Here is a 55,978-nt window from a genome sequence, read left to right as displayed (position 1 = left end):
GAAATCCGTCCAGCCCGCGATCGCCCGCACCGGCCCGGTCGGTTCGGCGGCGGTCACCTGATCCGGCAGGACCAGCCGCGCGTGGGCGTGGGTCGTGGCGCCGCCCATCGCGAGGATCGTGCCGAGCAGGGCGAAACTCGCCGCCTGCCGCGCGCGGCACGCCGCGTGCGTCCACCCGCGCCAACGGAGCGGGCCGAAGACCTGACACGAGATACCGCCATCCGCGTGCCGCATGGTTCAAGCCCCCGCCGCCCGATGATGACGGAAGGGTGACACGGCCACGTGCGACGCACAATGGGTCAGGGCGAGGCAGCTAACGCGCGGGGAGCCGTATCGGTTCCGATTTAAGAGAGTGTTGCATCCGCGGGGCTGGCCGAAACCGTATGCACTGAGTGAATAGCCGCTCTGCGCCTTCTCGGAAGGCCTTGATTCAGGTCAGCTTTGCCGGCTTCTCAGCACGGCTCGCACGGGGGATTCGCGGCGGGCTCGATCGAGACGCGTGAAGCCGGCCAGCCCGTCGCCGACGGGGCCGCACCCCAGGAAAGGACCCGCCATGCAGCCCGCCATCCAGCAGGTGATCAGAGCGCTCGCCGAAGATGGTCGGGCCGGCGCGATCAATATCGCGGAGCACGCGGTCGATTCCTACCTCGCCGACGCGCCGAGCGAGGGCGACAGGGCGCTGTCGCGGGACATCCTGGTCCGGGATCTCGCCAGTCTCCGGGGCGTCGCCCCGCATCTCGCGGCCTTCATCGGCCGGGTGGAGTCCTACGTGGCGAGCCTCGCCCAGCCGTCGCTGAGCCGGGCGGCCTGAGGCCGCGTCACCGGTTTGCAGTGGTGACCGGGGAGGTGACGCCGCCGAGGGAGACCCAGGCGACGGCGTCCTGGCTCTCGCGCTTGATGAACACGTAGCCGGTCTTGTGCCAGGGCAGGATCGCGCTGGTCTTGTTGTCGAGCACCAGGTCGCCGCGGTCGGTGATCAGGGTCAGCACGGCGTGGCCCTCGCCCTTCTCGTCGATCACCACGGTCATGCGCATCGCCCGCCGCGGCAGGCCGGCCTCGGCCAGCATGTGGCGCTTGAGCAGCTGGAAGTCCTCGCAGTCGCCGATGCCGTCCTCGGCTAGGTCCCAGCGGTCGGCCACGTGCAGGTGGTCCTGGTCGGTCATCGGCTCGATCGCCTTGTTGACCCGCCGGTTCACCGACACGATCGTCGCCCAGGTGGCGGGCGTCAGGCTGATCCGGGCCGGCTCGCCCCGGTCCAGCGCGCACTCCGCCGCGTAATTCTGACAGAACGTCACCCACGCCGCGATCGGCTTGGCGTCGCCCAGGATCTTGGCGCCCACGTCCGCGGGCAGGCTCGCCAGCGTCTGCGCCTGAACCGGAGCGGCGAGGCCGAGCAGCGTCGCCGCTCCGACCAGCATCCCCCGAACCGTCCTGAGAAGCGCCGCGCCCATCGAACCCGTCCCCGTTGTTGAGGACAGGATTGCGCCGCAGAGCCTCCGCGGCGCTGAAGCGGATGCGCGCAATTTTACCGATCTGCCGGCGCGGGCCCGCTCACGCGCGACAGCGTCGACGGGAGACTTGAGAACCCTTGTAAATCGGCGGCTTCGGCTTCGGAAACCGGAAACCTTGAGGGTTCGTCACCCGGGGACCTGAGTCCTCAGGCGCGCAGCCGCCATCGCGAGCGCAGAGAGGCACACCAAGACTGCGCCAAGCCGACCGATGGCGCGCTGCCCTGGGTAGCCTCGCTGCGCCCGCGATCACGGGGTGGAAACGCTCAGCCCGCCGTCTGGTCGAGCTTGCGCTCGGCCTCGCCCTTCAGCTCCGGGAAGTCCGCCTGCGTGTAGGCGCGGCCCCGGTGCGGGTCCTCGGTGATGCCCTCGTGCTCCAGGCGGCGGAGCTGCACCCGCCGGATCTTGCCCGAGATCGTCTTGGGCAGATCGGTGACGAATTCGAGCCCGCGCAGGCGCTTGAAGGTCGCGAGCCGGGCGTTGGTGAACCGGAAGATGTCGAGCGCCGTCTCGGGTCCGGGGCTGGCTCCGGCCACCAGGGACACGTAGGCCTTCGGGATGGTGTGGCGCATCGGGTCGGGCACCGGCACCACCGCCGCCTCGGCCACGGCCGGGTGCTCGATCAGCACGCTCTCCAGCTCGAAGGGGCTGATCCGGTAGCCCGACGACTTGAACACGTCGTCGGCGCGGCCGACGAAGGTGTAGCAGCCCTGCTCGTCCACGAAGGCGACGTCGCCGGTGTGGTAGAGGTCGCCGGCCGCGCCCGACAGGTTGCCCTGGCCGTCGTCGTAGCCCTGCATCAGGCCGGCGGGCCGGTGGGCCCCGAGTTCGAGGCAGACCTCGCCCTCGGTGGCCGGCTGACCGTCGAGGTCGAGGACGCGCACCCGGTAGCCCGGGAGAGGCCGGCCCAGGGCGCCCGGCACCACCGGCTGCCCCGGCGTGTTGGCCATGAGCGCGGTGGTTTCGGTCTGGCCGTAGCCGTCGCGGATCGTGAGGCCCCAGGCGCTCTTCACGCGCTCGATCACCTCGGGATTCAGGGGCTCGCCCGCCGCGCAGACCTCGCGCAGGGCGAGCCGCTTCCCGGACAAGTCCTCCTGGATGATCATCCGCCAGACGGTCGGCGGCGCGCAGAGCGTGGTGGCGCCGGTGCGCTCCAGCTGCGCCAGCAGCGCGGCCGCGTTGAACGGCGCCTGGTTGATCACCAGGATCGTCGCGCCGGCATTCCAGGGCGCGAAAAACGAGGACCACGCGTGCTTCGCCCAGCCCGGCGAGGAGACGTTGCAGTGCACGTCCCCCGGCTGCAGCCCGAGCCAGTACATGGTCGAGAGCGCGCCCACCGGGTAGGAGCGGTGGCTGTGGCGCACCAGCTTCGGCTTCGCCGTGGTGCCGGAGGTGAAGTAGAGGAGCAGCGGGTCGTCGGCGGCGGTCGGGGCGTCCGGCGCGAAGCTGTCCGAGGCCGTGAAGGCGTCGTCGTAGGCCGCCCAGCCCTCCGTCGGAGCCCCGGTGACGAGGCGAACGGCACCGCCCGTGTCGAGGCCGGCGAACCGTGCGATCTGCTCCGGCCCGGCCACGATCGCCCGCGGGCGGCCGCGGGCGAGGCGGTCGGCGAGCTCGTCGGCGGTGAGCAGCGTGGTCGCCGGGATGACCACGGCGCCGAGCTTCATCGCGGCCAGCATGGTCTCCCACAGGGCCGGCACGTTGCCGAGCAGCAGGAGCAGGTGGTCACCGCGCTTCAGGCCGAGCTGACGCAGGTGGTTGGCCACCTGATTGGACCGTGCCGCGAGCTCGCCGAAGCTGAGGCTCTGCTCGGCCCCGCTGCCAGCCTCGACGATCCGCAGGGCGGCGCGGTCGCGGCTCTCGGGGCCGGCGAGGACGGCGTCGAACCAGTCGAGCGCCCAGTTGAACGGCACCGGGTCCGGCCACGCGAAGGCCGCGACGGCGGCGGCGTAGTCGGTGCGATGGGCCAGCAGAAGGTCGCGGGCCTCCCGGAAGCTCGGCATGGTCGTTCCCCCTCGTCCTCGTTGCCCGATCCCGACCCGGCGTCTTCAGGCCGGGATCAGATCCTCACCGGCCTCGCCCTGCGCGAGGCGCTGAACCATGGCGGCGTGGAAGTCGCGGATCTGCCCGGCAATCGCCCCAACACTGCGGTCGTTGCGGGCGAAATCGTCGGCGTTCAGCGCGATCAGGCCGGCCGTGTAGCCGGCCTCGTTGTGTTCGAACGGATCCGCGTAGAGCCATGCCCACCAATCGCGGAGCGGGATCAGGCTGGCGCCGGGCTTGACCCGCAGCGCCGCCAGGAAACGGAAATGGCGCGTCAGCTCTTTCCGCCAGACCGACCGCGTCCGTTGGGGCACGAAGGCGAGCAGCTTCACGAGGTGCTCGTTGATGGTCTCCTCGCGCCCGCGCGCCTTCTGGGCGACGATTGCGCGCGGGAAGGCCATCTCGAACCGGACTTCGTCGTGGTCCAGCACATCCATCGCCTGGTCCCCGCTCAGGTGTTCTCGAACCGGGGCGGCCGCTTCTCTACGAAGGCGGCCATACCCTCCTTCTGGTCCTTGGTGGCGAACATGGCGTGGAACACCCGCCGCTCGAACCGGATGCCCTCGGTCAGCGTGGTCTCGTAGGACCGGTTGACCGCCTCCTTGGTCATCATCGCGATCGGCAGCGACATCGACGCGATGGTCTCGGCCGCCTTCAGTGCCTCGTCGAGGAGCTGGTCGGCCGCGATCACGCGCGAGACGAGGCCGGCACGCTCGGCCTCGGCGGCGTCCATCATCCGCCCGGTCAGGCACATCTCCATGGCCTTGGCCTTGCCGACGAAGCGGGTCAGCCGCTGGCTGCCGCCGATCCCCGGCATCACGCCGAGCTTGATCTCGGGCTGGCCGAACTGCGCCGTGTCGGCCGCCAGGATGATGTCGCACATCATGGCGAGTTCGCAGCCACCGCCGAGCGCGTAGCCCGCCACCGCGGCGATGATCGGCTTGCGCACGGCGACGAACCGGTCCCAGTCGGCGAACCGGTCGCCGGAATACATCTCCGCGTAGGTGGCGTGCTGCATCTCCTTGATGTCGGCGCCGGCCGCGAAGGCCTTCGCCGAGCCGGTGAGGACGATGCAGCCGATCCCCGGATCCGCATCCGCCTCGGTCGCCGCCCGGATCACCTCGCGGGTGAGCTGCGCGTTGAGGGCGTTCAGGGCCTTCGGCCGGTTGAGGGTGATCAGCAGGACGCGCCCGCGCGTCTCCGTCAGGATCGTCTCGTACGTGTCGCTCACGACTCGCCTCCCTGCCCGCGGAGCATACGGATGATCGCGGAAAAGTCCTCTCCCCCGTGGCCCGCGCCCTCGAACAGGCCGTAGATCTGCGCGGCCTCCGCGCCCAGCGGCGTCGCCGCCCCCGCGGCGATGGCGGCGGCCTGAGCGAGTCGGAGGTCCTTGAGCATCAGCGCGGCGGCGAAGCCCGGCTTGTAGCCGTTGTTGGCCGGCGAGGTCGGCACCGGACCCGGCACCGGGCAGTAGGTGGTCAGTGACCAGCACTGACCCGAGGAGACCGAGGCCACGTCGTAGAGCGCCTGGTGCGACAGGCCGAGCTTCTCGCCGAGCGCGAAGGCCTCGCTGACGCCGATCATCGAGATGCCGAGGATCATGTTGTTGCAGATCTTGGCCGCCTGCCCGGCGCCGGCATCGCCGCAATGGAACACGTTCTTGCCCATCGCCTTCAGCAGCGGCTCGGCCTTGGCGAAGGCGGCCGCGGCGCCGCCGGCCATGAAGGTCAGCGTCCCGGCCTTCGCGCCGCCGGTGCCGCCGGAGACCGGCGCGTCCACCGACAGGCAGCCCCGCGCCTCGGCGAGGGCGTGGGCCTTGCGGGCGCTCTCGACGTCGACCGTGGAGGAATCGATCAGGAGCGTGCCGGCGGGCAGGGCCTCGGCGAGCTGCGTCCAGACCTCGACCACGTGCCGCCCGGCGGGCAGCATGGTGATGACGACGTCCGCCCCTTGGGCCGCCTCCAGGGCCGAGCCGGTGACAGCGACGCCTCCGGCGCGCGCCCCCTCCAGCGAGGCCGGCACCAAGTCGAAGCCGCGCACGGTGTGGCCCGCCTTCACGAGGTTGGCCGCCATGGGCCCGCCCATGTTGCCGAGACCGATGAACCCGATGGTCTGCGCCATCCTGCTTCTCCCTTGATTGCTGTCGTTCGCGTCTTCCACCCGCGTCCTCATCTGAAGTGACCGCGACGCGGGCCTCGAAGGAGGGCTCCAGGAATCACGGCGGCTTCTGGAGCCCTCCTTCGAGGCCTACGCTACGCTTCGGCACCTCAGGATGAGGGTGTGGGTGGGAACGAGCGATGCGTCATCACACCGGCCCCGTGCGCGATTCCGAAAAAACCGGCTCCGCCCGCTTCTCCAGCCAGCGGGCGATCCGCGCCGGATCGACCGCGTCGAGGGTCGGCGGGTTCCAGCGCGGGCTCTTGTCCTTGTCGATCACCGCGGCGCGGATGCCTTCGCGGAAATCGCCCTCCGCCAGCAGGGCCAGCGAGGCGTGGAACTCGCGCTCCAGGCAGGCTTCCAGGTTCGGCGCGCCGCGGCCGAGCCGCAGGAGGCACAGCGTCAGGACGAGGCTCGACGGCGCCTTGGTCAGGAGCGTCGCCCGGGTCGCGGCGGCGAAGTCCGAGCCGTCCGCCGCCAGGGCCGACAGGATCTCGTCCACCATGTCGAAGGCGAAGCAGCGGTCGATCACCGCCCGGTGCGCGGCGAGCGGTGCCGGCTCCGGATCACGGGCGAGCCGTGCGATCGCGTCCCGCACGCCCGCCTGCCCGGCATCCGGGTCGACCGCCACGAGGGCGTCGATCAGGTCAGGCAGACCCGCGGAGGGCACCAGGGCGCCGGCCAGCCGGCAGAAGATCGCGTCGGCGGCGCCGACCGGCTCGCCGGTCAGGCCGAGATAGGTGCCGAGTTCCCCGGGCGCGCGCGGCAGCAGCCACGTTCCGCCGACATCCGGCAGGTAGCCGATGCCGGTCTCCGGCATGGCGACGCGGGAACGCTCGGTGACGATCCGGTGCGCGGCGTGGCCCGCGAGCCCGACACCCCCGCCCATGGTGATGCCGTCCATGACCGCCACGAAGGGCTTCTCGTAGGCGGCGATGCGCGCATCGAGCCTGTACTCGTCCCGCCAGAAGGTCTCGGCGAAGGCGGTGTCGGGGCTGTCGTAGAGGGAGCGCAGGTCGCCGCCGGCGCACAGGCCGCGCTCGCCCTCCCCGGTGAGCAGCACCGCGGCGATGCCCGGATCGGCCGAGAACCGGTCGAGCGCCCGGTCGATCTCGCCGACCATGCCGTGGGTCAGGGCATTGAGGGCCTTCGGCCGGTTGAGCCGCAGCCGGCCCAGGGCGCCGACACGCTCGACGATCACGTCGCTCATCGGCGGCCCCCGGTCAGCCCGCGGGCGATGATCAGCCGCATGATCTCGTTGGTCCCCTCGAGGATCTGGTGCACGCGCAGATCGCGGACGATCTTCTCCACGCCGTACTCGGCGAGGTAGCCGTAGCCGCCGTGAAGCTGGAGCGCCTGGTTGGCGACCTCGAAGGCCGCGTCGGTGACGTGGCGCTTGGCCATCGCGCAGAGCTGGGTCGCGGCCGGGTCCTTGGCGTCGAGCGCGGCGGCCGCGTGCCGCAGGAAGGTGCGTGACACCTCCAGGCTCGTCGCCATGTCGGCGAGGCGGAACTGCAGCGCCTGGAAGTCGGTGAGCCTCGCCCCGAAGGCGCGGCGGTCGCCCATGTAGGCGAGCGCCTTGTCGAGGGCCGCCTGCGCGCCGCCGAGCGAGCAGGCCGCGATGTTGAGCCGCCCCCCGTCGAGGCCGCTCATGGCGATCTTGAAGCCCTGGCCCTCGGCGCCGAGGCGGTTGCCCACCGGCACACGGCAGCCGTCGAAGCGCACCGCGCGGGTCGGCTGGGCGTTCCAGCCCATCTTGCGCTCGTCGGCCCCGAAGGACAGGCCGGGCGTGCCCTTCTCGACCACGATCGCGGAGATCCCCGCCGGGCCGGCCTCGCCGGTGCGGACCATGCAGACGTAGAGGTCGCTGGCGCCGGCGCCCGAGATGAACTGCTTCTCGCCGGAGAGCACGTAATGGTCGCCGTCCCGCTCGGCGCGGGTGCGGAGCGCCGCAGCGTCGGAGCCCGAACCCGGCTCGGTGAGGCAGTAGCTGGCGATCCGCTCCATGCCCATGAGCGACGGCAGCCAGCGGCGGCGCTGATCGTCGTCGCCGTAGGCGTCGATCATCCAGGCGCACATGTTGTGGATCGACAGGAACGCCGCCACGGTCGGGCAGCCGGTGCTGAGCGCCTCGAAGATCAGCGTCGCGTCGAGGCGCGACAGGCCGGAACCGCCGACATCCTCGCGGACGTAGATGCCCGCCATGCCGAGGGCGGCCGCTTCCCGCAGGGTCTCGACCGGGAAGGTCTTGTCGCGGTCCCAGTCGAGGGCGTGCGGCGCGATGTGCTCGGCCGCGAAGCCGAGGGCCATCTCGCGGATCGCGGTCCGGTCCTCGTCGAGCCCGAAACTCATGGGCACTCCCTCATGTTCGTCAGCCACCGCGCGAGGTACGCACATCGGCCGCCCCAAGGCGGGCCGTACCCCCTCCCCGCGCGGGAGAGGCGGACCCGGGCCCCACCTCGAGCCGTCGCGCTCTACCGCATCGTCGGGATGGAGAACTCCGCCCCGCTCTTGATGCCGCTCGGCCAGCGCTGCGTCACGGTCTTGGTCTTGGTGTAGAACCGGATCGAGTCCGGCCCGTGCTGGTTCAGGTCGCCGAAGCCCGAGCGCTTCCAGCCGCCGAAGGTGTGGTAGGCGATCGGAACCGGGATCGGCACGTTGACGCCGACCATGCCGACATTGACCCGCGCGGTGAAGTCGCGGGCCGCATCGCCGTCCTGGGTGAAGATCGCGACGCCGTTGCCGTACTGGTGGGTCGAGGGCAGCGCCAGCGCCTCCTCGTAATCCTTGGCCCGAACCACCGAGAGCACGGGGCCGAAGATCTCTTCCTTGTAGATCGTCATGTCGGGCGTCACGCGGTCGAACAGCGAGCCGCCCATGTAGAAGCCGTTCTCGTAGCCCTGGAGCTTGAAGCCGCGGCCGTCGACGGCGAGCTGCGCGCCCTCGGCGACGCCCTTGTCGATGTAGCTCGCGACCTTCTGCACGGCCTCCCGGGTGACGAGCGGGCCGTAATCGGCCGAGCCGTCGTGCGAGGGACCGATCTTGAGCGACTCGACCCGCGGGACCAGCTTCTCCATCAGGCGGTCGGCGGTCTGCTCGCCCACCGGCACCGCCACCGAGATGGCCATGCAGCGCTCGCCGGCCGAGCCGTAGCCGGCGCCGATCAGCGCGTCGACCGCCTGGCCCATGTCGGCGTCCGGCATGATGATCATGTGGTTCTTGGCGCCGCCGAAGCACTGGGCGCGCTTGCCCGTCTCGGCGGCGCGCACGTAGATGTACTCGGCGATGTGCGAGGAGCCGACGAAGCCCACCGCCTTGATGTCCTCGTCGTCGAGGATCGCGTCGACCGCCTCCTTGTCGCCGTTGACGACGTTGAGGATGCCCGGCGGCAGGCCCGCCTCCAGGAAGATCTCGGCGATGCGGATCGGCACGCTCGGGTCGCGCTCGGACGGCTTCAGGATGAAGGCGTTGCCGCAGGCGATGGCCGGGGCGCATTTCCACAGCGGGATCATGGCCGGGAAGTTGAACGGCGTGATGCCGGCGACGACGCCCAGCGGCTGGCGCAGGGAGTAGACATCGATGCCGGGCCCGGCCCCTTCGGTGTACTCGCCCTTGAGCAGGTGCGGGATGCCGCAGGCGAACTCCACGACCTCGACGCCGCGCTGGATGTCGCCCTTGGCGTCCGGCACGGTCTTGCCGTGCTCGGAGGCCAGCAGCTCGGCCAGCGAATCGTTCTCGCCGCGGATGAGCTCGAGGAAGCGCATCATCACGCGGGCGCGCTTCTGCGGATTGGTCGCCGCCCAGGCCGGCTGGGCCGCTGCGGCGTTCTCGACCGCGGCGCGCATCTCGGCCTTGCTGGCGAGCGCGACCTTGGCCTGCACCTCGCCGGTCGAGGGGTGGAACACGTCGGCGAACCGCCCGCTCTCGCCGCCGACGTTCCGGCCGCCGATGTAATGCCCGATCGTGCGCATGCGCGCCTCCCTGTGATGTGGCGTTCGATTTTGGCGCACCCTATCAGGATCGCTTGAGCGATAAAGCCGGATGCGCTTACAGCCGTCGTGCATCGATGCACAGCGAGGGTGCGATCATGGCCAGGACGGGGCCCAACTGGGACGACCTCCGCTTCTTCCTCGCCGTGGCGCGGACCGGAACGCTGAGCGCCGCCGGGACCCGTACCGGCACCGAGCACACCACCGTCGGGCGCCGGATCCGCGCCCTGGAGGAAGGGCTCGGCGCCCGGCTGTTCCACCGCAGCAACCTCGGCTACGCCCTCACCGAGGACGGCGCGAACCTGCTCGGCGTCGCCGAGGCCATGGAGAGCGCGTTCCTGTCGGCGAGCGCCGCCACGGAGGCCGCCCAGGCGGTCTCCGGCACGGTGCGGATCGGCGCGCCGGACGGGTTCGGCAGCGTCTTCCTGGCCCCCCGGATGCACCGGCTCACCGCGCGCCATCCGGGGCTGGAGGTCGAGATCATGGCGACCGCCCGGATCTTCAGCCTGTCGAAGCGCGAGGCCGACATCGTCATCAGCCTCTCCGGCCCGCAGCAGGCCCGGGTGGTGGCGCGCCGGCTGACCGACTACCGGCTGCTCGTCTACGGGGCCGAATCCTACCTCGCGGGGGCCGGGCCGATCGCGGAGGTCGGGGACCTCTCGGGGCATCCCTTCGTCGGCTACATCGAGGACATGCTGTTCACGCGCGAGCTGAACTATCTCGGCGCCCTGGGTCCGCCGGTCTCGGCGCGGCTGCGCTCGACGAACCTCCTGGCCCAGGTCCACGCGACGCTCGGCGGCGCCGGCCTCTGCGTGCTGCCTGCCTTCATCGCGTCGGCCCATCCGGGTCTCGTGCCGGTGCTGCCCGGCGCGGTGTCGCTGACCCGCTCGTTCCACATGCACATCCACGAGGATCACCGGAAGGCCGCCCATATCCGCGCCGTGGCGGGCTTCATCGCGGGCGAGGTGGAGGCCGCCGCCGCGCTCTTCGCCGGGCCGGCAGTGTAAGCACCGGCAGTTTCGCCCGGCGGTCGCAGGTCCTAAGATCGTCGTTCCGGCGCACCAGCGAGGTGCCGGGTGGGAGAAGCAAGAGAATGGTCGCCTCGATCGCCCTGCCCCGGCTGATGCGCGTCGGCGCCGGCGCCTCGCGGCTCCTGCCGGAGGTGCTCGGCCAGCTCGGCCTGTCGCGGCCCTTCGTGGTCACCGATCCCTACCTTGCCGGCAGCGGCCGCACCGACACGCTGCTCGAGCGGCTGACCAAGGCGGGCGCGCAGGCCACGATCTTCTCCGAGACTGTGCCGGACCCGACCGTCGCCTCCGTGGAGGCGGCGCTGGCGGCCCTCCAGGCGGGCGATTTCGACTGCGTGGTCGGCTTCGGCGGCGGCAGCCCGATGGACACCGCCAAGGCGGTGGCGGTGCTCGCCCGCCACGGCGGCCACATGCGCGACTACAAGGCGCCGCGCCAGCAGGACGAGCCCGGCCTGCCGATCGTGGCGATCCCGACCACCGCCGGCACCGGCTCGGAGGCGACCCGCTTCACCATCGTGACCGACGAGGCCTCGGACGAGAAGATGCTCTGCATCGGCCTCGCCTACCTGCCGGTGGCGGCCCTGGTCGATTACGAGCTGACGCTCACCAAGCCGAAGCGGCTCACCGCCGATACCGGCATCGACGCCCTGACCCACGCGATCGAGGCCTACGTCTCGCGCAAGTCGAACCTGTTCTCGGACGGGCTGGCGCTTCAGGCGATGCGGTTGATCGCCCCGAACCTGCGCCGGGTCTGGACCGATCCGGGCGACCGGGCGGCCCGCGAGGCGATGATGCTCGGCGCGACCCAGGCCGGCATCGCCTTCTCGAACGCCTCCGTGGCGCTCGTCCACGGCATGAGCCGGCCGATCGGCGCCCATTTCCACGTGGCCCACGGGCTCTCGAACGCGATGCTGCTGCCGGCGGTCACGGCCTTCTCGGCCCCGGCCGCGATCGACCGCTACGCCGCCTGCGCCCGCGCCATGAAGATCGCCGGCCCGGACACCGACGACCGCTCCGCGGTGTCGGCCCTGGTGGCCGAGCTCGAGGCGCTGAACGACGACCTCGACGTGCCGGGACCGCGGGAATACGGGATCGACCCGGCCCGCTGGGAGGCGCTGCTGCCCACCATGGCGGCCCAGGCGCTGGCCTCCGGCTCCCCCGCCAACAACCCGGTGGAGCCCAGCGCCGACGAGATCGTGGCCCTGTACCGGCGCGTCTGGGCGGGGTGATACCCTCTCGGAGTAGAGCACATCCTGAGACGGGACATTCGACCCGCCGCCGTCTGTGCGAGCGGAGCGAAGCAATCCAGGGACGCGCCGCCCCGGGTCGCTGCGCTGCGCTCGCGATGACGGGGTGAGACCTACTTCGCCGCCGTCAGCGGGCAGCCGCTCTCGGCCGGGGAGGCGAAGGCCTCCTTACCGGGGATCGTCGAGATCAGCTTGTAGAGGTCCCACGGACCCTTCGACTCGGCCGGCTTCTTGACCTCGAACAGGTACATGTCGTGGACCATGCGTCCGTTCGGCTGCACGATCCCGCCATGGGCGAACACGTCGTCCACCGGCAGCTCCTTGAGCTTGGCGTTCACCGCGTCGGTCTCGTCGGTGCCGGCCGCCTTGACGGCCTTCAGGTAGGACAGGACCGCCGAGTAGGTGCCGGCCTGGATCATGTTGGGCATCCGGCCGGTGCGCTTCATGTAGCGCTGGCCGAAGGCGCGGGTCTCGTCGTTGGCGTCCCAGTACCAGCCCTCGGTGAGCGTCAGGCCCTGGGCGACCTTGAGGCCGAGCCCGTGCACCTCCGAGAGGGTGAACAGCAGCGCCGCGAGCTTCTGGCCGCCCTCGACGATGCCGTACTCGGCGGCCTGCTTGATCGCGTTCGAGGTGTCGAGGCCGGCATTGGCGAGCCCGATCACCTTGGCCTTCGAGCCCTGCGCCTGGAGCAGGAACGACGAGAAGTCCTGGTTCGAGAGCGGGTGACGGACGCTGCCCAGCACCTTGCCGCCGTTGGCGAGCACGACCTTGCTGGTGTCGGCCTCCAGCGCCGAGCCGAAGGCGTAGTCGGCGGTGAGGAAGAACCACGTGTTGCCGCCCGCCCGGGTCAGCGCGCCGCCGGTGCCCACCGCCAGCGCCCGCGTGTCGAACGCCCAATGGTAGCCGTAGGGCGAGCACGCCTTGCCGGTGAGGTCGCTGGTCGCGGCCCCGGTGGTGATGGTGATCTTCTTCTTCTCCTTGGACAGGCCCTGGACCGCCAGCGCCACCGAGGAGGTGGTCAGCTCCATGATCGCGTCGACATTGTCGCGGTCGTACCATTGCCGGGCGATCGCCGAGGCGATGTCGGGCTTGTTCTGGTGGTCGGCCGTGAGGATCTCGATCGGCACGCTGCCGATCTTGCCGCCCATGTCCTCCACCGCCATCCGGGCGGCCTCGACCGAGCCCTGGCCGCCGTACTCGGCGTAGAGGCCGGACTGGTCGTTGAGGACGCCGATCCGTATGGCGTTGTCCGAGAAGCTTCCCTGCGCGGCCGCCGGAGCGGAGCCGAGCGCGGTCCCTGCGAGAGCGGCCGCCATCACCGCGCCGCCGATTGTCCTGATCATGTCTCCCCCCGGTTCGCCCGAGTGCCCGCTTCTGAGGCGGTTCCGGCGGCACGATAGGGGACGACCCGGCGCCGCGCCACGGCCGGGGTCGGGCGGGAGCTGAAGGATTCCGCGGATTGTGACGCGGTTCCGATCGACCCGTTTCCGGACCGGCGACAACGGCAGAGGTTATAATACCTTAACCATAATTACACGAATCCCCGCGCAGGTTCCCGTCATGGACGGCAATCCGGCCGTCTCCGGCGCGTGGCGATGCGATGAACCCAGCCCGTTTCGCCGTCCTCGGAATCGCCCTCGCGGCGGGCACCGGGGCGGCCTTCCTGATGAGCGGCGGCGATCCGCCACCGCCGCCACCGCCGCCGACGGCCGAGGCGCCGCCGCAGCCGACGACCGACGTGCTCGTGGCCGCCATCGACATGCCCATGGGCCAGGTGCTCCGGGCCGCGGACCTGCGCTGGCAGCCCTGGCCGGACGGCGCCGTGGCCAACGGCTACATGACCCGCAAGATCAACCCCAAGGCCCTCGAGGAGACCGTCGGTGCGTCCGTGCGCTCGGGCTTCCTGACGGGCGAGCCGATCCGCGCGCAGAAGCTGGTGCGCCCGGAGAGCGGGTTCATGGCGGCGATCCTGCCGCCCGGCATGCGCGCGGTCGCCATCGTCACCGACAGCCGCGGAACCAACTCGGCCGGCGGCTTCATCCTGCCGAACGACCGTGTCGACGTGATCCGCACCTTCCGCGACGAGTCCAATTCGCGGGCCAACAACAGCGACGTGCAGCTCTCCCAGACGATCCTCACCGACATCCGCGTCCTGGCGATCGGTCAGCTGGTCCAGGAGAAGAACGGCACCAACGTCGTCACCGGCGAGACCGCGACGCTGGCCGTGACGCCCGCGCAGGCCGAGACCCTGGCGCTCGCCCAGAAGGTCGGCGCCCTGACGCTCTCCCTGCGCAGCCTCGCCGATGCCGGGCTGCCGCCGGAAGCCGTACCGCTGGCCGACGCGTCCGCCGCGCAGATGCCCGAACCCGCCCTGACCGTGGTGCGCTTCGGCGTCGCGCGGCAGCAGACGCCGTGACCGCCATGACCGCTTCGCTGTCCCTCACGCGCCCGACGCGGCGCCCCGACCGCGGCCCGCGCCGTTGCTCGGCCGGCGCCCTCGCGCTGCTCGTCGCCCTGACCGGGCCGGCCTCTTCCCAGGACCGCCAGACCTTCGGCCCGGCGCCGATCCTCACGGTCGGAGCCGCGGAAGCGAGCTCGACCCGGCGGGTCGAGCTGACCGCGGGCCGGTCCGTCATCGTCGACCTGCCGCGGGACGCCAAGGAGGTGTTCGTGGCCAACCCCGCGGTGGCCAACGCCGTGGTCCGCTCGACCCGCAAGGTCTTCGTGATCGGCATGGCGGACGGCGCGACCTCGATCTTCATCATGGATGCCGAGGGCCGCCAGATTGCCGCCCTCGACGTGACGGTGGCGCGGGACCTGAACCTCGGGACCCTGCGCGAGCTGCTCAACCAGAGCATCCCGGGCGGACGCTTCGACGTGCGCTCCTCGGGCGCCTCGGTGCTCCTGTCGGGAGCGGTCAACTCCTCGGCGGACGCGCAGCAGGCGATCGACATCGCCAACGCCTTCGTGGGCCTTGGCGGCGCCGGGGCCGCGGGAGCGGCGGGCGCGGCCAGCGGCGGCGTCGCCGCCGGCTCGCGGGGCGCGGTGATCAACAACCTCACGATCCGCAACAAGGACCAGGTGATGCTCCGCGTCACCGTGGTGGAGGTGTCCCGCAACGTCCTGAAGCAGTTCGGGATCAACATGGCCGGCAACTGGTCGGCTCTGAACCCGGTCGGAAACCTGGGGCAGACGCTCGTGAACGGCGGCACCGCGGCGGCCACGCAGGTCCCGGCGTACATCCCGAATGTTATCACCAACAACCTGCCCTTCCCGATCAACACGAACACGCCGACCGGGAATCTGGTCCAGGCCTCCGTGCAGGGGGGCGGCTTCTCGCTCCAGGCGACCCTGAAGGCGTTCGAGCAGGCCGGCGTCTCGCGCATCCTGGCGGAGCCAACGCTGACCGCCATCTCGGGCGAGGCCGCCAAGTTCCTGGCCGGCGGCGAGTTCGCGGTGCCGGCCTCGGCAACCTGCGCCGTCGGCGGCGTCTGCTCGCCCGGCATCACATACAAGCCCTACGGCGTCGCCCTGTCGTTCACACCGACGGTGCTGGCCGACAACCGGATCTCGATCCGCGTCGCCACGGACGTGACCGAGATCGATACGCAGCAGAGCTTCAACTATGTGATCGGCAACACCTCGGTCGCAGTGCCGGGCACCCGGGTGCGCCGCTCCGAGACCACCGTCGAGCTGCCCTCCGGCGGTGTGATGATGACCGCCGGCCTGATCCAGCAGTTCAACAAGCAGGCGATCGCCGGCCTGCCCGGCCTGATCAACCTCCCGATCCTCGGCGCGCTGTTCCGCTCCCGCGACTACCAGCGCCAGGAGACCGAGCTGATGATCATGTGCACGCCCTACATCGCCCGGCCGATGGAGGCGAAGCAGGTCAGCCGGCCCGACGACAACTTCGTCGACTCCAGCGACGGCCAAGCCGTGCTGCTCGGCCAGATCAACCGCATCTACGGCAAGGTCGCCCCGCCGGGCGCGGCCGCCGCGGCGCCGCTCGGCCGCACCTACCGCGGCCGCGTCGGCTTCATCGTCGAGTAGCGCCCCGCCGCGCCTCCCAGGATCGGACCCATGACCGGACCCATGACCGGACCCACGACCGGACGTCACCCGCCCGCACTGCCGCGCCGCGCCGCGAGCGTGCTCGCCGCCTGCGCGCTCTCCGCCCTCGCGGCGGCCTGCAAGACCGATCCCGTCACGACCGGCGGCATCGACGTCACGGATTACCGCGCGCGCCACCCGATCGTGCTGACCGACGGGCCTCGCAGCCTCGACGTGTTCCCGACCGGCACGGGCCATCTGGACCCGCGCCAGGCGACCGATGTCGACGCCTTCATGCTGGAGTACCGGCGCTACGGCCGCGGAACCCTTCTGATGCAGGTACCCCAGGGCGTCCCGCCCGACCAGGTCGCCGCCGTGCAGCGGACGGCCTCGGTTCTCGGCCGGCTCGGCACGCAGAACGGCGTCAACGCCCGCGAGATCGCCGTCAGCGGCTACGCGGTGGCGGCGCCGACCCTCGCCGCGCCGATCCGGCTGAGCTTCCAGCGCATGCAGGCCAAGGTGGCCGACGCCTGCGGCCTCTGGCCTCAGGACCTCGGGGCCGGCAACTTCGCGACCGACTACAACAACCGGCCGAGCTGGAACCTGGGCTGCGCCATGCAGTCCAACGTCGCCGCCCAGGTCGCCGACCCGGTCGACCTCGTGCGCGGCCGGCCCGAGGGCCGCATCGACACGGTCAAGCGGATCCGGGACATTGGCCAGTTGCGGGACGGCAAGGATCCGTCAACCACATGGCGGCAAGATGGTCAGACCGCCGTGAAGGCCCAGGTCACGAACTGAGACAGCCGGCGCCGGGGATGGGCAGCCCCGCCGCCGATCGCAACGCCGCACCCCGCACGCGAACCCGAAAGCGCCGTCATGGCAGAGCTGTCCGAGACAACCGAGCGCACGATCGCCCCGGTGCCCCGGATCACCATCCAGGCCTTCTGCGAGACCGGCGAGACCGCGGCGATGATCGAGGGCGCGGCCCTCGACCGGCGCATGCAGAAGGCGCAGGTCAAGGTCCGGATGGGCGGCGGGGCCGCGGCGATCGAGGCGTACCGGCACGCGCCGACGCCCAACGTCATCGTCCTCGAGATCCAGGGCGCGCGCTCGCGGCCGATCGAGTGCCTCGACGCCCTGGCCGAGGTCTGCGACGAGGGGACCCGCGTCCTGGTGATCGGTCACGTCAACGACGTGATGCTTTACCGCCAGTTGATCCAGCGCGGGGTGTCCGATTACCTGATGGCGCCGGTCGAGCCCCTGACGCTCATCGCGGCGATCTCCGACCTGTTCACGGCCCCGGGCGTCAAGCCGGTGGGCCGGACCGTGGCGGTCTACGGCGTCAAGGGCGGCATCGGCGCCTCGACCGTGGCGCATAATTTCGCGTGGTCGGTGGCCCGGGGCCAGGGCGTCCAGACGGTGATCGCCGATCTCGACATCGCCTTCGGCACCGCCTCGCTCAACTTCAACCAAGACCCGCCCCAGGGCATCGCCGAGGCGGTGTTCGCCCCCGAGCGGCTGGACTCCGCCCTTGTCGAGCGGCTGCTGTCCAAGTGCAGCGACAACCTGAGCCTGCTCTCGGCCCCGGCGAGCCTCGACCGGACCATCGACCTGTCCGAGCCGGCCTTCGACACCCTGATCGAGCACATGCGGGCGAGCGTCCCGTGCGTGGTCCTCGACATCCCCCACCAGTGGAACGCGTGGACGAAGCGCGTCCTGACGGCGGCCGACGAGATCCTGATCGTGACCGGGCCCGACCTCGCCTGCCTGCGCAACGCCAAGAACCTCCTCAGCGCGCTGAAGCACGGTCGCCCGAACGACCAACCGCCCCGCATCGTGCTGAACGGCGTCGGCGTGCCCAAGCGCCCCGAGATCGGCACCGCCGAGTTCGCCAAGGCCCTGGAGGCGCCGGTGGCCCTGACGATCCCGTTCGAGCCGACCCTGTTCGGCACGGCCGCCAACAACGGCCAGATGATCGCCGAGATCCAGGCGGGCTCGAAGGTGGCGGAGCTGTTCAACGACCTGGCGGCCATGACCCTCGGACGTCCCGAGAGCCGGCGGGGCCGTCCGAGCCTGCTGGAGCCGCTGCTCGCCAAGCTTTCCGGCCGCAAGGCATCCTGATGCGGACGCGATCCCTCACCCGCCCGGTGCCGCGGGTCAGCGTCGGGGCTCTGACCCATGTTCGGTAGGCGACAGTCCGGCGGCGCGTCGGCGCCGCCCCCGCCGATGCCGCAGATGCGGACCCCGGCCCCGGCCACGCCGGTGCTGCGCGACGCGCCGGCGCCCGCGCCGGCCCAGCGCCCGGCGCCGGCGGCCCCGGTCGTCGTCGAGACCGCGCGCTCGGAGGATTACTACCGCACCAAGAGCCTGATCTTCGGCGCCCTGATCGAGGCGATCGACCTGACGCAGCTCTCGCGCCTCGACGCCGAGACCGCGCGCGAGGAGATCCGCGACATCGTCACGGAGATCATCGGGCTCAAGAACATCGTCCTGTCGATCTCCGAGCAGGAGGAACTGCTCGACGACATCTGCAACGACGTGCTGGGCTACGGCCCGCTGGAGCCGCTGCTCGCCCGCGACGACATCGCCGACATCATGGTCAACGGCGCCCACCGGACCTTCATCGAGGTCAACGGCAAGATCCAGCTGACCAGCGTGCGGTTCCGCGACAACCAGCAGCTGATGAACATCTGCCAGCGCATCGTCAGCCAGGTCGGCCGGCGCGTCGACGACGCCTCGCCGATCTGCGACGCGCGCCTGCCGGACGGGTCCCGCGTCAACGTCATCGCGCCGCCGCTCGCCATCGACGGCCCGGCGCTCACGATCCGCAAGTTCAAGAAGGACAAGCTCACCCTGGAGCAGCTCGTGCGCTTCGGGGCGATCTCGCCCGAGGGCGCCGAGGTCCTCAAGATCATCGGCCAGTCGCGCTGCAACGTGGTCATCTCGGGCGGCACGGGCTCGGGCAAGACCACGCTGCTCAACTGCCTCACCGCCTTCATCGAGCACGACGAGCGGGTCATCACCTGCGAGGACGCGGCCGAGCTGCAGCTCCAGCAGCCGCACGTCGTGCGCCTGGAGACACGGCCGCCCAACATGGAGGGCCAGGGCCAGGTCACCATGCGCGACCTCGTGAAGAACTGCCTGCGCATGCGCCCGGAGCGGATCATCGTCGGCGAGGTGCGCGGACCGGAGGCCTTCGATCTGCTCCAGGCGATGAACACCGGCCACGACGGCTCGATGGGCACGCTCCACGCCAACAGCCCGCGCGAGTGCCTGTCGCGTATCGAATCGATGATCTCGATGGGCGGCTTCACCCTGCCGTCGCGGACCCTGCGCGAGATGATCTGCGGCTCGATCGACGTCGTGATCCAGGCGATGCGTCTGCGCGACGGCTCCCGGCGCATCACCCACATCACCGAGGTGCTCGGCATGGAGGGCGACGTCATCACCACCCAGGACGTGTTCCTCTACGACATCGTCGGCGAGGACGCGAACGGCAAGCTGATCGGGCGTCACCGCTCCACCGGCGTCGGCCGGCCGAAATTCTGGGAGCGCGCCCGCTACTACGGCCTCGAACAGCGGCTCGGTGAGGCGCTCGACGCCGCCGAGGTCGTCGACCGGAACTGAGCCGATGGCGGACGCCTCCAACCTGCCGATCGCCGCCGGCCTCGCCGGCATCGCGGTGGCCGCCATCGCCTACGTGGCGGTCCTGCCCCTGCTCGGCGGCGAGCGCCGGGCCACCAAGCGCCTGAAGACGATCAGCGTCTCCGCCTCGGGGGCGGCGACCCGGGGCGTCGCCGTCAACCGGCGCGAGCAGGTCGCCAAGACGCTGAGCGAGATCGAGGCGAAGGCCAAGGGCGCCTCGAAGGCCAGCGTGGAATTGAAGCTCGCCCGCGCCGGCCTCGGCTGGACGAAGCAGACCTTCTACGGGGTCTCGGCCCTGAGCGGGGTCGTCTTCGGGCTCCTGCTCTTCGTCATCACCGACAACGCCCTGGCGGCGCTCGGCGCCGCCTTCGCGGGCGGCTTCGGCCTGCCGGCCTACCTGCTGCGCCACCTGCGGCTCAAGCGCATCGCGAAGTTCAACAAGGAGCTGCCCAACGCCGTCGACGTGGTGGTCCGCGGCATCCGCACCGGCATCCCGGTGGGCGACTGCTTCCGCATGGTCTCGCGCGAGGCAGAGGAGCCGGTGCGCAGCGAGTTCCGGACCGTGGTGGAGACGCAGGCGATGGGCCTGTCCCTCGGCGAGGCCTGCACGCGGCTGTTCGAGCGCGTGCCCACCGCCGAGGTGAACTTCTTCGCCATCGTGATCAACATCCAGCAGCAGTCGGGCGGTAACCTCTCCGAGGCGCTGAACAACCTCTCCACGGTGCTGCGCGACCGCGCCAAGATGCGCGGCAAGGTCCAGGCGATGAGCATGGAGGCCAAGGCCTCGGCCTCGATCATCGCCTGCCTGCCCTTCGCGGTGGCGGGCATCACCGCGCTCACCAGCCCCGACTACATCTCGCTGCTCTGGACAACCGACACGGGCAAGATCGCCCTGGTCGGCGCGGCGATCTGGATGTCCATCGGCATCTTCACCATCAAGAAGATGATCGCCTTCGAGTTCTAGGCGCGGTGCGCCGTCTGCCGGATCCCGCCCGATGATCGACGCCATCGCCGAGAAGCTGTTCGATCCCCGCTTCATGGGCACGCTGCTGACCGCCGTCGCGGCGGCCGCGACCGCCTACGCGGTGGCGCAGCCCTTCCTGGAGACCGACCGCCTCGGCAAGCGGATGAAGCTCGTCAGCGACGAGCGCGAGCAGATCCGGCGTCGCGAGCGGCTGAGCGCGGAGCGGACCGGAAGCCGGGCGACGCTGCGCACGGAGCCGAAGGCCTACATGAAGTCGGTCGTCGAGAAGTACCAGCTGCGCCGCTGGCTCGGCACGGACACGGCCAAGCGCAAGCTGATGCAGGCAGGGTACCGCGGCCAGGGGGCGGAGACCGCTTTCCTGTTCTTCCGCCTCGTCGTGCCGGTCGCGGCGGTGATCGCGGCCCTGTTCTACCTGTTCGTGCTGGAGGTGCTCGACGCCTCGTACCTCATGCGGTTCGGGCTGGTGATCGGCGCGGCCTACATGGGCATCAAGGCGCCCGAGCTGTTCCTGGTGAACACCGCCAAGAAGCGCCAGACCGAGATCCGCAAGGCGTGGCCGGACGCCCTCGACCTCACGCTGATCTGCGTCGAATCCGGCATGGCGATCGAGAACGCGTTCCGGAAGGTGAGCACCGAGATCGCCACGTCCTCGGTCGTGCTGGCCGAGGAGCTCGCGCTGATGACCGCCGAGATGTCGTTCCTGCCCGACCGGCGTCAGGCTTACGAGAACCTCGTGATGCGCACCGGCCTCGAGCCGGTGAAGTCCGTGGCGACGGCGCTGATCCAGGCCGAGCGGTACGGCACGCCGGTCGGTCAGGCGCTGCGGGTTCTGAGCCAGGAGAGCCGCGACATGCGCATGAACGAGGCCGAGAAGAAGGCGGCCGGTCTGCCGCCGAAGCTCACCGTGCCGATGATCCTGTTCTTCCTGCCCGTGCTGTTCGTCGTCATCATCACCCCGGCGGTCATCCAGATCATGCGGACGCAGTGACGGCCGGGATGGCGCAAGGAGAGGCTCAGCGGATGCGGCCGGGGCGGGTCGGCTCGAACACGATGCGGCGGTGGTAGGCGCACCAGCTCTTGCCGTCGGACACGGGGGCGCCGCAGCAGACGGCGCGGTCGTTCGGCTCGCCGATGATGTACTTGCACACGAAGGCGCCGGACTGCGCGAAGGGCACGCGCAGGTCGGCCGACGGCTCCTCGACGGTCTCGGCGTCGCCGATCTGGGACATGCGGACGAGTTGATTCATGGTGTCGATCGGCTCAATAAGCATCCTGCACGGTGGGTCGGGCGCCCGGGCAGACAGGGAAGGTTTGAACGCATCTCGTTCAGGCGACGTCCCCGTATCGCGTCCGCGAGCGGAACGTCCGGGGCGGCCAACACGATGCCGGCCGGACGGCCGACGCGATTGGCGTCATCATGGTGTCGTAACTGGGGTTACGGCTCTTTAAAACAAGACCAGCCTGCGCTGGATGCATCGGACCACGGTGCGGGATGCGTAGCTCATCCGATCCGGCGCGCGCTCAATTGGCATTGGCGCGGCTGACGAATCCGCCCGAACGCCGCCGTCCCGCGATGGCCCGGGCGTGCAACGCCGGGCGACCTGTGGTTCTGTCAGCCCGCAACGCGAACAGAGCCGGATCCGCCGACCATGGCCCAAGCGCCCCTCGTGTCACCCGAATGGCTGCACGACCGCCTCGCGGCCCCCGACATCGTCGTGCTCGACGCCTCCTGGTACCTGCCCGCAGCGGGCCGCGATCCCGAGGCCGAATTCCGCACCGCCCACATACCCGGCGCCCGCCGCTTCGATCTCGACGCCATGAGCGACACCGAGTCGAACCTGCCGCACATGCTGCCACGGCCCGAGGTGTTCGCGGCGCGGATGCGCGCGCTCGGCGTCGGCGACGGCATGCAGATCGTCGTCTACGACGGGCAGGGGCTGTTCTCCGCCCCGCGGGTCTGGTGGATGCTCAAGGCCTTCGGCGTGCGCGACGCGCTGGTGCTGGACGGCGGCCTGCCGGCCTGGGTGGCGGCGGGCTACCCGACCGAGGAGGGCGACCCGCGCCAGCCCGAGCGGCGGCACTTCACCGCCCGCTTCGACCACGGCGCCGTGGCGGACGCGGACGACGTCGCCCGCGCCCTGGACAGCGGCTCGGCGCAGGTCGTCGACGCCCGCTCGGGGACGCGGTTCCGCGGCGAGGAGCCGGAGCCCCGCCCCGGCGTCCGGCCGGGGCACATGCCCGGCGCGCGCAACCTGCACTACGCGGCCCTCCAGCGCGACGGCCGGATGAAGAGCCCCGAGGAGTTGAAGACGGTCTTCGCCGAGAACGGCGTCGATCCGGACCTGCCGATCGTGACCACCTGCGGCTCCGGCGTGACCGCTGCGATCATCGCGCTGGCGCTGGAGACCATGGGCCGCCCGGCGCGGGGGCTCTACGACGGCTCCTGGTCGGAATGGGGCGCCGACCCGGCCCGGGCGGTGGCGACGGGTCCTTGAGAGGCGGTTCTCCGGCCCTCAGGTCCGCCGACGTGACCGGGCCGCCCCGGTCGCCCGCTTGAAAGCTCCGTGATCGATTTCGATATATCGATTGCGCCTGCGGTTGGGCGCCCTACGGAGAAAATCATGCCGCATCACGACACCACCGCCCTCTCGGGCACGATACGACACGTCTTCGCCCATCGCTTCACCGTCGAGGCGGGCGGCGAGACGCACCTCGCCGATCTCGGCCCGAAGGGTGCGGAGGCGTTCCCGCTCGCGAGCGGCCTGCACGTCACCCTCACCGGAGAGCGTCGCCCCTCGGAGATCAAGGTCACGCGGATCTCGGCGGAGGGCCGGGATCCGGTGGAGATCCATCACAAGAAGCCCCATCACGCGCCCGGCACCGGGCGGCCGGACGGGGCAACGGACGCCCCGTCCGATCCCGCGCGCGCTCTGGCGGCGGTGGCCGCGGCGGGGTGGGCGGTGGCGGACGCGCCGCGCCGCAAGCCGAGGCATTTCGAGGTGCTGGCACGTCGGAGCGACCGCGCGGCGACGGAACTGCACGTCGACTTCGCCGGCACGATCTACAGGGAGAAGCCGGCCGACCGGGCGAAGTGGACCGTGCTGGCCTGAGGGTCGCGGGCCGACCGACCCACCGCACCGATGGACGGTGCGGCGGGACCCGTCGCGTCGAGCCGAGGATGCACAGCCGGGCCGCCACGCAGCCCGGCGCCTCGACGCCTAGCTGTCGGATGTATCCCCGCGGCGCCGGACGGTTCGCTACGCCGCCCGCACCGCGCGGCGCTTGTCGGCGGCGCTCCACTGCATCAGGCCGACCATCACCGCGATGGTGGCGACGTAGACCAGCCCCTGGAGGGCGGTCGGACGGTCGGTGTAGCCGACCAGGGCGTGCAGGACGCGGCCCGGCCAGGAATTCTCGGCGATCACGCCGGAGCTGTTCCAGAGGGTGTATCCGAGGACCTCGACCACCCCGGCATTCGCCAGGAACTGCGCCGCCTGCGCGGCGAGGCCGGCCGCGAGGAAGATGATCAGGACGCTGGTCACCGAGAAGACGTAGCGGCTCGGAATCGAGGCGAGCCCGAGATAGGTCACCGCCGAGAGGAGCGCGCCGGCGCCGATGCCGGCGACCGCACCGAACTGGATGTCGGCGCCCGAGGTGCCCGAGGCCACGAGGCCGTAGAGGAACAGGACCAGCTCGGCCCCCTCGCGCAGGATCGCGGCGCCGATCACGATCGACAGGGCCGCTGCCTCCCGCTCGCCCGAGCGCACCGCCGCGCCGGCGGCGCGCAGTTCGCCCGCCAGCTCCTTGCCGTGCTTGCTCATCCAGGTGTTGTGCCAGATCAGCAGCAGCACCGCGACGATCAGGACCGCGGCGTTCAGGATGTCCTGCCCGCTGCCCTCGAACGCGTCCGAGATCTTCTCGGCGAACAGCGCCACCAGGGCGGCGCCCGCGAGGCCGCCGGCGATGCCGAGCAGGACCCAGCGCATCCGGCCCGGGATGCCGCGGGTGGCGGCCAGCACGATGGAGATGATGAGGCCCGCCTCGATGACTTCGCGGAAGGCGATGACGAAGGCGCCGATCATGGCGGTCTCCAGGGTTTGTGAGGTCGTGTGACGCGGCGCGCGCGGACCGCGCGCTACCAGATCCAGAACAGGAGCACCCAGTTGGCCACCGAGAGGGCGGCCGCGCCGGCGATGCAGGCCGAGGCCGCCACCCGGCGGAGGCCGCCGGCGGCGAGACCCGCCACCCGCCAGGCCAGCCAGACGCTCCACAGGCTGGCGCCGGCGAGCAGGCCCGCGCGGATCTCCGCCACGTAGGGGATCACGATGCCGTCGCCGCGCAGGAACGTCACGGTGAGCGCCGACAGGCCCAGGAACACGCCGCAGCCCGCGACCGGGATCAGGGTCTGGGTCAGGTGGTGGAAGCGCCGGAGCGACCAGCCGCCGAGGCTCAGGGTCGCGAGCGCCACGATCCCCGACAGGGCGAGCCCGAGGACGAGCGTCGCGGCGCCGATGTAGGCCAGCAGCAGCCCGCCGTCGAGGAGCGTCATGACGTCGTTGCGGTCGGGGTAGTTCGTCAGCACGAACCAGGGCGCCGAGTGCTCCAGGGGCCACGTCGTCCCGCGCTCGATGAGCCACGTGGCCGCCCATTGCTTGGCATCGACGAACCAGGGGCTCGAGGACCACTGGAAGGCGCCCACCGCCAACGCCAGCATGCCGAACAGGATCAGCATGGTCTGGTCGAGGCTGGGCTCCGCGCCGGCCACGTGGACGATCTCGTGGTTGGGCGAGCGCAGGGCGAGGCGCACGGCGCCGCGGTGGCCGCTGCAGCGGCCGCACATGTGGCAGGCGCCCGCGCCGCGCATGGTCTTGACCGGCACGAGGGGCGCGCAGTTGAAGGACTCGGTGCCGCCGACGGGTTTGGGCGAGTCCGCCCAGGCGGCGCGGTCGACCTGGAAGCTCACCGGCGCGAGCTTCGACAGCACCGCGAAGACGCCGTTGACCGGGCAGAGGTAGCGGCACCAGACGCGCTTGTTGCGCCCGTACAGCAGCCCGACCACGATCGCCGCCAGGGTCGAGCCGCCGAGCACCGCGAGGACCGGCTTCGGGTAGCCGTAGACGCTGGTCATCTGGCCGTAGACGGTGGTTCCCGCGAAGGCCACGAACGGCCAGCCCTGCCAGGTGATCCAGCGCGGCACGGCGTAGCCGCGGCTCCACCGGCTCGCGAACTCGCTGAGGGCCCCCTCCGGGCAGAGCACGCCGCACCAGGCCCGGCCGACCAGCACCATGCTGACCAGCACGAACGGCCACCAGATCCCCCAGAAGGCGAACTGCGCGGCGAGCGTCAGGTTGGTCCAGATGTGGGCGGCGTTGTCGGGCAGCGGCAGCAGGGCCGGCACGATCACCAGCACCGCGTAGACGGCGACGATCAGCCACTGCACGGACCGGATGATCCAGCCGTACCGGCGCAACGCGTCGCCGAACCGGGCGAGCCGCGCGTCGACCGCGGAGCGGCGCGGCGTGACGTCGGCGAGGGCCAGGGAGCCGGGCGCTGTCGTGAACGCGCTCATTTGGCCACCAGGGTCGCCTTCGCTTCCGGGTGGAAATCGTCGAACACCTGGTACGTGCCGGCATCGAGGGTGCGGAACACGATCGCCGAGGTCGAGCCAGCGGCCAGCGCCTTCTCGCGGCGCAGCTCCGTGCTCTCGAACTCCACCGGCGTCTGGCCGGTGTTCGAGATCTCGAGCTTGAACCGGGTGTTGGCCGGAACCTCGATCACCGTCGGGATGATCACGCCGTCGCGCATCTCCACCTTGATGACCGGCATGTCGTCGGCGCGCGCGGGCGCGGAGGCCGACGCGGCGGCGACCAGCAGCAGCGGGATGGCTCGGACGAGGGAGCGCGGCAGGCGGGACACGGTCAGCTCCGGCACTCTCAGTAGGCGCCCTTCTTGCCGACGCCGGCGAAGGTGAAGTCCTGGGTGATCTCGAAGGGCTCGAACCACGGGCCGACGCCCGTCTCCTTGTCGACGTGGCGGCCGAAATGGCTGTCCTTGCCGGGCGGCGCGACGGTAACCTTGAGGCGGTAGCGACCGGGGCCGAACAGCTTGACGTTGTCGCCGTAATGCGGCCCGTCGTTGGCGACCATAGGCATCAGCATGCCCGACACCGTCTGGTCGGTGGGCTTGTCGCCGTCGAGCTTCACCGCCTCGAAGCGGACGTCGAGCGCCGGCACCCAGTCCCCTTCCGCGAAGCCGTTGCGGTTGTCCTTGGCGGCGCGGATATCGGTCTCGAGGTGGATGTCCGACTTGGCGGCCTCGCGCATCATGCCGGGCGGATCCATCTCGATCGGCTGCAGATAGACGGCCGCGACCTCCAGGCCGTTGCGCGTCACGTGCGGACCGATCGGCACCTCCTTGGCGGCCGCGGCACCGGCGAACGCCAGGAGCGAGGCCGCGGCGAGGCCGCGGAGAACCGGGAGGATGTGCGAGGCGTGCATGCGACCGCACATAATCCAGGCCGCGGGAAGTTCAAACCGGAATCGCACGACAGTCAAATAATAACAATTCTAATCTGCCGGTCAGCTGCATCGACATTACGGTATTCGCATGTCGTTGCAGCGAAAAAGGTCGATTACGACGCACTTTCACGAAGCTATTCGCGGTGCGATGCCCTCTGGATCTTGACGAATCCAACGCGGGCTGGATCGTCACGCCAGTGCCATGCGACGAACCGAGGATGCGATGCGGCAAGGCCATGGATCGCATGATGGCCCGCGATCACGAGCGCGCGACCCGGCTTGCGCGGCCCCGTGACGCGTTTTAGCAAATGCTATACTTTTCTGTGAGTCGGATGAGATCCCGTTCCGTGTCCCTGGTCCGCACCGCGGCGCTCGTCCTGGCCGTCCCCCTCCTCGCGCCCGCCGCCGCGCGGGCGGCCGACATCTCCCCGCTGCGCCCCGCCGAGGCGCCGTCCTACACCGACTGGTCGGGGGGCTATGTCGGCCTCGAGGGCAGTGCCGGCGGGTCCTACGGCGCCTACAATTTCGGTCCGACGACGATCGGCGCCCGGCCGGTCCCGGCCTTCAAGAGCGGCGATTCCACCGGCCGCAGCGACCAGGGCAAGAACGCCACGACGGCGGTCGGCGGCCTGTTCGGCGGCTGGAACTGGCAGGCCGGGCCGTGGGTCTACGGCGTCGAGGCGAGTCTCGACGCGGCGAATCTGAAGCGGCCCGTCCCTTCGACGATCGCGGGCTTCGGCTACGCGAACGTGGACCCGGCCTTCAACATCGTGCGCGCCAAGACGGATCTCTACGGCACCCTGCGCGCCCGGCTCGGCTACAGCTTCGACCGCTACCTGATCTACGGCACCTTCGGCCTCGCGGGGGCGAACGCGCGCATCCTGGCGAATTACCCGGACCTCGACACGGGCGGCCAGACCACCGCGCGGCGGGACCTCGGCTACGTCGGCTTCACCCTCGGCGCGGGCGTGCAGTACGCCATCACCGACAGCCTCGCGCTGGGCATCGACTACCGCTACATCGATCTCGGAGGCAGCCGGCGCTTCCCGCTGGGCATGGTGCCCGGCGACGCGGGCGGGCCGGTCACGACCCGGGCGCGCTTCACGTCCAACGAACTGTTCGCGCGGCTGATGTGGTTTCCGGACGGGCTGAAGGTCCCGCCGGACCCGGACGAGACCGCCCCGCACGATCCCGACAACGGCGATACTGGCCGCTTCTCGCTCCACGGCCAGACGACGCTGATCGCGCAGGGCGTTCCCGGCTTCCGCTCGCCCTACGAGGGCGCGCAGAGCCTGATCCCCCATCAGGCCCGGCAGACCACGACGGCCACGATCTTCCTCGGCCTCAAGCTCACCGACAGCACCGAGATCTACTACAATCCCGAGTTCAGCCAGGGCTTCGGCCTGTCGCGGACGCTCGGCGTCGCCGGCTTCGTCAACGGCGAGGCGCAGAAGGCCGGCGCCCCGTTCCCGAAGCTGCGCTCGAACCGCTACTACGTGAAGCAGACCTTCGGGCTCGGCGGCGAGACCGTGGAGGTGCCGGACGGACCGAACCAAGTGGCCACCCGCTACGACGCCGAGCGGATCACGCTGATCGCCGGCAAGTTCGCGCTGGGCGACTTCTTCGACGGAAACATCTACGCGCACGACCCGCGCGTGGACTTCTTCAACTGGTCGCTCTGGGGTTCCTCGGCCTGGGACTTCCCGGCCAATCTCCCGGGCTTCACGCAGGGCGTCTACGCCGAGTACAACCGCCCCGAATTCGCGATCCGCGCCGCCTACACGCAGGTGCCCAAGGAGCCGTCGAGCGACGTGCTCGACCCGCGGGTGTTCCGGCGCGCGGGGCTGAACGTCGAGTTCGAGGAGCGGCACGTGCTCCCGTGGCTGGAGCAGCCCGGCAAAATCCGCATCGGGCTGTTCTCGAATGTCGGCGTCTCGGCCAACAACCGCGACGTCGTCACCCTGACCCAGCTCGGCCTGTTCGACGACATCAACGACGCCGTCGCGGCGACCCGGCGTCCCCGCCGCAAGACCGGCGGCTACATCAACCTGGAGCAGGCGCTGACGCCCGAACTCGGGCTGTTCGCCCGGGCGAGCCTGAACGACGGGGGCACCGAGAACATCTCGTTCACCGACATCGACCGGAGCTTCTCCGGCGGCCTGTCGCTGAAGGGCAAGGCCTGGGACCGCCCCGACGACACGGTCGGCATCGGCGCCGCAATGAACGGGCTCTCGCCCTCGCACCGGGCCGCCTTCGCGGCCGGCTATCTCGGGCTGCTGATCGGCGACGGGCGTCTCAACTACGGCACCGAGCGCGCGCTGGAGACCTACTACGCCCTGAACCTCACGAAGTTCGTCACCCTGACCTTCGACTACCAGTTCATCGACAATCCCGGATACAATCGCGACCGCGGGCCGGCGCACTTCTTCGCCTCGCGGCTGCACGCCGATTTCTGATCGGCGCCGGTGAGACGGCCTCCGGCCGGAGCGTTCGGACGCTATGCGTATTCGCGAGCGAAGCGATCCGGTCCGGGCTCCGGACGACACGCCCCCTGGGTCGCTGCGCTCGCGACGACGGCGGCATCGCCCGATGGCGCGGCCCTGCTCACTCCGCCGCCTCGATCGCGGTCGCCCCGAAGATCGCCTCGAAGGCGGCGCGGAGCTGCATGTCGACCTCGGCCATGCTCACCGGCAGGCCGAGGTCGACGAGGCTCGTCACGCCGTGCTCCCGGACGCCGCACGGCACGATCCCGTCGAAATGCGCGAGGTCGGGCTCCACGTTCAGGCTGATGCCGTGGAAGCTGACCCAGCGGCGGACCCGGATGCCGATCGCCGCGATCTTGTCTTCGCCGCCGGGCCCCTTCTCGGGCCGGCGCACCCAGACGCCGACCCGGTCCTCGCGGCGCTCGGCGCGGACGTTGAAGGCGGCCAGCGTCTCGATCAGCCACGCCTCCAGGCTCGCCACGTAGGCGCGCAGGTCGCGGCTGCGCCGGTCGAGGTCGAGCATCACGTAGGCCACCCGCTGGCCGGGGCCGTGATAGGTGTACTGCCCGCCCCGCCCCGTCGCGTGGACCGGGAACCGGTCCGGCGCGACGAGATCCTCCGGCCGGGCCGACGTGCCCGCCGTGTAGAGCGGCGGGTGCTCCAGCAGCCAAACGCATTCGGGCGCCGCGCCGCGGGCGATCGCCTCCGCGCGCGCCTCCATCCAGGCGAGGGCGGCGGCGTAATCCACTGCCGCGTCGCTCACGCGCCAGCCCACCGGGCCGGCGACCGGATCGGTGCCGGGCCGCTTCGGGAAGGCGGGCGGGCTGACCGTGAGGCGGGGCGCGTTTACCAAGAGTTCACCATCCTGCGTCGATGGTCGAAGCCTCAACATCCGCGGCCGGCGGTTGCAAGGTTCCGGCTGCGAGACGGGATGGCGGACGGTGGCGGTCTTCGAGACCCTGAAGGTCGATCTGACGGTGGTGCTGGGCCGGGCCCGCATGCCGCTGCACATGCTCCTCCGGATGGGCCGCGGCGCCGTGATCGAGCTCGAAGCCAGCGACAGCGACATGGTCGAGATCCTGGCCAACGACCACCCGATCGCGCGCGGGCAGATCGTGGTGACGGGCGACCGCATCTCCGTGGAGGTGACCGAGCTGATCCGCAAGGCGGCCTCGATCGTCGAGCCGGGCGTCAGCATCGGCGACGGCGCGGCGCCTTTCCTGGAGGGCGGCTACGATTCCCCGTGACTGCGCTTGTCGGCGGCCGGACGATCTGTTATCCGCTGCGCCGCGCGACACGAAAGCGGCCCCGGGTTCTCCCGCGGCGCGCGACGGTCGGGCGAACGGACCGGTCTTCGCGTCCGATGCGGCCATGGCGGAATTGGTAGACGCGCTAGCTTGAGGTGCTAGTCCCGAGAGGGGTGGAGGTTCGAGTCCTCTTGGCCGCACCACATTGTTTCGGTTGCCCGGACCTGCGGCAACCCGGATGTGGTGCATGACAGGGCGGTGCGCCGCCGATCACGATACACCATTATCTGAGCCGACGCGCCGGGTCGCGACGCGCGTGCCGTTCGCACGCCGGGCGCAGGCGCCTGCGCCCGGCCAGGGGTTGCGCGAGGACCGCGCGCATCATTCCGCGCCGGGACGTCGCGGGATCGGCGGAGGCCGGCCACCGTCCCGATCAGGGAGCCGACGGAGCACCGGAAGCCCGCAGCAGGGCGGCCTCCCTGTACTCGCGCGGGGTCAGGCCGTGGCGGTCCTTGAACCGGCGGGAGAAGTGCGCCTGGCTGGTGAACCCGCAGCCGTAGGCGAGCATCCCGATCGACAGGTGCAGGCAGGCTGGGTCGGACAGCCGCTTGGCCGCCGCCGCCAGTCGGCGCTCCCAGATCCAGTCGGAAATGTGCTGGCCGCGCTCGTGGAACAGCTCCTGGAGCCGGCGCAGCGAGACCCCCGTGGCGGCCGCGAGCTGGGGCGGGTCCAGTCCCGGATCGTCCAGATGGGCCTCGACATGCGCCTTCGCGCGCTGAACGACGACGCTGCCGTGGACGGGGCGAGGCACATCCTGCGCGAGCCGCTCGGCGAGGCTCGCCACGATCAGGTCGACCGCGATCGCCGACATGCGCTCGGCGGCGTCGGGCGTGAGCTGGTGCCGCACCCGGATCAGGTCGTGGATGAAGCCGGTCGCCAGCGTGGCCGAGGCGAGGTCCGCCCCGACCGACAGGCCGGTGTAGAGCCGTGTCGAGCCGAGCACGCCTTCCAGGCGCTCCCGCGGCAGCTCCAGGAACAGGGCCTGGCTGTCCCTGTGGGTCGTCAGCACGGAGGGGCGATGGTCGAGCACGACCATGTCGCCCGGCCGCTGCACGGCCTCCCGGCCGTCCTGAACGCTCGTCGACAGGCCCGCGAGCTTGAACAGCACCACGACCATCCCGGCCCTGTCGTGGCGCCGGGCCGCGCTGGGCGTCGTCTCGCATCGCAGGGCGCTCTGCGTCAGGCGCGAGAGGTACAGCGCGCCGATCTCCGCGACGTCGAGCCTGCCCCGGAACGGCCCGTCGTCGAGGCGCTCGACCTCGATCGGCACGAGCCGCTCCCCGAGAAGGTCTCGCCAGAGCTTGAAGCCGCTCCGGGGGTGGAGACCCTCCGTCGAAAACACTGTCTGCATAGGCAATATCTGAAGTCGCGGCCGCGCAGCGATCGTTGAATACCGATCGCTGCGTATCTTTAGATACACTTTCACGCTCGGACGATCCAACGATACCGTCAATTCTGAAACAATTATATCTCAACGGACAGATCAGAGGCGATCCTCGGTCACAACGACGATAAACGCCCGCCCCGACCACATCGGGAAGACGTGATCGACACGTATCGGCAGCCGAGCCGCGTCTTCGGGCGATCCCGAGTGCACGGGGCACGGCACCGTCGGACGAGCGCCTGCTGTTCACCGGCGCGACGGCGGCGCTCAGCCTGAGCGGACCGCAACCCGGCCCTGCATTGACTTCGCAGCCGCACACACGCATATCGGCGATGCAGCGTCAGCGGCCGCCACGGCCCGCTTGAGGGGGCTGCGTGACGGATCGGGCGCCACCCGGCGTGATCCGGCCCCCCTCTTCATAACGTGCATGCACCCGGGCCGCCCCATCACGCGGGCTGCCCCCTGCCAACGGACCGGCTCATACACGGCACAGCTCGCGAGCGACGCGAGGCGCCCGGCCGGCCCTGCTGCATCGGATACATCCTTGACCCAATTCACCGATTTCGGCCTCGCCCAGCCCGTGCTGCGGGCGCTCAGCGAGGCCGGCTACGTCGCGCCGACCCCGATCCAGGCCCAGGCGATCCCGCCGGCCATGGCGGGCCGCGACCTCTGCGGCATCGCCCAGACCGGCACCGGCAAGACCGCGGCCTTCGCGCTGCCGATCCTGCACCGCCTCTCGCTCTCGGACCGCCGCGCGCCGCGCCGCGGCTGTCGGGTGCTGGTGCTCTCGCCGACCCGCGAGCTCGCCAACCAGATCGCCGAGTCGTTCACCGATTACGGCCGGCACCTGTCCTACACCACGACGGTGGTGTTCGGCGGCGTCACCATCAGCCGCCAGGAGCGGGCGCTGGCGCCGGGCGTCGACGTCCTCGTCGCCACCCCCGGCCGGCTGATCGACCTCGTCGACCGCCGCTCGCTGACCCTGGAGGGCGTCGAGATCCTCGTCCTCGACGAGGCCGACCAGATGCTCGACCTCGGCTTCATCCACGCCCTCAAGCGCATCGTGAAGATGCTGCCGCAGAAGCGCCAGAGCCTGTTCTTCTCGGCCACCATGCCCAAGAACATCGCGGGCCTGGCGTCCCAGTACCTCACCGATCCGGTCCAGGTCGCGGTGACGCCGGTCGCCACCACGGCCGAGCGGGTCGAGCAGGAGGTGATCTTCGTCCATACCGGCGCCAAGCAGGCGCTGCTGGGGCACATCCTGCGCGATCCGGCGATCGAGCGCGTGCTCGTCTTCACCCGGACGAAGCACGGGGCGGACCGGGTCGTGCGCGGCCTCGACAAGGTCGGCATCGCGGCTGCCGCGATCCACGGCAACAAGAGCCAGCCCCAGCGCGAGCGGGCGCTGGCCGCCTTCAAGGACGGCTCCTGCCGGGTCCTGGTCGCCACCGACATCGCGGCCCGCGGCATCGACGTCGAGGGCGTGAGCCACGTGGTCAACTTCGACCTGCCTAACGTGCCGGAGAGCTACGTCCACCGGATCGGCCGCACGGCCCGCGCCGGCGCCGACGGCCTCGCCATCTCGTTCTGCAACGACGAGGAGAAGGCCTACCTGCGCGACATCGAGCGCGTGACCCGGCAGAAGGTCCCGGTGGCGGGCTTCCCCGAGGGCTTCACCCCGCCGTCCCGCCAGGAGGCCGCCGAGATTGCCCGCGAGGAGGAGCGCCGGCCCGAGCGTCCGCAGCAGCGCCCCGGCGGCGGCCGCCAGGGCCAGCGGCCCCGGCAGCAGCAGGGCCGTCCCCAGCAGGGCCGGCCCGAGGGCGGCCGCGGCTTCGGCGGTCCCGGCCAGGGCGCGCCCCGGCAGGGCCGACCCCAGGACGGCCGCGGCGACAACCGCGGTGACAATCGCGGCCACGCCCCGCAGGGCCGCGACGCCCGCGCGGACCGGCCCGCCCGCCCGCAGGGCGAGCGCCCGAATCAGGGTCGCCCGAGCCGCGACGCCCGGCCCCAGCGCGCCGATGCCCGTCCGCGCAGCGGCGGTGGCGGCGGCGAGGGTCGCAGCATCGGCTGGCTGGAGCGGGCGCCCCGTTCCTGAGCGAAGATGGCCTGAGTGACGATCGAGCCGCCCGGGACGGATCCGTCCCGGGCGGCTTCGTTTCCGGTGACCGCGCCGGACGAGCGGCGAAACCGCAACCGGATGACGGCTCGACCCTCCGTGTGAACCCGGCGCGGCGATCGGGAGCGGATCGCCGCGCGCGGAGCCGTTCAGTTCGCCCGTGAGACCTCGACGAGGTTGTCGGAGAACGAGGGCGCGTGGCCCATATCGGTGAAGGCGCCGGACGAGATGCTGTTCACCGTGCCCTCGTTGAGCTGGCGCCAGTAGCCCAGCGTCGCCACCACGATCCCTGCCTTCACGTCGTCGGTGATGCGGGCCACGCCCTTGAAGGCGCCGCGGTCGTTGGCGACCTGCACCCGGTCGCCGTCCCGGATGCCGCGCGCGCCGGCGTCGGCTTGGCTGATCATCACGAACTGCTCGCCCTGGCCCTTCTGCTTGTCCTCCATGTTGGCGTAGCAGGAGTTCAGGAAGTAGTGGCTCTTGGGCGAGACGATGTTGAGCGGGTAGCGCTTGGCGAGTTCGGGATCGTTCGTGTGCGACTCGCGCGGGCCGAGGTAGTCCGGCAGCGGGTCGAGCGCCTCGCCGGGCTGGAAGCCCTCGTACATCTGCCGGAAGGGCGGGGCGACGAAGTTCGTGGCGCCCTCCACCTTCAGCATGCACTTGCCGGTCGGTGTCGGGAAGTTGCCCTCCCGGTGCGGCGCCCGGTCGTCCGGCGTGCCGACCTTGAGCCGGGCGAAGCCGTGCTCGCGCATGTACTGGAGGTCGATGCCCTCGCAGGCCGGCGATGACCAGTCGACGTAGTGCTCAAGGCACTCGCTGTCGCTCCACTTGAAGTTCTCCTCCTCGAAGCCGAGCCGGGCGGCCAGCCGGCGGAAGATCTCGTTGTTGGGGATCGCCTCGCCCGGCGCCTCGGCGCACTTGGTGTTGTAGGTCAGGTAGAGGTGCCCCCAGGAGAGGATCATGTCCTCCATCTCGGCGCCCATGGTGGCGGGCAGCAGGATGTCGGCGTAGGAGGCGGTGTCCGAGATGAAGTGCTCGGCCGAGACCATGAACAGGTCCTCGCGCATCAGCCCCTCGACGATCTTGTCGGTCTCGGGCGCCTGCGTCACGGGGTTCGAGTTCCAGCACATCATCGACATGATCGGCGGGTCGAGCTGCATCTCGCCGGTGAGCGCCCGGCCGATCTGAAGGTTCGAGACGACCCGGGTCCCCTCCGGGATCAGGTCCGGGCGGCAGATGACGTCGAACTTGTAGGGATGCTCCCAGACGCCGAACTGCGTGATGCCGCCGCCGACATGGCGCCACGCGCCGGTCAGCGCCGGGATGCAGGTCACCGCCCGGATGGTCTGGCCGCCGCCGTAGTGCCGCTCCAGCGCCACGCCGATGCGGATGCCCACCGGCTGCTCGGTCGCCATCTCGCGGGCGAGCTTCCGGATGTCGTCGGCGGAGACGCCGGTGATCGCCGCGGCCCATTCGGGCGTGCGCGTGCTGGCCCGCTCCTTCAGCTCCGCGAAGCCGACCGTGTGGTTGTCGACGTAGTCCTGGTCGACGAGGCCCTGTTCGATGATCGAGTTGATCAGCGCCATGGCGAGCGCGCCGTCGGTGCCGGGCTTCGGCGCGATGTGCCAGTCGGCGGCCTTGGCGGTGCGCGACGCGTAGGTGTCGATCACCACGACCTTGGCGCCCTTCTTCTGGGCGTCCTTCACGATCGCCCAGTGGTGCAGGTTCGTGCTGACCGAGTTGCAAGCCCAGATGACGATGTACTTGGAATGGATGTAGCTGTCCGGGTCGAGGCCGGCCGTCGGACCGACGGTGAGGAGCCAGGCCGTGCATGAGCCCTCGCCGCAGAAGGTCCGCTCGGTCACGGTGGCGCCCATGCGGTTGAAGAACGCGTCGCCGCCGTTCAGCCCGTGCACGAGGCCCTGGTTGCCGAGGTAGCTGTAGGGCGCGATGGCCTGCGGCCCGTACTGGTCGATGATCGCCTTCCAGCGGGTGACGATGGTGTCCAGCGCCTCGTCCCAGGTGATCCGCTCGAACTGCTTCGAGCCCTTCGGGCCGACGCGCTTCATCGGGTAGAGTAGCCGGTCGGGGTGGTAGTGGCGCTTCTCGTAATCCTTCAGCTTCACGCAGAGACCGCCGCGGGTCATCGGGTGGTCCGGGTTGCCGCGCACGCTCAGGAGCTCGCCGCCCTTCACCTCGAACAGCATCGAGCACGTGTCGGGGCAATCGTGCGGGCAGCCTCCGTAGAAGACCTCCGAGTAGGCCTCGGGCTGGACGATCTCGTTCATACTCTCTTCCTCACCGGCCGCGGGCGTCCCGTTATTGTTCAGGCGTCCCGGATCCCGATCGGCGAAGCGTACAATGAGAGGAAGAAAAATTCTAACTCGAATCCCGGCGGCCGATCGCGCACGCGCGCCGCTCGGTGGCCCGTCCGCCCCGCGGCGCCCTCACCGCCCCGCCTTCCCTTGCGCGGGCGCGCCCCCATCTGAGGGATGGACGAAGCGGGGGCCTGCGACATGCGGTTCGAACTCTACCGGGACGCCAAGGGCGAGTGGCGCTGGCGCCTGCGGGCGCGCAACGGCGAGGTGATCGCCGATTCGGGCGAAGGCTATGTCCGCCGCGAGGATTGCGAGCACGGCATCGCGTTGGTCCGCCAGAGCGCCGAGGCGCGCATCGAGGACATGACGACGAAGATCGCCTGACCCCGCGCGTCTCAACCTGCGATCAACCCTGTCCGAAACGTCGCAGCGGTTAAGCTGCAACGCTTCCGCTCGCCCACGCGTTGCAGCGGTTCGGACCGAGCGGAGCCCGTCGCCCTGCGCGGTTCGTCGACCAGGACGAATGACACAAAGGGAGTCGAGACCGTGCTGAGGAAATTCCTGCTCGCGGCCCTGCTGGCGCTGGGCTTCGCGGCCGCGGCGCCGGAGGGCGCGTCCGCCGCGCCCATCGGCCCGGGGCTGGCTCTGCCCGCCGAAGCCGCGCCGGCGGTGGCCGAGAAGGCCCAGTACTACTACCGTCGCCGGTTCTACGGCCCGCGGCCCTACTGGCGCCGCCCGTACTACGGCCGCCGGTTCTACTACGGCCCGCGGCCCTACTACCGTCGTCCCTACTGGCGCCGTCGGTTCTACTACTGATCGGCTCTCCGACCTGACCGGCCCGGCGGCTCCAGCGAGCCGCCGGGCTTTTTCATGCCCCGATTCGGGGTGCGCGACCGCGAGCCTTGCTTTATCGTGCCGGTAACGGGACCGCCGACGGCAGATCGGCGCGCCCGAGAGGAAGCTCGATGAACGATATTGCGCAACGCGCCGAGCCCGCGGCGGCGGCGCCGGACCTCTGGCAATCCATCCCGCTCGAATGCATCCTGAGCGCGGTCGCCGTTCTGCTGGCGGCGGGGCTCAAGCTCGCCGGCGTGATGTCCTGACGGCGTGCGGGGGGCGGATGGACGGCATGCAGCACGTCGCACTCTCACCGGCCGGAGGCGCGCCGCCCGCTGAGGTCGATCTGCCCAAGGGCGATCTCACGGTGCGCACCATCGCCATGCCGGCCGACACCAACGCCAACGGCGACATCTTCGGCGGCTGGGTGCTGTCGCAGATGGACCAGGCCGGCGGCATCGCGGGCGTCGACCGGGCGCAGGGCCGGGTGGTCACCGTGGCGCTGGAATCGATGACCTTCATCCGGCCGGTCCGGGTCGGCGACGTGCTGTGCGTCTACACCCGGGTGTCGCATGTCGGCCGGACCTCGATGAAGATCGAGGTCGAGGCCTGGGCACGGCGGTTCTGCACCCAGGTCCGCGAGCGGGTCACGCAGGCCACCTTCACCTTCGTGGCCATCGACGAGGACGGCCGGCCGCGGCAGATCCCGCCGGCCGTGCCGTCCCCGTCCGCGACGACTACTTGATCACCCCGCAGGCGACGCGGTCGCCGGCACCGCCGATCGGCTGGGTGTTGTGGTCGTCCTCGTTGGCGTGGATGATCAGCGCCGCGCCGTCCCCGTCCTTCAGGCCGCCCTCGCCGTTCAGCGGCGTCTCGCTGGAGACCTCGGCATTGGCCGAGCCGTCCTGCGCCGCGTAGAGGTTCGGCAGGTCGCCCTCGTCGGGGCCCTCCGCGTTGAGCAGCCCGTGCTTGCTCTGGTCGTGGTTCACGTGCGCCTTGGAGTTCATGAACTTCGGGTCCGAGCAGTCGCCCACGGCGTGGAAATGCATCCCGTGCCAGCCGGGCGGCAGGCCACCGGGCTGGATCGTCACGCGCAGGACCAGGGCATTTGCCCCGTCGCGGATCGCCAGCGTGCCGATCGGGTCGCCCTTCGCGTTCTTGATCGGCGCCGTGTAGGTCTCTGCCGGTTTGGCCGCCTCCTTGGGAGGCTCCTGTGCCAGGGCGCCGCCGGCGGCGGCGGTCCCGAGCAGTGCGAGCAGCGGCAGGGTGCGGGTCATGCGGTGGCTCTCCTTTACGGCCCGGTCTAGTTAGGGAGCGCGCCGGCCTTCGACAGGGCGGCGGCCCGAAACCTCCGCCGCAGACCTGCCGGAACCGCACGAAGCCCCGATGACCCGAGACCGGACCAGCCCGGACCGCGCGGCCCCCGCGGACGATCCCGCGGAGAACCCTGCGCCGCGGCGCGCCGACCTGTATCTCGTGGCGCACGGCCATTTCGAGAGCCGGGCCCGGGCCCAGGCGGCGATCCGTGCCGGGCTCGTGCGGGTCGACGGGCGCCCGCTCGCGCGCGCCTCGGACCCGATCGCCCCGGGGGCGCGGGTCGAGGCGGAGCCCGAGCACCCCTACGCCTCCCGCGGCGGCCTCAAGCTCGCCGCCGCGCTGGACGCGTTCGGCGTCGATCCGGAGGGCCGGGTCGCCCTCGACGTCGGCGCCTCGACGGGCGGCTTCACCGACGTGCTGCTCGCCCGCGGCGCCCGCCACGTCCACGCCCTCGACGTGGGCCGAGGCCAGCTCCATCCGCGGCTCGCCGGGGACCCGCGCGTGACCAACCGCGAGGGCACCGACATCCGCGGCCTCGGCCCGGAGGCCCTCGTCCCGCCCCCCGACCTCGCGAGCGTGGACGTGAGCTTCATCGGCCTGCGCCTCGTGCTGCCGGCCCTCCCGGGCCTGCTGAGGCCGGGCTCGGCGATCGTCGCGCTGATCAAGCCGCAATTCGAGGCCGGCCGCGCCCGGGTCGGCCGCGGCGGCCTCGTGCGCGACCCGGCGGTCCACGCCGAGGTCTGCGCGGCCGTCCGCGGGACCCTCGAGGGGCTCGGGGCCGCGATCCTGGGCCTGATCGACTCGCCGGTGCCGGGCGGCGACGGCAATGCCGAATTCCTGATCGGTGCGAGGTTGCCGTGAGCGAGCCAGCGGATAGCGAGACGGTCACGATCCGGGAGCTCGGCGCCCGCGGCGACGGGATCGCCGAGGACGGGACCTTAGTCCCCTACACGCTGCCCGGGGAACGCGCGGAGATCCGCCGGGAGGCGCGGCGCGGCGCCCTGCTCGGCCTAGCGCAGGCCTCGCCCGACCGGGTCGAGCCGTTCTGCCCGTACTACATGCGCTGCGGCGGCTGCCGCACCCAGCACCTCGCGCGGACCGCGGAACTCGCCTGGAAGCGCGACCTCGTCGCCCAGGCCCTGTCCCAGGCGCGCCTCGACGTGACGCCCGGGCCGGCCATCGACGCCCACGGGGCGGGACGCCGCCGCCTCACCCTGCACGTGCGGGAGATCGGCGGCCGGGCCGAGGCTGGGCTGATGCCGGCGCGCAGCCACGCGCTGGTGCCGATCGACCATTGCCCGATCACCGTGCCGGCGCTCCACCCGGCCCCGGAGGTCGCGCGCCGCCTCGCCGCCCCGCTGGGCCACGGGCGCAAGCCCCTCGACGTCGCCGTGACGGCCACCGACCAGGGCCTGGACGTCGACCTGCGCGGTCACGGACCGGTCAGCGCCGGCGTCGGCGCCGCGCTGGTGCGGATCGCCGGCGAACTCGGCCTCGCTCGGCTCTCCCTGCACGGAGAGCGCCTGATGGAGGCCGAGCCGGTCTCGGTCACGGCGGACGGCCCCGCCGCGGCGACCCGCCTCTACCCGGCCCCCGGCGGATTCCTCCAGGCGACCGCGGCCGGTCAGGCGACGCTCTGCGACCTGACTCTGGCGGCCCTCGGCCCCCGCATCCGGCGCGTCGCCGACCTGTTCGCGGGCTGCGGGCCGCTGACGCTGGCGTTCGCCCGGACGGCCGCGGTCCACGCCGTCGAATCCGATGCCGCGGCCCTCGCGGGCCTCGAGCGGGCCGCGCGCGCCGCCGCGGGCCTGCGCAAGATCAGCGGCGAGCGCCGCGACCTGTTCCGGCGGCCCCTGCTGCCCCCCGAACTCGATGCCTTCGACGCGGTGGTGTTCGACCCGCCGCGGGCCGGCGCGGAGGCCCAGGCCCGCCAGCTTGCCGCCGCCCGCGTGCCCCTGGTGATCGGCATCGCCTGCGACGCCGGAACCTTCGCGCGGGACGCGGCGACGCTGGTCGCCGGCGGTTACCGGCTGGAGACCGTCACGCCGGTCGACCAGTTCCGCCATTCGGGCCATGTCGAGATGGTCGGGGTGTTCCGGCGCGAGCCCGCGCGGCGGCGCTAGGCCACGCAACCGGCGGCCACGTTTCCCGTTCTCCCGGCGACGGGAGACCTTCCATGATCCGCGGATTCCTCGGTACCGCGACGCTCGGTGCGCTGAGCCTCGCCCTCATCACCCCGCTCGCGGTGCAGACGCGAGCGCCCGACCAGACCGGCACGGGCGGCGGCCCGGTCTCGACCATCACGGCGCCGAACACCAACAGCCTCGGCGTCACCAAGCCGCCCGGCACGTCTCTCGGCCCCGGCGAGGTGCCGACCCCGGAGCAGCGGCGGCGCGAGCGCGCTCTGACCGACAAGATCGAAGGCAGCATCTGCGACGGTTGCAACTGAGATCGGGTCGGGGTCGCTCGGGCCGGGTTCCCGCTCAGACCATCGCCAGTCCGGGTTGCGGTGTTCGACCGGGCCGTGCCCCACAAACGGCTCTCCATTCGGCGCGACCTCGGGCGGCGCGGAACTTCAGATCGCGCTCGCTCCGGCCTGCGGGCCCCGCGGGTCCGCCGAGGGGCTTGGCCAAACCGCCGGCTCGATACAGCAGCGACCGGCGAACAGGATTGTTGCCAGCGCATATTTCCATATTGGTTGCAGTATATCCATATTCACAATCCAATGTCCTATCTTCAATCCAGTCATTTTGTAGATATACTCCAAATATTGATCTTCATATGCACGGATATGGCGGCACCTACAGCGGATCATTGCTCAAAAATCGTGTTCTCGTTCATTGATTCGCAACTTGATGCTTCGTAAGACTTGCGCGTCGCGGGTCCTAGCCTGGGGGCGGCGACGTACAGCCGCGACTTCAAGTGAAGGAAACGCCGCCATGGCCCTCGTGAAGAAAGCCGCCCTGTCGGGATCGCACGCGCAGGTCCGGAAGGGCGAGCCGGCCAGTCTGAGCCAGCTCGGGCGCCTCAACGAGCAGAGCCGGCGCAAGGCCCGGACCTTCGCCAAGCAGCAGAAGGCGGCGGAGCGCATCGCGGCGGCGACAACCCAGCTCGCCAGCGGCGTCGCCGAGGCCTCGTCGGCGGCCGAGGAGCTGCGCAAGGCGATGGAGCAGATCGCCGCCGGCGCCGAGGAGGCGGCCGGGGCCTCCGAGCAGTCGCAGCGCGCCGTCACGACCGTGTCGGAGGTAATCGGCACCGCCCGCACCGAGGCCGAGACCTCGCGCCAGAAATCGGAGGCGCTCCAGGGACTCATCGCCGGCGTGAGCCAGCAGATCCGGCTCAGCGTCGGCTCGATCGCCACGGCGGCCGAGCGTCAGGCGGCCTCGGTCACGCTGATCGTCGAGCTGGAGCGGCAGGCGGCCAATATCGGCGACATCGTCCGCGCCGTCGCTCGCATCGCCGACCAGACCAATCTCCTGGCCCTGAACGCCGCCATCGAGGCGGCCCGGGCCGGCCAGCACGGCAAGGGCTTCGCGGTGGTCGCCGACGAGGTCCGCACCTTGGCGGAGACCTCCGAGCGCAGCGCCCAGGAGATCCAGGCGCTGATCGGCCGGATCCAGGAAGACGTGAAGGTCATCGCCGAGGGCATCAACCGCGCGGCCGAGGGCGCGCGCCAAGAGGTCGCGCGGGGCGAGACGATCACCGCCCAGCTCGAGGCGGTGCGGCAGGCCATGGTCGAGATCATGCGCGGCGCCGAGACCATCGCCCGGGTGGCCGTCGAGTCTGAGAAGGCCGCGGTCGAGGCGCAGAAGGGGTCCGAGCTGATCGCGGCGGCGGCCGAGGAGCAATCCTCCGCCTGCCAGCAATCGCTCAAGACCATCGAGCAGCAGACCACCGCCCTCGGGGAGAGCGAGCAGGCTGCCACCGAGCTCGCGACCCTGGCGGACGAGCTGAAGAACGCCACCGACGTCGGCAAGAGCGCCGAGGAGGTCGCCTCGGCGGCCGAGGAGCTGTCCTCGGCGGTGGAGGAGATCAACCGGGCCGCCGCGCAGATCACCACGGCGCTCGACCAGATCGACCGGGGCGCCCAGCAGCAGACGGCAGCCGCGCAGCAATCGGCCGCCGCGATCGCGCAGATCGAGAAGGGAGCGCTCCTCGCCCAGGACAGCGCCCGCGACGCCCTGGAGAAGGGCGGCCTGATCACGAGCCAGCTTCAGGAGAACCGGGCCGCGGTAGACGGACTGGTCGCGGGCGTCGGCAATGCCCTCGCGGAGACCGACCGGAGCCGAGAGCAGATCAACGCCCTGGAGTAGGTGAGCCGGAAGATCGACAAGATCGTCGACGCGATCACCACGGTGGCGATCCAGACCAACATGCTGGCGGTGAACGGCTCGATCGAGGCGGCCCGGGCCGGCGAGTTCGGCAAAGGCTTCATGGTGGTCTCCACCGACATCCGCAACCTCGCCCGGGATTCCTCGGAGAACGCGGAGCGGATCAAGGACCTCGTGAAGGCGATCCAGGACCAGATCGTGGTGGTGCGCCGGGACCTGGAGGCGATCTCCGCGGCGGCCGCCGCCGAGGTCGAGAAGAACCGGGCGATCACCCGCGACCTCGAGACCACCGCCGACGACATGGGCGTGGTGCTCGACGGCAACCGGCAGATCCTCCAGGGCGCCGACCTGATCATCCGCAACGTCGAGGAGGCGAAGCGCGGCGTCGACCAGATCGCCACGGCGGCCCGCCAGGGCGGCCAGGCGGTGAACGAGGCGCAGCAGGCCGCCCGCGAGCAGGCGAACGGCGCGGAGGAACTCGCCGCCGCCATCGAGGAGGTCGCGTCGCTGGCCGACGAACTCCAGAACCAGGACTGAGACGCGCCCGGCCGGGACGGCCCCACCCGAATCCTGCTCAGCCCGGAGCCCGCCATGTCCAACGACGCCTCAGCCTCGGCCGCGACCGACCGGTCGGAGACCGCCTCCGCGCTCCAGTTCGTGACCTTCCACGTCGCCCGCGAGACCTACGCGGTGCCCCTCGCGGAGGTGCAGGAGATCATCCGCCTGCCCGACATGGTCGACGTTCCCCTGGCACCCCCCGCCCTGGTGGGACTGGCCAACCTGCGCGGCTCGGTCCTGCCGGTGGCGAGCCTGCGGCGGCTGTTCGAGCTGCCCGACCGGGTCCACGACGACGCCGCCCGGGTGGTCGTGGTCGGCCAGGGGTCCGGCGACGGCGGCGGCGCTGGCGGGACCTCCGGCTTCGTGGTCGACCGGATGGCGAGCGTGATCACCGCCGAGCCCGGGGAGATCGAGGGGACTGACGGCCTCACCGCCACCGCGGCGACCGAGCTGCTCGCGGGCGTGATCAAGCGGCCGGCCGGCATCGTGCTGATCATCGATCTCGGGCGCCTGCTGCAGCGCAGCGGGTCCGTGCGCGCCGGCGCAGAGGGCGGGTCGGGCGGACGGAACGCGGTCGGGCCGATCGAGGCCGGCGGCGCGGCCTCGGCGCGGCCGGAGGGCGAGGCCGGGCTCTCCGACGAGATCCAGCTCGTGTCCTTCGAGCTCGCGGGCCAGGAATACGCCCTGCCGATCGAGCAGGTGCAGGAGATCGTCCAGGTCCCCGACCGCGTCAGCGAGCTGCCGAAGGCCGAGCGCCACGTCATCGGTGTGATCAACCTGCGCGACCGGTTGCTGCCCCTGGTCAGCCTGCGGGCGCTGTTCGGGCTGCCGGGCGTGCCCCTGGGAGAGCAGAACCGGATCGTGGTGGTCGCCTCCCGGGAAGCCGCCGGCTCCGTCGGCATCGTCACCGACACGGTGAAGGAGGTGCTGCGGGTGCCCCGCGCGGTGGTCGACCCGCTGCCCGACCTGCTCGCGCAGGGCGACGCGCTGCGCGAGGTCGAGGCGATCTGCCGGCTCGGCGGCGGCAGGCGGCTGGTCTCGATCCTGTCGGCCGCCCGCCTGTTCGCCACCACCGGGATCGCCGGCGGCCTCGCCGGCCTCGGAGCCGCAGAGGAGGGACCCGTGCAGGAACGTCAGACCGCGACCGCGCCGACGCGCGCCGACGAGGAGGAGCAGTTCGTCGTCTTCCGCCTGGCGGACGAGGAGTACGGCGTGCCGATCGACGCCGTGCACGAGATCGTCCGCGTCCCCGAGCAGCTCACCCACGTGCCGCGGACGCCCGGCTTCATTGAGGGCATCGTCAACCTGCGGGGGGCGGTGCTGCCGGTGGTCGACCAGCGCCGCCGCTTCCGGCTCCCGGAGGCCGCGCGCAACGACCGCCAGCGCATCATGGTCTTCGCGATCGCGGGGGTGCGGACCGGCTTCATCGTCGACTCGGTCTCGGAGGTCCTGAAGATCCCCCGCTCGGCCATCGTGCCGGCGCCGGACCTCGCGCAGGACGAAGACAGCGCCGTGGAGTGGGTCGCCAACCTCGCCGCCGCCAAGCGGATCATCCTGATGGTGAACGTCGACCGGCTCCTCAGCCGGCACGAGGTCGCGGATCTGCAGGCGGCCTGAGCCGCCGTCTCCGGGCCCGGTCCGAGGCCGCTCCTGCCACGCAACCCGCCATGCCCAAGCTCCTGATCGTCGACGACTCCGCTCTGATGCGCAAACACCTTCGCCTGATCTTCGAGGAGACGGGCCAGTTCGAGGTGCGCACGGCGCGCAACGGCCGCGACGCCCTGGACCAGATCGACAGCTTCGAGCCCGACGTGGTCACCCTCGACATCAACATGCCCGAGATGGACGGACTCACCTGCCTCGGCGAGATCATGGCGGCGCGCCCGCGCCCGGTGGTCATGGTCTCGTCGCTGACCCGCGAGAGCGCCGCCGTGACCCTGGAGGCGATGCAGCTCGGCGCCGTCGATTACGTGGAGAAGCCCGGCGGCACCGTCTCCCTCAACATCGGCGAGGTCCGGGACGAGATGGTCGCCAAGGTCCGCGTCGCGGCCCGGGCCAAGCCCGGCCGCGCCCGCGGCCTCCTCGACCGGGTCCGGCGCGGGCGCGGCGAGATCGCGAAGCGCCGCCCGGCGCCCCGGACCGCGGCCCGCGTGGAGGGCTGCGTCCTGATCGGCGTGTCGACCGGGGGACCGCGGACGCTGGAGGAGATCCTGCCGGAGCTTCCGGCCGAGCTGCCCTGGCCGGTCGTGATCGCCCAGCACATGCCGGGCTCCTTCACGGGGGCCTTCGCCCAGCGCCTGGACCGCCTCTGCGCCCTGGGGGTGGTGGAGGTGACCGCCCCGGTCCCCCTCGCGGCGGGCCGCGTCTACATCGGCCGGGGCGACGCCGACGTGGTGATCGAGCGCCGGCTCGGCCGGCTCGCGGTCGCCACCGTCCCGAGCGACCCGGCCCTGCGCTGGCACCCCAGCGTCGACCGCCTCGTCCGCAGCGCCCGGGATCACCTGCTGCCCGAAGCCCTGATCGGCGTCGAACTCACCGGCATGGGCGACGACGGCGCCGCCGCCCTGGCGGCCCTGCGGGCTGCCGGCGGCCGCACCATCGCGGAGGCCGAGTCGAGCGCCGTCGTGTTCGGCATGCCGGCCGAGCTGATCCGCCTCGGCGGCGCGACCCTGACGCTGCCCGCCCGCTCCATCCCGGCCCAGCTCGTCGGCTGGCTGTCCTGAGATCGACACCGAGACTGACATGGCCCTGGTCCGCAAGCACCCCGCCCTCCCCGCGCCGGCGGAAGCCCCAGAGGATCCCCGGATCGCCCTGGAGGGCCCGACGGCCGCCGGGCGCCGCGACGCGGCCCATCGCCTGGCCGCCGATCCCGACGCCGCCGGCCTGCTGGCCGACCGCCTCGCCCGCGAGGCGGACCGGAGCGTCGGCGAGGCGATCCTCGGCGCCCTCGGCCGCATCGGCACCCCGGCGGCGGCCGAGCGCCTGTTCGGCCTGCTGGGCTCGGAGGACGTCTGGCTGCGCAACGCCGCGATCGAGACGCTGCAGGAGATGGACGCGGCGGTGCTCGGCGCCCTCGAGCGGGCCCTCGCCGATCCCGACAGCGACCGCCGGATCTTCGCGGTGAACGTGCTGGTCTCCCTGCGCCACCCGGCGGCCGCGACCTACGCCCGCCGGGTCCTGGTCGAGGACGGGCACGTCAACGTCTGCGCCGCCGCCCTCGACGTGCTCGCCGAGATCGGCACGCCCGAGATGGTGCCGGAGATCGAGGCCGCCGCCGCCCGCTTCCCCGACGCGCCGTTCCTGCGCTTCGCGGCCAGGGCCGCCTGCCGCCGCATCACCTGACCGGCGGCCGGCATGACCGCACCGTTCCCGCCGCCGACGCCCGTCGTCACCGATGCCGACTTCGTCCGCTTCCGCGACTTCTTCTACCGCAAGACCGGCATCATGTTCGCCGACAACAAGCGCTACTTCGTCGACAAGCGCCTGCAGGAGCGGATGCTCGCGAGCGCGCTGCCGGTCTTCCGCGACTACTTCAACACCCTGCGATTCCAGGCCAGCGGCCAGGAGTTCCAGACGCTCGTCAACCTGATGACCGTCAACGAGACCTACTTCTACCGCGAGGAGTACCAGTTCCGCTGCCTCGTCCGGTCGATCCTCCCGGAGGTTACCCGGCGCAAGCGGCCGGGCGAGCCGGTGCGGATCTGGTCGGTGCCCTGCTCGACCGGCGAGGAGCCCTACTCGATCGCCTTCCAGCTCCTCGACACGTGGCCGGAGGTCGACCGGTACGACATCGAGATCGTCGCCTCGGACATCGACACCGCCGTGCTCGACCAAGCCAAGCGCGGCCTCTACGGCGACCGCGCGGTCCAGCACGTCCCCCGGGCGACCCTGGAGCGCTACACCCGGCGGGTGCAGGGCGCCCACGAGGTGATCCCGGACATCCGCGAGTCGATCGCCTTCGCGCAGGTCAACCTCTCGGACCCGCTCTCGACCCGGCAGTTCCGCGGCTTCGACGTCGTGTTCTGCCGCAACCTGCTGATCTACTTCGACGACGCGTCCCGCCGCGGCGCCGCCCAGACGCTCTACGAGGCGCTCGATCCCGGCGGCTTCGTCTGCCTCGGCCATTCCGAGTCGATGAGCCGGATCTCCGCGCTGTTCGACCTCCGGAAGTTCGCGGAGGCGATCGTCTACCAGAAGCCCCTGAGCGCGGAGGCCTGACATGGCCAGGATCCTCGTCATCGACGACGCCACCACGGTGCGCCTGTACTACCGCGACGTGCTGGAAGAGGCCGGCTTCGCGGTCGAGGAGGCCGTGAACGGCTACGAGGGCCTGGAGAAGGCCGTCGCCGAGGGCTTCGACCTCGTCCTCGTCGACGTGAACATGCCCAAGATGGACGGCTACGCCTTCCTGCGGCAGGGCCGGACCATGCCGGAGCTCCAGGCGGTGCCGGCCGTGATGATCTCCACGGAGAGCGCCGGCGCCGACCGCGCGCGGGCCTTCGCGGCGGGCGCCAACCTCTACCTCGTCAAGCCGGTGCGCCCGGACGCCCTCGTCGCGGTCGCCACCGTGATGGCCGGAGCCGCACCGTGACCAACGCCCTGCTCGCCCAGTTCATCCCCGAGGCCCGCGAGCTCCTGGAGCGCGCGGGGAGCGGCATGCTGGCCCTGGAGAAGTCGCCGGGCGCCGAATCCCTCGACGACGTCTTCCGGGCGGTGCACACCCTCAAGGGCACGTCCGGCCTGTTCGAGATCGCGCCGCTGACCCATCTGGTCCACGCGGCCGAGGACCTTCTGGTCGAGGTCCGGGCCGGCACGCTCGTCCTGGAACCCACCATCGTGGACGGGCTCCTCGACAGCCTCGATCTGGTCGGCCACTGGATCGACGTCCTGGAGAGCCGCGCGGTCCTGCCGGACGACGCCGACGCCGTCATGGCGGGCCGGGTGACGGCCATGCGGGCGTGGCTCCCCGCGGCGATCGAGGCCACCGTCGCGCGGGCCGATTACGGGCCGCCGGACTGGCTCGCCGACCTCCCCGAGGCGGACCGGCAGGCCGCCTGGAGGCGCGCCGCGGCCTCGGGCGCCCTCCTGATCGCCTGGCACTACGAGCCCGACGAGACCTGCTTCTTCCGCGGCGACGACCCGGCCCATCTGGTGGCGCAGGCCCCGGGCCTCGTCGCGCTGCGGGTACGGCCGCGCGCCGCAACTCCGTCGCCGGAGACCTGCGATCCGGTGCTGAGCTGGCTCCGCTTCGAGGTTCTGTGCGTCGCCGACGCCGAGGCGGTTGCCGACCATCTGCGCTACGTCGCCGATCAGGTCCGGGTCGGCGCGATCCGGCCGGACGACCTGATCGTCCTGACCGGGACGGAGGATGAGGCCGAGGTGTTCGGCGACTTCGCCGCGCGGGCCGGAACGCTCCTCGCCGAGGACGCCCGGGCGGACCTCGCCGCCGCCGCCGCCGCCCTGCTGGGGATCGTCGGCGCCGGGACCCGGCAGGCCTGCGCCCTGCGCTGGATCGCGGCGCTGGCCGCCACGGCGGAGACCGAGACGCTGCGCCGCCTCGCCGCCGACCTCGGCGGCCCGCGGCCGGCCTCGGGTTCGCCGCCGACCGATCGGCCGCCCGCAGACGCGCCCGCCCCGGACTTCGCCCTGCGCCAGCAGGCAGAGGCGATCCTCGCCGCGCAGGCCGAGATGCTGGCCGTGCCGACGGACCCGGCCGTCGCGGAGGGCCGGTTCGAGTCCGTGCGCACGGTGGTGCGGCGCTGCCTGCCGCATCTGGCGCCCAGCCGGGCCGTCGCCCTGGAAGCAGCCCTGGGCCGAGCGCGCGCGGGCGCCACCGAGACCCTCGGCGCCGTCCTCCGCGGCGTGGCGAGCGGCGCGGCCGCCGCACCGCCGATGCCGACACCCTCCGGAGAGCCCGCGCCGCGGCCCACCGCGGCCCCGCCGCCGGCGACCGAGCCGCGCGATGCCCCGGAGGGATCCGGCCCCGACGCCAAGGGTCCGACGCGCATGCTGCGGGTCGAGCAGGGCAAGGTCGACGCCCTGATGAACTTCGCGGCCGAGCTGACGGTCGCCAAGAACGGGCTCACGTATCTCGCCGGGCGCGTCGAGCAGGTCAGCGGCTCGCGCCAGCTCGGTCGGGAGATCAAGGAGCAGTACGCGGTCATCGACCGGATCGCCCAGAGCCTGCAGGTCGGCGTCATGGCGATCCGCATGATGCCGGTGAGCCAGGTTTTCCAGCGCTTCCCCCGGCTCGTCCGCGACATCACGCGCAAGCTCGGCAAGGAGGTCGAGCTGGTGATCCTGGGCGAGGAGACCGAGGCCGACAAGAACGTGCTGGAGAGCCTCGCCGACCCGCTGATCCACATGGTCCGCAACGCCCTCGATCACGGCATCGAGACCCCCGCGATCCGGATCGCCGCCGGGAAGCCGGCGCGCGGCACCCTGCGGCTCGCGGCGCGGCAGGAGAACGACAACGTCATCATCGAGGTGGCCGATGACGGCCGCGGCATCGACCCGGAGGCGGTCCGCGAGAAGGCGCTGCGCAGCGGCCTGATCGGCCCGGATCAGACCGCCCAGATGACTGCGGAGGATCTCGTCAACCTCGTCTTCGCGCCCGGCTTCTCGACGCGGGATCAGGTCTCGGACCTCTCGGGGCGGGGCGTCGGGATGGACGTCGTGCGCAGCGCGGTGCGCAGGGCGGGCGGCGACGTCTGGCTCGCGAGCCAGCCGGGCGCGGGCACCTGCGTGACCGTGCAGCTGCCCCTGACCATGGCGGTGACCCGCATCGTCACCGTGGTGGCGCGGGGCCAGCAATACGGGGTCGCCATGGACGCGGTGGCCGAGACCGTGAAGGTTCCGCGGGACCAGATCCACCGGATCAAGCAGCGCGAGACCTTCGTCCTGCGGGACGCGATGATCCCCCTGATCCGGCTCGCCGACAGCCTGGGCCTCCCGGCGGCCTCGGACGCGCCGCCGGAGGAGGAGGCCGTCATGGTCGCCCGTGTCGGACGCGAGCGGGTCGGTATCGTGGTCGACGGCTTCCGCGAGCGCATGGAGGTCATCGTGCGGCCCCTCGACGGTCTCCTCGCCGGCCTCGCGGGCTTCTCCGGGACGGCGCTCCTCGGCGACGGAAGGGTTCTCCTCGTCCTCAACCTGTCGGATCTGCTCTGATGGCCCTCGAACACAGCGGCGCCCGCATCCGGCTCTCGGGCCACTGCCCGGTCGATGATGCCGAGCCGCTGCTCGATATCCTGCGCGCCACCCCGGAGGCCGTCGTCGACCTCACCGGCGCGGCGTGGCTCCACACGGCGGTCCTCCAGGTGCTGATGGTCGCGGCACCCGCCCTCCGCGGCCGGCCGGCCGGAGCCGTGCCGGCGGCCTGCCTGGCCGCGCTGCCCGAGGCCGCCGCGGAAGGCGCCGCGGAGGCCGAGCGCGGATGACCGAGCCGGGGACCGGGCGCATCCTCGCCGTGGCGAACCGCAAGGGCGGCACCGCCAAGACCACGACGGCCGTGAATCTCGCCGCAAGCCTCGCGGAGCGCGGCCGGCGGGTGCTGCTCGTCGACCTCGACAGCCAGGGCCATGCCGGCCTCGGCTTCGGCGTGCGGGCGAGGCCCGGCGAGCCGACGGTGCACGACCTGTTGCGCGGCACCGGGGTGACGGATCTCGGGCGCGCCGTGCGGCACACCGCCGTGCCGAACGTGGACGTGCTGCCGGCCGATCGCGGCTTCTCGGGCCCCGACGGCGCCGTCGCGCCCCTCGGCCTCGCGGCGGCGCTGAAGCCCCTGGCGACGGATTACGCGGTGATCCTGATCGACACCGCACCGACGGCCGACGCCCTGCTGATCAGCGCCCTGGCGAGCGCGCACCACGTCCTGGTTCCGACACAGCTCAGCCACCTCGCGGTGGACGGCGTCGGGCAGTTCGCGCGCGCGTTCTTCCGGGTGGCGACGAGCCTCAATCCCGGTCTGCGCGGCCTCTCGATCGTGCCGGTGCAGGTGGATCTCCGGATCACGATGCAGCGGGAGGCCCTCGAGCAGCTCACGAGCCGGTTCGGCCGGGAGCGCCTCCTGGCTGGGATCCGCACGGACATCGCTCCGGCGGATGCCTTCGGATGCGGACGGCCGGTGCGGTACGTGAAGCCCCGTGCGCGGGCGGTGCAGGACTTCGAGCTGTTATGCGACCACGTCATGGAAAAATGCATTGCCGGGCAGATTGGAACGATTAAAACTTAGCCGTTCGCACAGACATGGAGTTCAGAGCGAGAAATGAATACGATATTACTGGTGGACGACTCACCGACCATTCTTTCGAGCATGTCAGGAATACTTCGCAGTTCGGGATATGAAACCGAACAGGCCGCCGATGCCGAGACGGCACTCGCGAAGGTCAAGGCAGGCCTGAAGCCGGCCCTCGTGATCACGGACTTCCACATGCCCGGCATGGACGGCGTCCAGTTGATCCAGGAGTTGCGGAAGCTCGCGCCGACCCGCTTCACGCCGATGCTCGTTCTCACGACGGAATCGCAGCAGGAGAAGCGCGACGGCGCGCGTCAGGCGGGGGCGACCGGCTGGCTGGTGCAGCCGGTCCAGGCCGACAAGCTGCTGCAGGTCCTCACACAGGTCGCCCCCGCGATTCAGCGCCGCGCCGCCTGATCCGGGCGACCCCTCTCCGCTGAAGCCCGCTCCGCTGAAGCCCGCTCCGCGGGCCTCGGCCTCGCCCGGCCCCGCGCCACCGCTTCCGACCGAATGACCGTTCCCGCGATGCAGATTGCTGCCCGTCCCTCCGCGAAGACCGAGCTGCGGACGCTCCTGCTCAGTGCCGCGGCCGGCGGCGCGATCGGGGCCGTGCCGCTGATCCTGGGGATCGCGCAGCCGGCGCAGCTCCTCTTCGCGGCCGCCGCCGCGCTCTGCGGGGGCCTCGTGACCCGCGGGCTGCAACCGTCCTGCCGCGCGGTCGAGCCGGATGCCCCGCCGATGGCGGTCACGCTTCGGGCCGAACCGGCGGCCGCCCCGGCGCACGGAGCGGCCTGCGCCGAGGCCGTGGCCCGGGATCTCGGCGACCTCGACCCCTATTTCGCCGTGACGGGCGAGCAGCTGCGCAGCATCGTCGCGCAGACCGAGGCGGCCGCCGCCGCGATCCTCGCCTCGCTGGAGAGGCTCGACGGCGCCCAGGCGCGCAGCGCCGCCTGCATCGGCGGCGCGCACGACCGCATCGTCGGCTTCGCCGAGCAGAGCGACGCCGCGCTGCAATCCCTGGCGGCGGCCCTCGGCGCCTATCTCGACCGGCGCCTGAACGAGACCCGCGAGGAACGCGGCCCCGTCGAGGTGGCCGTCGGGCAGATGCGCGGGCTCGATGCCCTGATCCTCAGCCTCGAGAAGGTCGGGGCGGCGACCCGGATGCTGGCGCTCAACGCCAACATCGAGGCGGCCCGCGCCGGGGCCCACGGAGCCGGCTTCCGGGTCATCGCCCGGGAGCTCCAGGATCTCGCGCAGACCTCCCAGACCGCGATGGCCGAGGCGCGCGTGCAGGTGGCGGACGCGCAGCAGACGATCAGCCGGGTGCTGATCGCCGATCGCGGGGACGACGCGACCCGCACCGAGCAGGAGCGCCTCCGCGCGCTGATGGCCGAACTCGGCGGGATCGCCGAGACGACCACCCGGGTCCTCCTCGGGATGGCGCGGACGGACCTCGCCGAGGTCAAGGCGCAGAATGCGGCGGTGGGCGACGAGGTGCTGTCGGTCTTCGGCCAAGTTCAGTTCCAGGACGTCGTCCGCCAGCAGATCGAGGCGGTCGATGCCGCCAACGCGGCGCTGCAGCTCTGCCTCGACGGCCTGCGCCGGCGACTGATCGGCACCGGGCCGGGGCGGGCGAGCGCGCCGGCGGCGATCCTCGAGACCGCGCGGGCGCGCTACGTCACCCAGATCCAGCGCCGCGTCGACGCCCAGGCCCTTGACCAAGTCGTCGACCAAGCCCTCGACCCGGTAGCGCCCGACATCGAGCTGTTCTGACGGGTCGGGCCGCGATGTCACGGAAGCGTCAGAAAACAGCGCCACATCCGCGGCACAGCTTGCATCGACCGTCGCGGTGCCGGATGCGGGCTGCGGCCCCGCGCTGTCCCGTGACCGATCCGCATCCGAGACCCGTACGTGATCTTCATCCACCAGCCCGCCGTCGGCGCCGGAGCCACGCTGCTTGAGCGCCGCGTCATCGATCTCCAGGACACAATCCCCGAGGACACGGTCTGGCTCGATCTGATCCGCCCGAGCCGCGAGGAGGAACTGAAGGTCGAGTCGTTCGCGGGCATCGAGGTGCCGACCCGCGAGGAGATGAAGGACATCGAGCCCTCGGAGCTGCTCTACGTCGAGGACGGCGCCCGTTACATGACCGGCCGGGTGCTCTCGAAGGTCAGCGACGCCGAGGAGCCGGGGCTGGCCGGCATCACCTTCATCCTGCGCGGCAACCGGCTGGTGACGGTGCGCCACGAGGAGCCGCAGGCCTTCCGCATGTACACGCAGCGCGCCGGGCGCTCCATGGGCAACGGCGGCGCCTCGACACCCTCGGGCGAATCGATCCTGGCCGGGCTGATCGAGGCGGTGATCGACCGCGCCGCCGACGTGCTGCAGCTCCAGGGCGAGCGCATCGACCGCCTGTCGGGCAAGATCTTCGAAGTGCAGGAGGATCCCTCCGCCCGCAACACCGCGCTGCAGGACACGCTGCGGGCGCTGGGCCGGCACGGCGATCTCATCTCCAAACAGCGCGAGAGCCTCGTCTCCATGGAGCGGATCCTGCTCTCGCTGTCGGCGACCTACCGGACCAACAAGGCCCCGCGCGACCTGCGCGAGGACGTGCGCTCGACCCTGCGGGATCTTCAGTCCCTCGAGGAGCACGCCACCTTCCTGTCGACGAAGATCCAGTTCCTGCTCGACGCGACCTTGGGGCTCGTCAACCTCGAGCAGAACAACATCATCAAGCTGTTCTCGGTCATGGCGGTCGTCTTCATGCCGCCGACCCTGATCGCGTCGATCTACGGCATGAATTTTAAGTCCATACCGGAACTAGATTTCGCCTTCGGATACCCGATGGCGCTGATCATGATGGTCGTGGCGGCGGTATTTCCCTACTTCTTCTTCCGGTGGAAGAAGTGGCTCTGACAACAAACGCCGGTATAGAGCCGACAGAATCTTAAGACCTCCACGGGAGCATGGTTGGGCCTGAAGGCGCGGCGCGGCCGCGAAGACGGAACCTCCCATGCGCTTCTCCCTCAAGACGGTCCTCGCCGGTGCCATCGGCCTGCTCGCCCTCGCCGCCGTCGGCCAGGGCATCGCCAGCGTCGTGAGCCTGTCGGAGATCGAGCGGAACGCCGCGGCGATCTCGCAGCAGGCCCTGCCCGCGCAGAACCAGGCCGAGGCCATCGGGACGGCCGTGCGGGACGCGCGCCTGCGGCTCTACCGGCTCGCGGTGGCCTCGCCCGACGCGGCGGCCCTGGACAGGAACCAGACGGCGCTGACCGACGCCCTCGGCGAGCTGTCCGGCCTCCGGCAGGCCTATCAGGACCGCCTGACGAGCCCGGAAGCCCGGGCGATCTACGAGCGCTTCACCAACGCGTGGAACGCCTACCAGAACATCCAGCTGCAGGTGGTCGAGCTGATGATCGCGGGCGACCAGCCGGGCGCCCTCGCGCTCGTGCTCGATCCCGCGACGGGCGCGCAGAACGACGCCGCGGTGGCCAGCCTGACCGAGTCGATCGCGGCGGCGCGGGGCCAGACCGAGGCCAACGTCACCCAGACCGTGCAGGCGGCGACGCGGGCCAAGTGACCTGCCCCCACGAGGTGGTCCGAGTTCAAAATTAGTGCAGGGTCGGCCTCTGCTCTACGGGTAGCTTGGCCGCCGGAGCCGGTCGGGCGAGCGCAGTCGGGCAAGCGGTCGTGGCTGGCACGAACACCTCCGGCGCTGGTGGCTTGTAGCCAAGCGCACCGTGCGGGCGGATCGTGTTGTAGTGCCGACGCCAGCTTTCGATGATGATCTGTGCCTCCTTCAGGGTGTAGAAAATCTCGCCGTTCAGGAGTTCATCCCGCAATCGCGCGTTGAAGCTTTCGACAAAGCCGTTCTCCCACGGTGAGCCTGGCGCGATGTAGGCGGCCTTCGCGCCAATGGCCGCA

The 55,978-nt window shown here is 71.3% G+C and carries 56 protein-coding genes and 1 tRNA gene (1 of these 57 cut by a window edge); 37 read left to right on the top strand and 20 right to left on the bottom strand.

Annotation, left to right across the window (positions count from 1 at the left end; all coding sequences use genetic code 11):
* Positions 1-234, bottom strand: the 5' end (the start) of a protein-coding gene (locus tag H288_RS0126835; RefSeq protein ID WP_026605326.1) for a transglutaminase-like cysteine peptidase. It extends 474 nt beyond the left edge of the window; the window shows 234 of its 708 coding nt (coding positions 1-234); its start codon is at positions 232-234; the stop codon falls past the left edge of the window.
* Positions 235-553: 319 nt separating this feature from the next.
* Between H288_RS0126835 and H288_RS0126830 the strand changes: the two genes are divergently transcribed.
* Complete coding sequence (locus H288_RS0126830) at positions 554-811, top strand: hypothetical protein (protein ID WP_012320711.1); 258 nt, start codon at positions 554-556, stop codon at positions 809-811.
* A gap of 7 nt (positions 812-818) precedes the next feature.
* Here H288_RS0126830 and H288_RS0126825 read toward each other — a convergent pair whose 3' ends face one another.
* The 8 genes from H288_RS0126825 to H288_RS0126790 form a co-directional block, all read right to left on the bottom strand.
* Positions 819-1,418: a transglutaminase-like cysteine peptidase gene (locus tag H288_RS0126825; RefSeq protein ID WP_020095660.1), complete on the bottom strand. Its 600-nt coding sequence runs from the start codon at positions 1,416-1,418 to the stop codon at positions 819-821.
* Positions 1,419-1,774: 356 nt separating this feature from the next.
* Positions 1,775-3,508 (bottom strand): AMP-binding protein, encoded by a 1,734-nt coding sequence (locus H288_RS0126820; protein WP_020095659.1) that lies wholly within the window; start codon positions 3,506-3,508, stop codon positions 1,775-1,777.
* A gap of 45 nt (positions 3,509-3,553) precedes the next feature.
* The gene (locus H288_RS0126815; protein WP_020095658.1) at positions 3,554-3,985 is read right to left on the bottom strand and encodes a hypothetical protein; all 432 of its coding nucleotides are present in this window, start codon (positions 3,983-3,985) and stop codon (positions 3,554-3,556) included.
* 14 nt (positions 3,986-3,999) lie between these two features.
* Entirely contained in the window at positions 4,000-4,779 is a 780-nt protein-coding gene (locus H288_RS0126810) for an enoyl-CoA hydratase (RefSeq protein WP_020095657.1), read from the bottom strand.
* Entirely contained in the window at positions 4,776-5,669 is an 894-nt protein-coding gene (gene mmsB / locus H288_RS0126805; RefSeq protein ID WP_020095656.1) for a 3-hydroxyisobutyrate dehydrogenase, read from the bottom strand. The genes H288_RS0126810 and mmsB overlap by 4 nt, the downstream gene beginning before the upstream one ends.
* Positions 5,670-5,853: 184 nt before the next feature.
* Positions 5,854-6,915 carry an enoyl-CoA hydratase/isomerase family protein gene (locus H288_RS0126800; protein ID WP_020095655.1) on the bottom strand — a complete coding sequence of 354 codons (1,062 nt, stop codon included), beginning with the start codon at positions 6,913-6,915 and terminating at the stop codon, positions 5,854-5,856.
* A complete protein-coding gene (locus tag H288_RS0126795; protein ID WP_020095654.1) occupies positions 6,912-8,057 on the bottom strand; it encodes an isobutyryl-CoA dehydrogenase in 1,146 nt (381 codons plus the stop codon). Before H288_RS0126795 ends, H288_RS0126800 begins: the two co-directional genes overlap by 4 nt.
* A 122-nt stretch (positions 8,058-8,179) precedes the next feature.
* Positions 8,180-9,676 (bottom strand): CoA-acylating methylmalonate-semialdehyde dehydrogenase, encoded by a 1,497-nt coding sequence (locus tag H288_RS0126790; RefSeq protein ID WP_020095653.1) that lies wholly within the window; start codon positions 9,674-9,676, stop codon positions 8,180-8,182.
* 116 nt (positions 9,677-9,792) lie between these two features.
* On the opposite strand from H288_RS0126790, the gene H288_RS0126785 reads away from it, so the two are divergent.
* Both H288_RS0126785 and H288_RS0126780 read left to right on the top strand, forming a co-directional pair.
* A complete protein-coding gene (locus H288_RS0126785) occupies positions 9,793-10,701 on the top strand; it encodes a LysR family transcriptional regulator (RefSeq protein WP_103986049.1) in 909 nt (302 codons plus the stop codon).
* Between the two features lie 86 nt (positions 10,702-10,787).
* Entirely contained in the window at positions 10,788-11,951 is a 1,164-nt protein-coding gene (locus H288_RS0126780) for an iron-containing alcohol dehydrogenase (protein WP_020095651.1), read from the top strand.
* A gap of 131 nt (positions 11,952-12,082) precedes the next feature.
* Here H288_RS0126780 and H288_RS0126775 read toward each other — a convergent pair whose 3' ends face one another.
* Positions 12,083-13,288 (bottom strand): ABC transporter substrate-binding protein, encoded by a 1,206-nt coding sequence (locus H288_RS0126775; protein WP_170855253.1) that lies wholly within the window; start codon positions 13,286-13,288, stop codon positions 12,083-12,085.
* 281 nt (positions 13,289-13,569) lie between these two features.
* On the opposite strand from H288_RS0126775, the gene cpaB reads away from it, so the two are divergent.
* From cpaB to H288_RS0126740, 7 genes are all read left to right on the top strand, one after another.
* Entirely contained in the window at positions 13,570-14,385 is an 816-nt protein-coding gene (gene cpaB, locus H288_RS0126770; RefSeq protein ID WP_020095649.1) for a Flp pilus assembly protein CpaB, read from the top strand.
* A gap of 5 nt (positions 14,386-14,390) precedes the next feature.
* Positions 14,391-16,019 (top strand): type II and III secretion system protein family protein, encoded by a 1,629-nt coding sequence (locus tag H288_RS0126765; protein WP_020095648.1) that lies wholly within the window; start codon positions 14,391-14,393, stop codon positions 16,017-16,019.
* Positions 16,020-16,049: 30 nt separating this feature from the next.
* Positions 16,050-16,817 carry a pilus assembly protein CpaD gene (locus tag H288_RS0126760; protein WP_020095647.1) on the top strand — a complete coding sequence of 256 codons (768 nt, stop codon included), beginning with the start codon at positions 16,050-16,052 and terminating at the stop codon, positions 16,815-16,817.
* 78 nt (positions 16,818-16,895) lie between these two features.
* The gene (locus H288_RS0126755; RefSeq protein WP_020095646.1) at positions 16,896-18,140 is read left to right on the top strand and encodes an AAA family ATPase; all 1,245 of its coding nucleotides are present in this window, start codon (positions 16,896-16,898) and stop codon (positions 18,138-18,140) included.
* A gap of 114 nt (positions 18,141-18,254) precedes the next feature.
* Positions 18,255-19,646: a CpaF family protein gene (locus tag H288_RS0126750; protein ID WP_020095645.1), complete on the top strand. Its 1,392-nt coding sequence runs from the start codon at positions 18,255-18,257 to the stop codon at positions 19,644-19,646.
* Between the two features lie 4 nt (positions 19,647-19,650).
* Positions 19,651-20,628: a type II secretion system F family protein gene (locus H288_RS0126745; RefSeq protein ID WP_020095644.1), complete on the top strand. Its 978-nt coding sequence runs from the start codon at positions 19,651-19,653 to the stop codon at positions 20,626-20,628.
* 31 nt (positions 20,629-20,659) lie between these two features.
* Positions 20,660-21,637: a type II secretion system F family protein gene (locus H288_RS0126740; protein WP_020095643.1), complete on the top strand. Its 978-nt coding sequence runs from the start codon at positions 20,660-20,662 to the stop codon at positions 21,635-21,637.
* Positions 21,638-21,662: 25 nt separating this feature from the next.
* Here the strand turns inward: H288_RS0126740 and H288_RS0126735 are convergent, their stop codons facing one another.
* Positions 21,663-21,920, bottom strand: a complete 258-nt coding sequence (locus H288_RS0126735; protein WP_012320730.1) for a GcrA family cell cycle regulator — start codon at positions 21,918-21,920, stop codon at positions 21,663-21,665.
* Positions 21,921-22,298: 378 nt separating this feature from the next.
* Here H288_RS0126735 and sseA point away from each other — a divergent pair, with 378 nt between their 5' ends.
* A complete protein-coding gene (gene sseA / locus H288_RS0126730; protein WP_020095641.1) occupies positions 22,299-23,144 on the top strand; it encodes a 3-mercaptopyruvate sulfurtransferase in 846 nt (281 codons plus the stop codon).
* A gap of 126 nt (positions 23,145-23,270) precedes the next feature.
* Positions 23,271-23,759 carry a hypothetical protein gene (locus H288_RS0126725; protein WP_020095640.1) on the top strand — a complete coding sequence of 163 codons (489 nt, stop codon included), beginning with the start codon at positions 23,271-23,273 and terminating at the stop codon, positions 23,757-23,759.
* Between the two features lie 147 nt (positions 23,760-23,906).
* Here H288_RS0126725 and H288_RS0126720 read toward each other — a convergent pair whose 3' ends face one another.
* Genes H288_RS0126720 through H288_RS0126705 form a run of 4 tightly spaced genes read right to left on the bottom strand, consistent with a single transcriptional unit; the run spans position 23,907 to position 27,146 of the window.
* Entirely contained in the window at positions 23,907-24,731 is an 825-nt protein-coding gene (locus H288_RS0126720) for an FTR1 family protein (protein WP_020095639.1), read from the bottom strand.
* A 53-nt stretch (positions 24,732-24,784) separates the two neighbouring features.
* Positions 24,785-26,218 (bottom strand): 4Fe-4S binding protein, encoded by a 1,434-nt coding sequence (locus H288_RS0126715; protein WP_020095638.1) that lies wholly within the window; start codon positions 26,216-26,218, stop codon positions 24,785-24,787.
* On the bottom strand, positions 26,215-26,565 hold the full coding sequence (locus tag H288_RS0126710; protein ID WP_026605320.1) for a cupredoxin domain-containing protein: 351 nt from the start codon (positions 26,563-26,565) through the stop codon (positions 26,215-26,217). Before H288_RS0126710 ends, H288_RS0126715 begins: the two co-directional genes overlap by 4 nt.
* Positions 26,566-26,582: 17 nt before the next feature.
* Complete coding sequence (locus H288_RS0126705; RefSeq protein ID WP_020095636.1) at positions 26,583-27,146, bottom strand: iron transporter; 564 nt, start codon at positions 27,144-27,146, stop codon at positions 26,583-26,585.
* Positions 27,147-27,499: 353 nt separating this feature from the next.
* On the opposite strand from H288_RS0126705, the gene H288_RS0126700 reads away from it, so the two are divergent.
* Positions 27,500-29,623, top strand: a complete 2,124-nt coding sequence (locus H288_RS0126700) for a carbohydrate porin (protein WP_026605318.1) — start codon at positions 27,500-27,502, stop codon at positions 29,621-29,623.
* Positions 29,624-29,771: 148 nt separating this feature from the next.
* On the opposite strand, the gene lipB is transcribed toward H288_RS0126700, so the two are convergent.
* Complete coding sequence (gene lipB, locus H288_RS0126695) at positions 29,772-30,503, bottom strand: lipoyl(octanoyl) transferase LipB (protein WP_020095634.1); 732 nt, start codon at positions 30,501-30,503, stop codon at positions 29,772-29,774.
* 88 nt (positions 30,504-30,591) lie between these two features.
* Here lipB and H288_RS0126690 point away from each other — a divergent pair, with 88 nt between their 5' ends.
* Positions 30,592-30,897, top strand: coding sequence for a FliM/FliN family flagellar motor switch protein (locus H288_RS0126690; protein ID WP_020095633.1), 306 nt, complete (start codon positions 30,592-30,594; stop codon positions 30,895-30,897).
* Positions 30,898-31,015: 118 nt separating this feature from the next.
* Positions 31,016-31,100, top strand: a tRNA-Leu gene (locus H288_RS0126685).
* Between the two features lie 230 nt (positions 31,101-31,330).
* On the opposite strand, the gene H288_RS0126680 is transcribed toward H288_RS0126685, so the two are convergent.
* Positions 31,331-32,308, bottom strand: coding sequence for a helix-turn-helix domain-containing protein (locus tag H288_RS0126680; protein WP_020095632.1), 978 nt, complete (start codon positions 32,306-32,308; stop codon positions 31,331-31,333).
* A 577-nt stretch (positions 32,309-32,885) separates the two neighbouring features.
* Here H288_RS0126680 and H288_RS0126675 point away from each other — a divergent pair.
* Positions 32,886-34,436 (top strand): DEAD/DEAH box helicase, encoded by a 1,551-nt coding sequence (locus H288_RS0126675; RefSeq protein WP_020095631.1) that lies wholly within the window; start codon positions 32,886-32,888, stop codon positions 34,434-34,436.
* Between the two features lie 170 nt (positions 34,437-34,606).
* Here the strand turns inward: H288_RS0126675 and H288_RS0126670 are convergent, their stop codons facing one another.
* On the bottom strand, positions 34,607-36,745 hold the full coding sequence (locus tag H288_RS0126670) for a molybdopterin oxidoreductase family protein (RefSeq protein WP_020095630.1): 2,139 nt from the start codon (positions 36,743-36,745) through the stop codon (positions 34,607-34,609).
* A gap of 228 nt (positions 36,746-36,973) precedes the next feature.
* Between H288_RS0126670 and H288_RS0126665 the strand changes: the two genes are divergently transcribed.
* The 4 genes from H288_RS0126665 to H288_RS0126650 all read left to right on the top strand — a co-directional run bounded on the left by H288_RS0126665 (position 36,974) and on the right by H288_RS0126650 (position 38,357).
* Entirely contained in the window at positions 36,974-37,159 is a 186-nt protein-coding gene (locus H288_RS0126665) for a DUF1508 domain-containing protein (protein WP_026605317.1), read from the top strand.
* A gap of 162 nt (positions 37,160-37,321) precedes the next feature.
* Positions 37,322-37,591, top strand: a complete 270-nt coding sequence (locus tag H288_RS0126660; protein ID WP_020095628.1) for a hypothetical protein — start codon at positions 37,322-37,324, stop codon at positions 37,589-37,591.
* Between the two features lie 149 nt (positions 37,592-37,740).
* Complete coding sequence (locus H288_RS35760; protein WP_020095627.1) at positions 37,741-37,878, top strand: hypothetical protein; 138 nt, start codon at positions 37,741-37,743, stop codon at positions 37,876-37,878.
* 26 nt (positions 37,879-37,904) lie between these two features.
* The gene (locus tag H288_RS0126650) at positions 37,905-38,357 is read left to right on the top strand and encodes an acyl-CoA thioesterase (RefSeq protein WP_020095626.1); all 453 of its coding nucleotides are present in this window, start codon (positions 37,905-37,907) and stop codon (positions 38,355-38,357) included.
* On the opposite strand, the gene H288_RS0126645 is transcribed toward H288_RS0126650, so the two are convergent.
* Entirely contained in the window at positions 38,350-38,889 is a 540-nt protein-coding gene (locus tag H288_RS0126645; RefSeq protein WP_020095625.1) for a superoxide dismutase family protein, read from the bottom strand. The genes H288_RS0126650 and H288_RS0126645 overlap by 8 nt on opposite strands.
* 109 nt (positions 38,890-38,998) lie before the next feature.
* Between H288_RS0126645 and H288_RS0126640 the strand changes: the two genes are divergently transcribed.
* The 17 genes from H288_RS0126640 to H288_RS0126565 all read left to right on the top strand — a co-directional run bounded on the left by H288_RS0126640 (position 38,999) and on the right by H288_RS0126565 (position 55,634).
* Positions 38,999-39,790, top strand: a complete 792-nt coding sequence (locus H288_RS0126640) for a TlyA family RNA methyltransferase (RefSeq protein ID WP_020095624.1) — start codon at positions 38,999-39,001, stop codon at positions 39,788-39,790.
* Positions 39,787-41,052, top strand: coding sequence for a class I SAM-dependent RNA methyltransferase (locus H288_RS0126635; RefSeq protein WP_020095623.1), 1,266 nt, complete (start codon positions 39,787-39,789; stop codon positions 41,050-41,052). The genes H288_RS0126640 and H288_RS0126635 overlap by 4 nt, the downstream gene beginning before the upstream one ends.
* Positions 41,053-41,105: 53 nt before the next feature.
* Positions 41,106-41,378: a hypothetical protein gene (locus H288_RS0126630; RefSeq protein WP_020095622.1), complete on the top strand. Its 273-nt coding sequence runs from the start codon at positions 41,106-41,108 to the stop codon at positions 41,376-41,378.
* Between the two features lie 490 nt (positions 41,379-41,868).
* On the top strand, positions 41,869-43,242 hold the full coding sequence (locus H288_RS32865; protein ID WP_020095621.1) for a methyl-accepting chemotaxis protein: 1,374 nt from the start codon (positions 41,869-41,871) through the stop codon (positions 43,240-43,242).
* Complete coding sequence (locus H288_RS35265; RefSeq protein WP_020095620.1) at positions 43,243-43,797, top strand: methyl-accepting chemotaxis protein; 555 nt, start codon at positions 43,243-43,245, stop codon at positions 43,795-43,797.
* Between the two features lie 54 nt (positions 43,798-43,851).
* Positions 43,852-45,435, top strand: coding sequence for a chemotaxis protein CheW (locus H288_RS0126620; RefSeq protein WP_020095619.1), 1,584 nt, complete (start codon positions 43,852-43,854; stop codon positions 45,433-45,435).
* Between the two features lie 50 nt (positions 45,436-45,485).
* Positions 45,486-46,541: a chemotaxis-specific protein-glutamate methyltransferase CheB gene (gene cheB, locus H288_RS0126615; protein WP_020095618.1), complete on the top strand. Its 1,056-nt coding sequence runs from the start codon at positions 45,486-45,488 to the stop codon at positions 46,539-46,541.
* Positions 46,542-46,560: 19 nt separating this feature from the next.
* The gene (locus tag H288_RS0126610; RefSeq protein WP_020095617.1) at positions 46,561-47,160 is read left to right on the top strand and encodes a HEAT repeat domain-containing protein; all 600 of its coding nucleotides are present in this window, start codon (positions 46,561-46,563) and stop codon (positions 47,158-47,160) included.
* A 12-nt stretch (positions 47,161-47,172) separates the two neighbouring features.
* Positions 47,173-48,036: a protein-glutamate O-methyltransferase CheR gene (locus H288_RS0126605; RefSeq protein WP_020095616.1), complete on the top strand. Its 864-nt coding sequence runs from the start codon at positions 47,173-47,175 to the stop codon at positions 48,034-48,036.
* A 1-nt stretch (position 48,037) separates the two neighbouring features.
* The gene (locus H288_RS0126600) at positions 48,038-48,409 is read left to right on the top strand and encodes a response regulator (RefSeq protein WP_020095615.1); all 372 of its coding nucleotides are present in this window, start codon (positions 48,038-48,040) and stop codon (positions 48,407-48,409) included.
* A complete protein-coding gene (locus H288_RS0126595; protein ID WP_020095614.1) occupies positions 48,406-50,988 on the top strand; it encodes a chemotaxis protein CheA in 2,583 nt (860 codons plus the stop codon). The genes H288_RS0126600 and H288_RS0126595 overlap by 4 nt, the downstream gene beginning before the upstream one ends.
* Complete coding sequence (locus H288_RS32860) at positions 50,988-51,257, top strand: hypothetical protein (RefSeq protein WP_020095613.1); 270 nt, start codon at positions 50,988-50,990, stop codon at positions 51,255-51,257. The genes H288_RS0126595 and H288_RS32860 overlap by 1 nt, the downstream gene beginning before the upstream one ends.
* A complete protein-coding gene (locus tag H288_RS0126585; protein WP_020095612.1) occupies positions 51,254-52,051 on the top strand; it encodes a ParA family protein in 798 nt (265 codons plus the stop codon). Before H288_RS32860 ends, H288_RS0126585 begins: the two co-directional genes overlap by 4 nt.
* A 51-nt stretch (positions 52,052-52,102) precedes the next feature.
* Positions 52,103-52,471 carry a response regulator gene (locus tag H288_RS0126580; protein WP_020095611.1) on the top strand — a complete coding sequence of 123 codons (369 nt, stop codon included), beginning with the start codon at positions 52,103-52,105 and terminating at the stop codon, positions 52,469-52,471.
* Between the two features lie 108 nt (positions 52,472-52,579).
* Positions 52,580-53,827 (top strand): methyl-accepting chemotaxis protein, encoded by a 1,248-nt coding sequence (locus tag H288_RS0126575; RefSeq protein WP_139307749.1) that lies wholly within the window; start codon positions 52,580-52,582, stop codon positions 53,825-53,827.
* 138 nt (positions 53,828-53,965) lie between these two features.
* Positions 53,966-54,970 (top strand): magnesium transporter CorA family protein, encoded by a 1,005-nt coding sequence (locus H288_RS0126570; protein WP_012320756.1) that lies wholly within the window; start codon positions 53,966-53,968, stop codon positions 54,968-54,970.
* Between the two features lie 97 nt (positions 54,971-55,067).
* Positions 55,068-55,634 carry an MCP four helix bundle domain-containing protein gene (locus H288_RS0126565; RefSeq protein WP_020095609.1) on the top strand — a complete coding sequence of 189 codons (567 nt, stop codon included), beginning with the start codon at positions 55,068-55,070 and terminating at the stop codon, positions 55,632-55,634.
* A 31-nt stretch (positions 55,635-55,665) separates the two neighbouring features.
* On the opposite strand, the gene H288_RS0126560 is transcribed toward H288_RS0126565, so the two are convergent.
* On the bottom strand, positions 55,666-55,978 hold a 313-nt coding region (locus H288_RS0126560), incomplete at its 5' end, for an integrase core domain-containing protein (RefSeq protein ID WP_020095608.1).

This window comes from Methylobacterium sp. 285MFTsu5.1 (genome assembly GCF_000383455.1).
Lineage (GTDB): Bacteria > Pseudomonadota > Alphaproteobacteria > Rhizobiales > Beijerinckiaceae > Methylobacterium.
This window is presented reverse-complemented; position numbering and strand designations above follow the sequence as displayed.

Coding starts and splice junctions, on each gene's coding strand:
- H288_RS35760 (WP_020095627.1), top strand. CDS start 37,741: ATGAACGATATTGCGCAACGCGCCGAGCCCGCGGCGGCGGCGCCGGAC.
- H288_RS32865 (WP_020095621.1), top strand. CDS start 41,869: ATGGCCCTCGTGAAGAAAGCCGCCCTGTCGGGATCGCACGCGCAGGTC.
- mmsB (WP_020095656.1), bottom strand. CDS start 5,669: ATGGCGCAGACCATCGGGTTCATCGGTCTCGGCAACATGGGCGGGCCC.
- H288_RS0126715 (WP_020095638.1), bottom strand. CDS start 26,218: ATGAGCGCGTTCACGACAGCGCCCGGCTCCCTGGCCCTCGCCGACGTC.
- H288_RS0126645 (WP_020095625.1), bottom strand. CDS start 38,889: ATGACCCGCACCCTGCCGCTGCTCGCACTGCTCGGGACCGCCGCCGCC.
- H288_RS0126640 (WP_020095624.1), top strand. CDS start 38,999: ATGACCCGAGACCGGACCAGCCCGGACCGCGCGGCCCCCGCGGACGAT.
- H288_RS0126605 (WP_020095616.1), top strand. CDS start 47,173: ATGACCGCACCGTTCCCGCCGCCGACGCCCGTCGTCACCGATGCCGAC.
- H288_RS0126820 (WP_020095659.1), bottom strand. CDS start 3,508: ATGCCGAGCTTCCGGGAGGCCCGCGACCTTCTGCTGGCCCATCGCACC.
- H288_RS32860 (WP_020095613.1), top strand. CDS start 50,988: ATGGCCCTCGAACACAGCGGCGCCCGCATCCGGCTCTCGGGCCACTGC.
- H288_RS0126790 (WP_020095653.1), bottom strand. CDS start 9,676: ATGCGCACGATCGGGCATTACATCGGCGGCCGGAACGTCGGCGGCGAG.
- H288_RS0126785 (WP_103986049.1), top strand. CDS start 9,793: ATGGCCAGGACGGGGCCCAACTGGGACGACCTCCGCTTCTTCCTCGCC.
- H288_RS0126735 (WP_012320730.1), bottom strand. CDS start 21,920: ATGCTTATTGAGCCGATCGACACCATGAATCAACTCGTCCGCATGTCC.
- H288_RS0126750 (WP_020095645.1), top strand. CDS start 18,255: ATGCGGACCCCGGCCCCGGCCACGCCGGTGCTGCGCGACGCGCCGGCG.
- H288_RS0126755 (WP_020095646.1), top strand. CDS start 16,896: ATGGCAGAGCTGTCCGAGACAACCGAGCGCACGATCGCCCCGGTGCCC.
- H288_RS0126830 (WP_012320711.1), top strand. CDS start 554: ATGCAGCCCGCCATCCAGCAGGTGATCAGAGCGCTCGCCGAAGATGGT.
- H288_RS0126630 (WP_020095622.1), top strand. CDS start 41,106: ATGATCCGCGGATTCCTCGGTACCGCGACGCTCGGTGCGCTGAGCCTC.
- H288_RS0126825 (WP_020095660.1), bottom strand. CDS start 1,418: ATGCTGGTCGGAGCGGCGACGCTGCTCGGCCTCGCCGCTCCGGTTCAG.
- H288_RS0126585 (WP_020095612.1), top strand. CDS start 51,254: ATGACCGAGCCGGGGACCGGGCGCATCCTCGCCGTGGCGAACCGCAAG.
- H288_RS0126745 (WP_020095644.1), top strand. CDS start 19,651: ATGGCGGACGCCTCCAACCTGCCGATCGCCGCCGGCCTCGCCGGCATC.
- H288_RS0126800 (WP_020095655.1), bottom strand. CDS start 6,915: ATGAGCGACGTGATCGTCGAGCGTGTCGGCGCCCTGGGCCGGCTGCGG.
- H288_RS0126780 (WP_020095651.1), top strand. CDS start 10,788: ATGGTCGCCTCGATCGCCCTGCCCCGGCTGATGCGCGTCGGCGCCGGC.
- H288_RS0126815 (WP_020095658.1), bottom strand. CDS start 3,985: ATGGATGTGCTGGACCACGACGAAGTCCGGTTCGAGATGGCCTTCCCG.
- H288_RS0126565 (WP_020095609.1), top strand. CDS start 55,068: ATGCGCTTCTCCCTCAAGACGGTCCTCGCCGGTGCCATCGGCCTGCTC.
- H288_RS0126680 (WP_020095632.1), bottom strand. CDS start 32,308: ATGCAGACAGTGTTTTCGACGGAGGGTCTCCACCCCCGGAGCGGCTTC.
- H288_RS0126700 (WP_026605318.1), top strand. CDS start 27,500: ATGAGATCCCGTTCCGTGTCCCTGGTCCGCACCGCGGCGCTCGTCCTG.
- sseA (WP_020095641.1), top strand. CDS start 22,299: ATGGCCCAAGCGCCCCTCGTGTCACCCGAATGGCTGCACGACCGCCTC.
- H288_RS0126725 (WP_020095640.1), top strand. CDS start 23,271: ATGCCGCATCACGACACCACCGCCCTCTCGGGCACGATACGACACGTC.
- H288_RS0126610 (WP_020095617.1), top strand. CDS start 46,561: ATGGCCCTGGTCCGCAAGCACCCCGCCCTCCCCGCGCCGGCGGAAGCC.
- H288_RS0126795 (WP_020095654.1), bottom strand. CDS start 8,057: ATGAGTTTCGGGCTCGACGAGGACCGGACCGCGATCCGCGAGATGGCC.
- H288_RS0126705 (WP_020095636.1), bottom strand. CDS start 27,146: ATGCACGCCTCGCACATCCTCCCGGTTCTCCGCGGCCTCGCCGCGGCC.
- H288_RS0126740 (WP_020095643.1), top strand. CDS start 20,660: ATGATCGACGCCATCGCCGAGAAGCTGTTCGATCCCCGCTTCATGGGC.
- cpaB (WP_020095649.1), top strand. CDS start 13,570: ATGAACCCAGCCCGTTTCGCCGTCCTCGGAATCGCCCTCGCGGCGGGC.
- H288_RS0126765 (WP_020095648.1), top strand. CDS start 14,391: ATGACCGCTTCGCTGTCCCTCACGCGCCCGACGCGGCGCCCCGACCGC.
- H288_RS0126600 (WP_020095615.1), top strand. CDS start 48,038: ATGGCCAGGATCCTCGTCATCGACGACGCCACCACGGTGCGCCTGTAC.
- H288_RS0126575 (WP_139307749.1), top strand. CDS start 52,580: ATGCAGATTGCTGCCCGTCCCTCCGCGAAGACCGAGCTGCGGACGCTC.
- H288_RS0126650 (WP_020095626.1), top strand. CDS start 37,905: ATGCAGCACGTCGCACTCTCACCGGCCGGAGGCGCGCCGCCCGCTGAG.
- H288_RS0126760 (WP_020095647.1), top strand. CDS start 16,050: ATGACCGGACCCATGACCGGACCCACGACCGGACGTCACCCGCCCGCA.
- H288_RS0126720 (WP_020095639.1), bottom strand. CDS start 24,731: ATGATCGGCGCCTTCGTCATCGCCTTCCGCGAAGTCATCGAGGCGGGC.
- H288_RS0126620 (WP_020095619.1), top strand. CDS start 43,852: ATGTCCAACGACGCCTCAGCCTCGGCCGCGACCGACCGGTCGGAGACC.
- cheB (WP_020095618.1), top strand. CDS start 45,486: ATGCCCAAGCTCCTGATCGTCGACGACTCCGCTCTGATGCGCAAACAC.
- H288_RS0126670 (WP_020095630.1), bottom strand. CDS start 36,745: ATGAACGAGATCGTCCAGCCCGAGGCCTACTCGGAGGTCTTCTACGGA.
- H288_RS0126665 (WP_026605317.1), top strand. CDS start 36,974: ATGCGGTTCGAACTCTACCGGGACGCCAAGGGCGAGTGGCGCTGGCGC.